Raw genomic sequence first — 57671 nt, forward strand, 5'->3', positions numbered from 1 at the left:
GACCGCCCTGCCGACGATCGTGGGGGAGTTCGGCGGAGTCGACCATCTCTCCTGGGTGGTGACCGCGTACCTGCTCACGGCGACCGTGTCGACGCCGCTGTGGGGCAAACTGGGCGACCAGTTCGGCCGCAAGGGCCTGTTCCAGAGTTCCGTGGTCGTCTTCCTGATCGGGTCGGCGCTCTGCGGTCTGTCCCAGGACATGGCCCAGCTGATCGGCTTCCGGGCGCTGCAGGGGCTGGGCGGGGGCGGGCTCATCGTGCTCACCCAGGCCATCGTCGGGGATGTGGTGCCGCCCCGGGACCGAGGGCGCTACCAAGGGGTCTTCGGCGCGGTGTTCGGGGTCTCCAGCGTGATCGGGCCACTCATCGGAGGTCTGCTCACCGACCAGCTCAGCTGGCGCTGGGTGTTCTACGTGAACCTCCCCATCGGGGTCGTCGCCCTGGCGGCCATCGGCTCGACCTTGCGCGCCCGGCCGGAGAAGACCCGGCACACGATCGACTACCTGGGCACGGCACTGCTCGCCGGTGCGGTCGTCTGCCTGATCCTCGTCACCTCCTGGGGCGGCACGGTCTTCGCCTGGAACTCACCGGAGATCATCGGGCTGGGCGCGGGGGCGATCGCCCTGCTGGCGCTCTGGTGGCGGGCCGAGCGGCGGGCGGCCGAACCGGTGATCCCGCTCAGGCTCTTCACGGTCCCGGCCTTCTCGGTCACCGCGGTGCTCGCCTTCATCACCGGCTTCGCGATGTTCGGCGCCCTCACCTACCTCCCGCTCTACCTGCAGGTCGTGCACGGGGTCTCGGCGACGGTCTCCGGGGTCTACCTGCTGCCGATGGTGGCGGGCATGCTGCTCACCTCGGTGGGGAGCGGGCAGGCGATCAGCCGTACCGGGCGGTACAAGGTCTTTCCGATGACGGGCATGGCGGTCGTCGCGTTCGCGGCGTACCTGCTCTCCCGGATGGACGAGCACAGCTCGACCCTGCAGATGAGCGTGAACCTGCTCGTGCTCGGAATCGGGCTCGGCCTCGTCGTCCAGGTTCTGATCATCATCGTGCAGAACGCGGTGGGGTACGAGGACCTCGGGGTCGCGACCTCGTCGGCGACCTTCTGCCGCTCCATCGGCGGGGCGTTCGGGGTGTCGGTGTTCGGCTCCCTCTTCGCCGCCCGCCTCGCCGAGAACACCCGGGCCGCGCTCGCCGGGGTGCCGCTGCCCCCCGGCTTCGACCCCGCCTCGGTCCAGGGGAGCCCCCAGCAGCTGAAGACGCTCCCGCCCGACGTGGCCGGGCCGGTGATCCACGCCTACTCGGAGTCCGTGCAGAGCGTCTTCGGCTATGTGGTCCCGGTGGCCCTGCTGGGTTTCGCCGCCGCCTGCTTCCTGACGGAGGTTCCGCTCCGGACCGCCTCCCGGGCGCAGGAACCCGGGGAGTCGCTGGTCGCCAACCCGGTCGAGCGATCCTCCCGGGAGGAGATGGAGAGCGCCCTCACCCGGCTCATCGCCAAGGACCCCCGGGCGTCGCGGCTCTACGCCGACCTGGCCGGGCAGGCCGGTTTCGACTTCCCCGCCGCGACGGCCTGGGTGCTGTGCCGGGTGGCCCGGCAGGGCCGCGCCGGCCGTGCCGAACTCGCGGCCAGGGCCGGAGTGGCCCTCGACCGATGCTCGCCCCACGCCGACACGCTGGTGAAACAGGGTCTGATCACCCGCGAGGGCGACGACCTGATCATCACCGAGGCCGGGCGACGGGCCGCCGCCCGGCTGGTGGACCTGCGGCGGCGGACCCTCACCCGCTACCTGGAGGGCTGGTCGCCCGAGGACCACCCCGAGCTGGCCGAGCTGGTGGGCCGGCTCGCCGCCGCCACCGTGGGGGACGACCACGACGCGCGGGTGCTCCGCGCCGGGGACGGGACGGTCACGGGAAGGGCCGCAGGTCCGGGCGCTTCGCCGTGATCTCGTCGCCGGAGGATCGTCCGGTGAGCCTGCGGCCGACCCACGGGACCAGGTGCTCCCGCGCCCACCGCAGATCACCGCCCCGGCCGGCGCCGCGTGTGGGCGGACGGCGCCAGTCGTCGTCGCAGGGGACGCCGAGGACCTCGCAGACCCGCGCCGCCACCAGCCGATGCCCTTCGGCCGACAGGTGCAGCCGGTCCCGGCTCCAGGCCCGCCAGTCCCGCAGGGACTGCATCGACCACTGGTCGACGAGGTGACAGCCGTGGATGTCGGCGATCGAGCGCAGGTGGAGGTAGAAGACCGCGGCTCTGCCCCTCATCTTGTTGATCAGAGGGGCGTCCCGCGGATCCACCCCGGTGAACAGCAGCACCTCGCTGCCCGCCGCGCGGAGCCGCCGTACCGCGCCGGCGAACGCCTTGGCCAGCGCGTCGGGGTCGGCCCTCGGGCGGAGCAGGTCGTTGCCCCCGCCGACCAAGCTCACCAGATCCGGCTTGAGCTCGATCGCCCGTGGCACCTGCTCCTCGATCACCTGGCCGAGGAGGCGTCCGCGCACCGCCAGGTTGGCGTACCGGAAGGAGGGGTTGTCCACCGCGAGCCGTTCGGCGACCCGATCGGCCCAGCCCCGCATCCCGCCGTCGGCGCGGGGGTCGTCCAAGCCTTCGGTGAAACTGTCACCGATCGCGATGAAAGACGTGATTCTCATGATGGGTCGAGCATATTGCGGCGCTCACTTGGCGTCCGCGTAGCACCCCACCTCGGCGGTGCCGAGCGGGAACCGCACCGGTGTGTCCCCGAACACCAGCCGCCGGGCCCGCTCCCCCGCCTCGGTGAGGGCGAGCCGCACCTGCGGCACCAGCTCCCGCGGCGCGTGCACGATCACCTCGTCGTGCTGGAAGAACACCAGACGCGCGGGCGCGGGCAGCAGCCGGCGAAGGGTGACCAGGAGGACCAGCGCCCATTCGGCCGCGCTCGCCTGGACCACGAAGTTCCGGGTGAACCGGCCGCGGTCCCGGGCCGCCCGGGCCCCCTCGGGCCGGGTGACCAGCTCCCGCCACCCCTCCTGCGGCGGCGGGCAGGCGCGGCCCAGGTGCGAGCGGACCACCCGGCCCTCCTCCCCCGCGCGGGCCGCGGACTCCACGTAGGCGTACGCCTGCGGGAAGCGGGTGCGCATGATCGCAAGCAGCCGGAGCGCCTCCCCCGCGGCCCCGCCGTACATGGCCGAGAGCAGTGCGATCTTGGCTTGATCCCGCCGCCCGCCGAACGCCCCCGCGAGCGCCTCGTACAGATCGGCCCGCTCCGCCGCCTCCCCCAGGCCCCGGTCCCCCGAGAGCGCCGCCAGGATCCTCGGCTCCAGCTGGGCCGCGTCGGCGACGACCAGCGTCCAGCCGGGGTCGGCGACGACCGCCCGCCGCACCACCTTGGGGATCTGCAGGGCGCCGCCGCCGTGGCTGGCCCACCGGCCGGAGACCACGCCGCCCACCACGTACTCCGGCCGGAACCGCCCCTCGCGGACCCACGTGTCGGCCCACGCCCAGCCGTGCGCGGCGTGCAGCCGGGCGAGCTCCTTGTACTTCAGCAGCGGCGGCACCGCCGGGTGGTCGACCGTGCCGAGCTCCGCCGACCGGGTCGAGCGGACCGCCACCCCGTCCGCGGTGAACGCCTTCATCAGCTGCGCGGGTGAGTCGGGGTTGACGGTACGGCCGAAGGCGGCGCCGACGGCGTCCGCCAGCTCCTGCAGCCGGGCCGGGCGGCGCCCGGGGGCGGGGCGGGGCCCGAGCAGTTCGGTGAGGAGCGCGTCGTGCGCGTCGAGCCGCCACGGCAGGCCTTCACGGGTCATCTCCGCCGCAGCGAGCGCCCCGGCCGACTCGGCGGCGGCGAGCAGGGTCAGCCCGCGCTCCGCCGTCCGGGATCGCTGGTCGGCGTAGACGGCCGCGACGGTCTCCAGGGTGGCGGGTCCGGGGCCGGAGTCGAAGAGGGCGGGCTGGGAGTCCGCCTTCGCCCGGTGTTCGGCCGGTACGGGCAGGCCGTTGGCCCGGGCGTAGGCCGCCTCCGCCGAGCGGGGTTCCCCGAACCGCCCGTCCCGGGCGAGCAGGAGGCCTTCGGTGAGGGCGACGTCGTGGCAGCGGGCGACGTCCGTCCCGGCGTGCAGGAGCGCGGGATAGATCTCCCGCGCGTCGGCCCACACCCATCGGGGCCCGTCCCGCCGTTCCCGGTCGCGCACCGCCCCGGCCAGGTCGGCGACGACCTCCGGTCCCCCCACGGGGACGCCGTCGGCGGAGAGCGGCTGCAGCGACCCGCCGCCCTCCCCGTCCGCCGTCACCGCGATCCGCATCAGGCCAGGGTAACCGCACCCACCGACAAGCGATCTTGTAGGCTGCCGGGTCGCGGGACCGGAAACCGCGCCCGGTGATCCCCTGACGGAACTCCGCCCGGCCGACGACCCTCCGCCCATGGCGCGCACCGCGGCGACCGTGCGCACCGGAGGCCGGGGATGCCGACCCGTCCGTGTGCCCGGATGCCGCGCCGACCGTACGCCGCCCTGCGGGCCGAGGCGCCGACGTGCCGCCTGGTTCCTGGTTCCCGGCTTCCGGCGAACACCACGCAGACCGTGCGCGACGCGGCCGTGCGACTCCTCCCCACGCCGTCGGCGCCGTCCCCGGATCGGTTCACGTCTCCCCCTGAGGGACACAACCTGCGGCGTATCCGACAGGGCCGCACATGCCGTACACATCCCGTCGGCGGCCCGACCCCGTGCACCCCCCATCAGGCCGGGCGCCGCCCGTACCTGCACGCCGCTCCCGCCCTCTCACCAAGCGCCGCGGACGCCGTACGGAACCGGGGGACTCGTGGTTTCCCGGCGGGTCAGTGGCGACGGAGGCCGGTCAGGGGGTGGTGACGGGCGGGCGGGTGAGCGGGATGAGGACCTCGTCCTCCAGGGGCGGGTCGGCCTCGTGCTCGCCGCAGCCGGTGGCGGCGAAACATCGGAGGGCGAGCGTGTCCGGCGTCACCTGGACGTGGAGAAAGCTCTTGAAGAACGGGGGTTCGTCCCAGTCGAAAAGCTCCGAGATCCAGCCGCCCACGAACCTCTCGACGGGCAGGCGGCCCGGGAAGGGGAGGCCGCCGAGGAGACGGGCCGCCCAGCGCTCCCGGCGGGTCACCCGCTCCTCGCCGGTGAGCGGCCGGACCGGGCGGTTCCCGATCCGGTCGGACATGATCTTCATGGCCTTCTCCGGGGCGATCTCCAGCCACGGTGCCCGGAAGAGCCGGCGGTAGAGACGGCTGTAGAAGGCCAGGGAGTCGCCCCGCAGCGGATAGCAGCGGAAGTCGTCCTCGTCGACCCCGCCCGCGGTCACCCGGGGGATCGTGTGGGTGGCGTGCATGAACGCCCCGCCGCCGCCCGCGACCAGATACTGGATCCGGCGGCCGCCGACGTCCACCGGGTAGCGCTGATAGTTGTGGATCTCGCCGCCGATCACCGCGACGTAGTTGTGCCCGGGCTCCCGGACGATCTCGTCGACCGTGCCGCCGCCCTCGATCGGGCACGGCTTGTAGTGGTTCCGCTCGTAAATCGGGCTTCCCGTGATCAGCATCTTGGGGCGGGGGTCACGGGAGACCGATCTGAGCCACTCGCCCTGGTCGGCGTCGAGAGATCCGCCGATACCGGTGTCGATCCCCACGATCAGCAGCGGACCGGTGTCCAGCACCCAGTACGACCCGGGCTGCCGGGCCTGCTGCGCCGGGGCCGCACGCCACCCGCGGGCCGCGGCGAGCGCCACCTCGTCCACCCGCTCGGGGCGGCGCCAGAGCAACCGGGCGAGCAGGCCCGCCGGGCGGGCCCGCTCCCGGGGCAGGGCCGGCGCGTCGCAGAAGACGCGCATGAAGCCGTGGAGGCCGTCGTACCAGTCGTGGTTCCCGGGGACCGCGTAGATCGGCCCGGGATAGTCCCGGTACGGCCGGAAGAACTTGTCCGGGTAGTCGTTCCCGCCGCCCGCGGGATAGATCACGTCGCTGGCGACGACCGCGAACGCCGTACCCTCGCCCATCCTGAGCAGTCCGGGCACGACCGCGTACTGCGAGGCGTCACCCTCACCGGGGTCGCCGATCACCAGGAACGAGAACGAGTCCCCCAGGTCGAGCGAGATCGGGGTACGGGGGTCACGGCCGCGCTCGCGCAGCGCCGCGACCCACGCCCGTCTGATCACCGGCGCCGGATCGCCGAACCACCCGGCGAGCACCTCGTTGCGCGAACGCCAGAGCGTGACCGGCCGAAGCCAGGAGAACCTTCGCCGATCCGGACGGAGCCCGGCGAAGGAGCCCGGAGTCTGACACGTGCCCCACCCGGCGCCGGACGCGGATCTCCGGGACGACCGCTGCACTCCGCGCTCGGCGGCCCGCGCCACATCGACCATGCGGCAATCCTGCGGTCACGGACCGGCCGTCGTGAGCGATTTCCCCAGACGACATGGAGTTGTGATCGATTGCGTCCCACCCCAGGGGGCGGTGTGGACGGACTACCGGATGACCTTGGTCTTGGCCGAACCGTAGTTGTTGCCGGTCTTGTGGTCGTAGGACTTGGAGGTCAGGTAGAACTCGCCCTTGAGGTTGCCGGACGCCTTGCGGTTGACCTTGGCGGTCAGAGTGACCGTGAGGGTGCGGTGGGCACGCAGGCTACCGACGGTGCACTTGGCGCCGCGGCTGACGTAGACGCACTTCATCCCACGGGGCAGACCTCGGTAGGTGTGCCCGTAGGTGTTCTTCGGGAAGAAGACGTTCAGCACCACCCCGCGGGCGGAGTACGGGCCTCGGTTGCTCACCTTGAGCTTGTAGGTGATCTTGCCGCCCCGGCGGACGTAGGTGTTGTAGCTCCCGGTGATGCGCAGGTCCGCGCCGGTGGCGACGACGGCCGGGGCGGTCGCCGGAACCGTCACGGTCTCGGCCGTGGCGTCGGCGGCGGCCGGGGCGGAGGCCAGCAAGGTCAGCCCGACGGCGGGCGCGGCGAGGGCGAGCGCGGTGAAGAGCGTGGCGGATTTCCGCATGGTTGTCCCCCCAGGACGATCTGGAAAAATCACAAAATTTCGTGACACGGGGAGAACCTACCGCGCGCTTATGCGCGTTTTATGGCGAAAAACTTACGGAACCAGAACGCCGCTTTTGGACGGCCGTAGACTCCGCATCCTGGCCCGGGAACCCCCGGCGCTCCCGCATATGACCTGAAACCAACCCGTGCGACCGGAGGGGGATCCTCGTCTCGCCTCGCAGGGGCGGAGAAGCAAGCCGCAGTGAATTAGGTTAGTCTTGCCTAAGTTACGTCGCGGCTCGGGGGACAGACGAGCCCGCTGAAGGACCACGGCCGATCTCAACCGCCCGGAAGGGAGTGAGGCGGAGCCGGTTTCAACGGACCAGGGGGACGTCTTGAGGTTTCCGCGCAGTTGCGAGCACGCGTGTGGCTCCCACACCGGGGAGGCCCCCGTGCTCGCCAGCGCGACGGTCGGCGCCCGGTCCTGGCTCCTCATCGAGCACCCGGGCCCGTGGGCGGCCTACCTCGACGAGTGCACCAGCCTCCCCCGGCACCTCCGCGACCTGATCGAGCACGCCAAGGACCTGGGCATCCGGCCCCAGCTCATCCGCAAGCCCGGACGCCGCCGCGGGGCCGGCGTCCCGCGACTGATCGGCGGCTGGTCCGCCGGGGACGATCCGTGGCTGGCAGAGGGTACGCTTGAGGCGCCAGACCTGGAGCCGTTGGCGCGAGGCGAGGTGCCGCCGCGGTGGAAGCGGATCTTCAGTCCGATCTTCCTCGTGTGCACGCACGCGAAGCGAAACGCCTGCTGCGCCCGTCTGGGACTGCCTTTGGCCCGATCGCTTCACGCGATCTGGCCGGACAACGTATGGGAAACGACACATGTTGGTGGCGATCGGTACGCCGCCAACCTGGTGTGCTTGCCTCACGGGCTTTACTACGGCAGCATGTCCCAAGCTGCCGCGGTCGCGGCAGCCGAAGCGTACCGGCGCGGCGAGGTTGTCCTTGACCGTTTCCGGGGACGCTCAGGCATCCCAGAACCACTGCAAGCCGCCGAGCACTTTGTGCGTGCCCATACGGGGGAACTCACGCTTGGCGGAGTGGTCGTGGAATCCACCGGAACAGACGGCGACGCCACCGTTGCACTCGTGCGGACAACCGCACGAAACGGAGGCGGCGCCCGGTACCAGGTTGTGATTGAGCGTGTGGCGTACGCGGCGCCGTGCGACACTGTCGGTGCTTGCGCCGACGCAATCACCACCTACCGGCTGGTCGAGCTGTCGCAGTTCGCCACGTCTGCTATGGCGTAAGTCTCGCCTCTGCGGGAACACCACGGCCTATTCACGCGTTGGACTCAGGGACGCACATGAGCGTCTTATGCGGCACAAAACGTGAAATAACTCCTACCTCACTTTCTAAGGTGGTTCACTCATGTCTCAGGTACGTCGGCAGCTCAACCGCCCTCGTCCCAGCTGGGGATGGCAGGATGATGCCGGGTGCCGGGGAGAAGACCTTGTGCTGTTCTTCGGCCCGGACGGCGAGCGTCAGCCAGAGCGCGAAATCCGTGAGCGCAAGGCGAAGGCGATCTGCGCCCAGTGCCCCGTCCGAGTCGAATGCCTCGATTACGCGCTGTCCCGGCCGGAGAAGTACGGCACTTGGGGCAGCCTGAACGAGGACGAGCGCGCCTCCGAGCGTCGCCGTCGTATGCGTCGCGCCGCGAGCGCCGGTGTCAGCGCCGCCTGACCCCGGCACCTCGGGCCGAAGTTCTTCACCGCCGGCATGTGACGAGACCCCGCATCCCACCGGATGCGGGGTCCTTCGGCGTTCGGATCACGCCGACCGTCCTCACCCGGGAATGTGCTGAACCCCGATCCGCCGCCGGAACACCCAGTACGTCCACGCCTGGTAGGCGAGGACGAGGGGAAGAAAGATCACGGCGACCCATGTCATGATCCCCAGTGTCTTCGGGGTGGCCGCCGCGTTCACCGTCGTCAGGCTGTGGGCGGGGTCCACCGTGGAGGGGAGCACGTCCGGATAGAGCGCGGTGAACAGCGCGACCACCGTCAGCCCGATCGTCACGGCCGAGAAGGTGAAGGCCCAGCCCTCGCGCCCCACCCGGTTGGCGGACAGCGCCGCGACCAGGGCGGCCACGGCGATCGCCGCGAGCACCCACGTCACCGCGTGGCCGTGCCGCACCTGCGTCCAGATGAGGAAGCCGGCCGTGACGACCAGCGCGGCCGTCCCGGCCCGCGCCGCGACCGTCCGGGCTCGTTCCCGGATCTCCCCGACCGTCTTGAGCGCGAGGAAGACCGCCCCGTGCGCGAGGAACAGGGTTAGGGTGACGGCCCCGCCGAGCAGGGCGTAGGGGTTGAGCAGGTCGAGCACCGTACCGGTGAAGTGGTGCCCGGGGCCGAGCGGGACCCCGCGGACGATGTTGGCCAAGGCGACCCCCCAGAGCACCGCCGGGATCAGCGAGCCGAAGAAGATCGCCGCGTCCCATCGGGCGCGCCAGGCCGCCGAGTCGCGGGTACCCCGGTACTCGAACGCCACCCCCCGGACGATCAACGCCACCAGGATCAGCAGCAACGGGAGGTAGAAGCCGCTGAACAGGGAGGCGTACCACTCGGGGAAGGCCGCGAACATGGCCCCACCCGCCGTGATCAGCCAGACCTCGTTGCCGTCCCAGACCGGGCCGATCGTGTTGATCATCACGCGCCGCTCGGCGTCGGAGCGGCCGAGCACCGGCAGCAGGATGCCGACCCCGAAGTCAAAGCCCTCAAGCACAAAGTAACCAAGAAACAGCACCGCGATGGCGACGAACCAGACGTCGGTGAGCTCCACCGGACTCCTCCCTCCGACTCAGCGGGACCACGCTCAGTAGGCGAAGGAGAGCGTGCCGCCCTCCTCGCCGGGTTCGGCCGGGACGACGTCGGCCTCGGCGGGCGGCCCGGCCTTGGCATACTTGATCATCAGCCCGGCCTCGACGACCGCGAGGACGCCGTACACCACGGTGAAGACGACCAGCGAGGTGATCACGGCCCCGATCCCCACCGCGGGCGAGACGCCGTCGGCGGTGCGCAGGAGCCCGAAGACCACCCAGGGCTGCCTCGCCATCTCTGTAAAAATCCAGCCAAAACTATTGGCGAGGAACGGGAGGACCACCGAGAGCACGGCGATCCGCCACAACCACGGGCGATCCGGCAGCCGCCCCTTGCGGGTCAGCCAGAGCAGCACCACGGCGACGATCATCGCGAGAAAGCCGAACCCCATCATCAGCCGGAATCCCCAGTAGGCGATGGGGATGTACGGACGGTAGTCGCCGGGACCGTACTTTTGCACGTACTCCCGCTGCAGGTCGTTGATGCCCTCCACCCTGCCGTCCAGGCTCCCCGTGGCCACGAACGAGAGCACGCGGGGAACGTCCAGGGTGATCACCGGCTCGGTCCCCGAGAGGGTCCCGATCGTGAAGAGGGAGAACGGCGCCGGCTGCGCGGACTCGTAGAGCGCCTCGGCCGCGGCCATCTTCATCGGCTGGGTCTCGGTCATCACCTTGCCCAGCAGGTCACCGGAGATCAGGATCCCGAAGGCGGCGATGAGCGTGGTCACGAGCCCCAGGCGGAGCGAGGGCAGCATGACGTCCAGATGGCTGCGGCGCGCGAGATGCCAGGCGGCGACCGCGAAGACCAGCACCCCCGCCGTCATCCAGCAGGCGAAGAGGGTGTGCGGCACCGTGGCGAGCAGGACCTTGTTCGTGAGGACCTCGGTGAAGCTGCTCAGCTCGGCGCGGTCGGCGGCCGGGTTGAACCGGAACCCCCGGGGATTCTGCATCCAGGCGTTGGCCGCCAGGATGAAGAAGGCCGAGACCGCCGAGCCGACCGCCACCGTCCAGATGCAGGCGAGGTGGACGGCCTTCGGGAGGCGATCCCAGCCGAAGATCCACAACCCGAGGAACGTCGACTCCAGGAAAAACGCGACGAGCGCCTCCATGGCGAGCGGCGCCCCGAAGATGTCACCGACATAGCGCGAGTAGGCACTCCAGTTCATCCCGAACTGGAACTCCTGCACGATCCCGGTGACCACTCCCATCGCGAAGTTGATCAGAAAGAGCTTGCCCCAGAACTTCGTCGCCCTCAGGTAGACGGTGTTACCGGTCCGCGCCCAGGCCGTCTGCAGGATCGCCACCAGGAGGGACAGGCCGATCGACAGCGGGACAAACAGGAAGTGGTAGACGGTGGTGATCCCGAACTGCCAGCGGGCGAGATCCAGCGCGTCCACAGGCGGTTCCCCCCAAGCACTCCCCGAAGAGGCGGTCGACCACATACCGCAATACAACGATCACCGTAAGTCGCCGGATGTCGATCGGAAGCGGAGACACGCCGATCAGGTGGGACGACTCCCCCGCAACAGGGCCAAGACCTCCGCGTCCTCGACCTGGTCGAACCGCTCGTACCACAGGGCGACCGCGTGGAAGTCCACCGGGGTGGCGAGGGCCACGATCTCGTCGGCCTCCCCGCCCAGCGCGCCGAGGCTGTCCGGCGCCGCGACCGGCACCGCGAGGATCAGCCGGCGCGGCCCCGGACGCATGTCCCGCAGCGCGCGGAGCGCGGCCCGCGCGGTGACCCCGGTCGCCAGCCCGTCGTCGACTAGGACGACGTCGTGGCCGGCCGGATCCGGTGACGGCCGCCCGTCCCGGTAGAGGTCCACCTGCCGGATGATCTCCCGCCGCTCCCTGGCCACCGTGTTCGCCAGGTCGTCCGGGTCGAGCCCGATCAGCCCCAGCAGATCGGGGTCGTAGACCGGCTCTCCCCCCTCCGCGACCGCGCCCACCCCCAGTTCGGGCCGGCCGGGACATCCGACCTTTCGGGTGGCCAGGATGTCCAGCGGGGCGTCAAGCGCACGCGCCACCTCGGCGGCCACGGCCACCCCGCCACGGGGAAGGGCCAGAACCAGCGGATTCTTCGGACGCATGGCGCGCACCCGCTCGGCCAGCAGCATGCCGGCCTCGGCACGATCACGGAACGGAAGACGGACCCCGATCCCCGCAGGACCCTGAAAACGGCGACCCATAGAGCATCACCCTCTCGACAAGCCCTACCCACCTCCCCGGGACTCACCCCCGCTCCCCCGCGTACACCGCTGAAGCGCGGCGCCCAAGGACCACCGTCAGACGCCGGTACGGGCTCAGCCGGACCACTCTCCACGGCGTACAACCGACCCGGGCGGCGCCGCCTGAGGCCGTACCCTTCGCCCCGGCCCAAGCGGCAGCAGCCCGTACATCGCCCAGACGATCGTTGCGACATGCGCACCCCACGAGGCGCACACAGCACAACGATCACCCGACACCGGGCGGGCCCGCGACGATCAGGGGCGGCTACGGCCGGGGCGACGCATCTCCTTGGAGATGATCTTCCACTGGCGTGCCCGCTCGACGGCGAGCCTGGCGTCGGCGCGGCTGGCCATCCAGGCGGCCTCCCTGAGGAGCTTGCGCCAGCTCTCCAGCCGCCGCGGAGGGATCTCGCCGGAGGCGACGGCGGCCAGGACCGCACAGCCGGGCTCGCTTTCGTGGCCGCAGTCGGCGAACCTGCATCCCTCGGCGAGCTCGTCGATGTCGGCGAAGACCCGGTCGACCCCGTCGTTGATCGCGTAGAGACCGACCCGTCTGATCCCGGGCGTGTCGATGATGAGTCCCCCGGAGGGGATCAGGATCATCTCACGCCGGGTCGTGGTGTGCCGTCCCCGCCCGTCACCCGCCCGGATCTGCTGGGTCTCCATCACCTCGGCTCCGGCGAGCGCGTTCACCAGCGTCGACTTGCCCGCCCCGGACGCGCCGAGCAGCACCGCGGTGGATCCCCGGGTGAGGTATCCGCGGACGAGCTCGACCCCGTCCCCGGTGAGCGAGCTGAGCCCGTGGACGTCGACCCCGGGCGCCACCGCGGCCACGTCGTCCAGGAGCGCCGGGAGCGCGTCCCCCAGCAGGTCGCCCTTGGAAATGAGGATCACCGGCCTCGCCCCGCTCTCCCAGGCCAGCGCGAGCAGCCGCTCGACCCGCCCGAGATCCGCGGTGTCCGTGGCGTGCATGGCGGGCTCGACCACGAACGCCAGGTCGACGTTCGCCGCGAGCACCTGGCCCTGGGAGTCGCCGGAGAGCCCGCCGCGGGAGTCCCGCCGGACCCCGCCGCGGACCAGCGTGGTACGCCGGGGCAGGATCTCGGCTATCTCCCGGCGTCCGCCGGGTGAGACGTGCAGGGCGACCCAGTCACCCACGCACACCAGCGAGACCGGGTCCTTGGCCGCGTCACGCCGTACCCGGGCGCCGAACTCCGCGCGCTGCGGCCCGTCGGCGGTGACGAGTTCGGCGGCGCCCCGATCGACCCGGGAGACCCGGGCCGGAACGCAGTCCGGAGGGATCGGGAGCGAATCGGTCCAGCCGTAGAAAGAAAGATCGAGCGACAAGGTGGAACACCCTTCGGGAAACCGGGTGTTCGCGATATGTCACGGTGAGGCGGACACCCGGGAGGACAAGGACGGCGAGCGCGCGAAAGAGACCCGCATAGTCCTCACCTCCTCAACTCCGGCGTCCCGCGTTCCGAGAACGTCTGGCGATCACGATAGTCGGCTCCCCACCGCCCGGCAAACGGGTTTTCCCGCGGACTCCCGTCCGCGATGCTCGGCGACCCGCACCCGGTTGGCGCAGCGCAGGGAGCAGAACCGCCGCCGCCCGTTGCGGGAGACGTCCACGTACACGATCCCGCAGCCGAGCCGGTCACAGCGGCCGAGCCGCGACCCGTCCTCGCAGACGGCGTGCGCCAGGCCGACGGCCGTGTACGCCTTGACCCGGTCGACGATCGGCTCCCGGGTCCCGGCGTAGTGCAGATGCGGCGGGCGGCCGTCGTGCCGGGAGATGAAGGGCCGGATCGCGAGGGCGTCGGCGAGCAGCTCGTTGACCAGGTCCACCTGGCGGTCCCGATCGGGCTCCCCGAAGACCGGGCGGAGCCGTCCGGCCCAGCGACCCAGTTCCACGGCCTCGGCGGCGCCGGCGGTGGCCCGAGGCCCGTAGTCGTGGGCGCGCAGCAGCTCGGTGATCGACGTGGCGGTGGCCGGCACGGTGTTCACGAGTCCGGCCGCGATCTCGGCGGCCAGTCCCCCGTAATGGTTGAAGTGCACTAGACCATGACAACATCCTTCAACCATGACGATCAACCGCTCCGCGCGGCGGACACCGCGCTGCCCCTCCTGCGGATGGCCGGCGACGTCGCCGGTCTCGACCCATCGAGGTACCGGAGAATGCGTCGCGTATCAGCGATGCGTCTGCGGTCAATGGCTCGTCATCCAAGCCGGTCGCGTAATCGGCACGGCCGGTGATTCCCAGCTCACCTGATGTCGGTCCCGCCGGCGGAGGCACCCGCCGGCGAGTCCGGAAACCTAGCTCAGGCCCGGTGCCGGGAACCTGGAGGTGAGCTCGGTCACCTCGGAACGGACCCGGTCGACCACGGTCTCCACCTCGTCTCCCTTGGCCAGGGCGGTGACGATCTCGTCCATCCAGGCGCCGATCTGCCGCATCTCCGCCTCGCCCATCCCCCGGGAGGTGACCGACGGCGTGCCGATCCGGATCCCGGACGGGTCGAACGGCTTGCGGGTGTCATAGGGCACGGAGTTGTAGTTCGTCTCCAGCCCTGCCCGGTCCAGCAGCTGCGCGGCCGGCTTGCCACCCACGCCCTTGGACGTCAGGTCGATGAGGAGCAGGTGGTTGTCCGTGCCGCCCGAGACGAGGTCGAACCCCCGTGCGAGCAGCTCCTCGGCGAGGGCCTTGGCGTTCGCCACCACCTGGTGGGCGTACGCCTTGAACTCCTCCGTCGAGGCCTCCTTCAACGCGACCGCGATCGCCGCCGTCGTGTGGTTGTGCGGGCCGCCCTGCAGGCCGGGGAAGACCGCCTTGTTGAGCGCGGTCGCGTGCTCGTCCGACGACGCCATCAGCATCGCCCCGCGTGGACCGCGGAGCGTCTTGTGCGTCGTGGTGGAGATCACGTCGGCGTGCCCCACGGGCGAGGGGTGCGCCCCACCCGCGATCAGGCCCGCGATGTGTGCGATGTCCGCGGCGAGCACCGCGTCCACCTCACGGGCGATGGCGGCGAAGCCCTCGAAGTCGATCGTGCGGGGGATCGCCGTCCCACCGCAGAAGATCAGCTTCGGCCGGTGCTCCAGCGCCAGCGCGCGAACCTCGTCCAGGTCGACGCGGCCGGTGTCCCTGCGGACGCCGTACCGGACCGGGGTGAACCACTTGCCGGTGGCCGAGACCGACCAGCCGTGGGTGAGGTGACCGCCGAACGGCAGGCCCATCCCCATGACCGTGTCCCCCGGCTGCAGGAACGCGAGATAGATCGCGAGGTTGGCGGGCGAGCCGGAGTACGGCTGCACGTTCGCGTGCGCCACGCCGAACAGCGCCTTGGCCCGCTCCACCGCCAGGGTCTCCACCTGGTCGATGACCTGCTGGCCCTCGTAGTAGCGCTTACCGGCGTAGCCTTCGGAGTACTTGTTGGTGAGCACCGTGCCGGTGGCCTCGAGAACCGCGCGGGATACGTAGTTCTCCGAGGCGATCAGCTTGACGGTGCCCGCCTGCCGGCGCTCCTCGGCCTCGACGAGCGCGGCGATCTCAGGGTCGACATTGGCGAGTGAACCCATACTGTGAGTCCTCTCCTCATCGATGAAGCGTGGACTCAGGCGCACGGCCCACGCGATCTTCGCTCCGATGGGTCACCCCACCTCGGTGACACGGCAGGTATGCCGCGCCAGCGCCAGCCATGACGTCTCAGACGATAGCGGAACCGCTGTCGGCGAGCGCGTGCAGGCGGCCCGCCCGGACCACTCCGACCTGGGCACGGCCGCGGATCCCGATCGGCCGGGGGACTTTTCGCTTGCGCGTTAAGTTTAGTCGGCCCGCCATCAGGGAGTAGCCGGGTGTTCTCCGGAATTGAGCGTGCCGGCGGCCGCCGTACCGGCCCGTGTCAACCGGCGTGTCCGTGCTGCTTCGCCAGGGCGCGTGCGCGAGCCGTCCCTTCCACCGGCCACAGCCGGTCGATCTCCGCGTTGAGCGTCGCGCCGATGAGCACCGCGAGCGCGGTGATGTAGAGCCAGAGCAGCACCGCGATGGGCGCCGCGAGCGAGCCGTAGATCGACAACGGGGTGAACCAGGCCGCCAGGACCAGGCGCAGCACCGCGGCGCAGGCGATCCAGATGAGGAGTGCGAGGACCGCGCCGGGCAGCTCCCGCCACCACCGCGTCCGCACCGGCACGCTGATGTGATAGAGCGAGGTCAGCATGAGAACCGAGCCGATCACGACAACCGGCCAGTAGAGCAGGTCGATGGTCCCCGCGTAGTCGGGGAACCATCCGGCCATGAGGGTGGGCCCGACCACCAGGACCGGGATGAGGACGATTCCCACCACCAGGGCGACGAGGTAGAGCCCGAACGACATGATCCGGGTGCGGATGATCCCCCGGGACTCCCCCAGGCCGTAGGAGACCGAGATCACGTCGATGTAGACGAACAGCGCCCGCGACCCCGACCACAGCGACAGCAGGAACCCCAGGGAGATCAACGGCACCTGTCCCCCGCGGAGCACGTCGTCCAGGAGCGGCTTCACCACCGAGTCGACGGTGCCTCCGGTGAACAGGGTCTGGGACTGCTCGATCACCCAGGCGCGGATGTCGGCGACGGTCGAAGCGCCGAGGATCGAGTTCAGATGGCCGATGGTGCCGATCACCCCCAGCACCAGCGGGGGCAGGGAGAGCAGCGCGAAGAAGGCGGCCTCGCCCGCCAGCCCGGTCACCCGGAGGTTGAAGGAGGTCACGGTGGTTCCCTTGACCACCCGCCATACGGCGTCCAGGCGCAGGAGCCTGCGCACGCGCTCCACAGAGCGGCCGGTCTCGCTCAGGGTGGTCACAACACTCCCGGGTACTCGCCGATCGCGTTCCGTCTACCCGCGAAACACGTGATCGGTCATGTGGTCACTGGCACGATTCTCGCGCCCAGCGGTAACAACGAGATGGGGATCAGCTTGAAGTTGGCGATGCCCAGCGGGATCCCGATGATCGTGACGCAGAGCGCCACACCAGTGACAACGTGCCCGGCGGCGAGCCAGATTCCCGCGACGATCACCCAGATGACATTGCCGATCACCGACGGTGCCCCCGCACGGGGGTCTCGCTCGACGGTGTAGCCGAACGGCCACAGGGCGTACCGGGCGATTCTAAACGAGGCGATGCCGAACGGGATCGTGATGATCAGAATGCAGCAGACCACCCCGGCGACCACGTAGCCGAGCGCCAGCCAGACACCCGCGAAGACCAACCAGATGATGTTGAGGAGTGTGCGCATATCAAGAACAATGCCCAACTTGCAGGTTTGACGTCCTTATCAATGCAGTGTACGGGCTCCGCCCGTCGGCCCAATGTGGGCTTGACCTGGGAATCGGCGCACAATGGACACTGTGATCTGCGATCGGTGCAAGGAAGACAGGCACGAGGAGTGCCCGGGGGGAAGCTGGTGCGACTGCCAGCACCGAAAGCTTGACGAGGAACCCCCGGAGCCACCGCTCGGCTGGGTCCGGCAGGGCTGAGCGCGGTCCAGCCCTGCTGCGACTCACTTGACCAGACTCGCCAGAATGACGTTGATCCGAGCCTGCCCCGCCAGCAATTCGTTGGTGTTCTCCTGGACCATCCGCAGAGTCTCCTTCATGCTGGAGGTCGTCTCTTCGAGAGCCCCGGTCCGTTCGGCCAGGTTGTCCACCTTTGACTCAAGCCGGTCGACCTTGACCTCAAGGTTGTCGACCTTGATCTCAAGGTGGTCCACCTTGGTCTCGACCCGGATGAGACGCTCATCCATCTCCTCCACCTTGGTCTCGACCCGGATGAGACGGTTGTCCATCTCCTCCACCTTGACCTCAAGGCGGTCGACCTTGGCCTCGACCCGGACGAGACGCTCATCCATCTCCTCCACCTTGGTCTCGACCCGGATGAGACGCTCATCCATCTCCTCCACCTTGGTCTCGACCCGGATGAGACGGTTGTCCATCTCCTCCACCTTGACCTCAAGGCGGTCGACCTTGGTCTCCACCCGGACGAGACGGTTGTCCATCTCACCGACCTTGGCGTCCAGCTCGCCGACCTTGACTTCGAGGCGAGCCTGGCCCTCTTCGAGCCTCCCGACCCGCTGATCGACCTCGTGGACTTGCTTGCTCAGCCCGTGAACCTGGTCGCTCAGGCCGTCCACCTGCTTGCCAAGCCCGTGGACCTGCTTTCCCAGGCCGACGACCTCGTGGCCGACTCCGTCGAACCGGCGCCCGAGCCCCTCGAAGTGGTGGCCGATCCCCCGTACCGTCTCCAGGATCTCCACGGACACGCGGGCGCCCTCCTCGGATTTCTCATGGAGGTAGGTGAATCCCACCTCCAGTAACTGGACCTTCTTGTGCATCTTCTCCACGTCCACGGTCACGATGTTCTCCTGTTGGATTTCGCCTCAGGCTCTCGGGCCGGGCCGGCCCATGGGGGGGGAGCGCTGAGCGCGTGACCGCACCACTATCCCACCACCCTCCGACACCTCCGGATTGCGGAGAGTTACAAAATCCCACATTTCGGGCGGACACCCCCCGGGGATTGGAGATTTTCCTACCCCAAGGTATGGTTTTCTGTATGCCAGCGGATCCGCTTCTCGTCGTGCGACGCCACGTCGACTTCCTCCGTGTCCGCAGCGCCATCTGTATGTGACGCCTTAGCCCTGCTTTTTTCTATGGGCGCGTGACCACGCCAGGCGTCACATTTCCTCATCCCCTTCCGCTCAACGGCGAGCCGACCCAGGGTGTGTCCTGCCTGCATCACGTGTCCCGAACCACCGGACCACCATCTTCCGCTTTCGGGAAGGACGCGCCATGACCACTCCGGCGAGGCCGGCGAGCCGCCACCACAAACGCCCGCGCGGCGAGGGCCAGTGGGCCCTCGGCTACCGCGAGCCGCTCAACAAGAACGAGGAACTCAAGAAGAACGACGACGGCCTCAACGTCCGGCAGCGGATCATCGACATCTACTCCAAGGCGGGCTTCGACTCGATCGACCCGGCCGACCTGCGCGGGCGGATGCGCTGGTACGGGCTGTACACCCAGCGCAAACCCGGGATCGACGGCGGCAAGACCGCGATCCTGGAGCCGGAGGAGCTGGACGACCGCTACTTCATGCTGCGGATCCGGATCGACGGCGGGCAGCTCGACCTGGAGCAGCTCCGGACGATCGCCGACATCTCCAACCGGTACGGCCGGGGCACCGCGGACGTCACCGACCGGCAGAACATCCAGCTCCACTGGATCGAGATCGAGAGCGTCCCGGCCATCTGGGAGGCCCTTGAGCGCGTCGGCCTGTCGACCACGGAGGCCTGCGGTGACACCCCGCGGGTCATTCTGGGGTGCCCGCTCGCCGGGATCGACGACGGGGAGCTGATCGACCCGACCCCGCAGATCATGCAGACCTACGACAAGTACGTCGGCAACCCCGAGTACTCCAACCTGCCCCGCAAGTTCAAGTCGGCCATGAGCGGCTGCCCGGCGCACTGCACCGTGCACGAGATCAACGACACGGCGTTCGTGGGGGTCGTCAACGAGCACGGCGAGACGGGCTTCGACCTCTGGGTCGGCGGCGGGCTCTCCACCAACCCCATGCTGGCCAAGCGGCTCGGCACCTTCGTCCGCCCGGAGCAGCTCCCCGAGGTGTGGGCCGGGGTCATCGGCATCTTCCGGGACTACGGGTACCGCCGGCTCCGCCACCGGGCCCGGATCAAGTTCCTCGTCAACGACTGGGGCGCGGAGAGGTTCCGGGAGATCCTGGAGACCGAGTACCTCGGCTACGCCCTGCCCGACGGCCCGGCCCCCGAGCTTCCGCGCGGCGGGCGCCGTGACCACGTGGGCGTGCACCGCCAGAAGGACGGGCTCTTCTACGTCGGTTTCGCCCCCAAGGTGGGCCGCCTGGACGGGGACCGGCTGCACCTCATCGCCGACATCGCCGAACGGCACGGCTCCGCCCGCATCCGCACCACCGTCGAGCAGAAGATGGTCATCCTGGACGTCGCCGAGGAGCAGGTGGAGAGCATCGTCCGGGAGCTGGAGGCCAACGACCTCCAGGTCTACCCCTCGACGTTCCGCCGGCAGACGATGGCGTGCACCGGCATCGAGTACTGCAAGCTCGCCATCGTGGAGACCAAGGGCCGGGCGGCCACGCTCATCGACGAGCTGGAGAAGCGCCTCCCCGACTTCAAGGACCCGCTGACGATCAACGTCAACGGCTGCCCCAACTCCTGCGCGCGGATCCAGGTGGCCGACATCGGGCTCAAGGGCCAGCTGGTCACCGACGCCCAGGGGAACCAGGTCGAGGGCTTCCAGATCCACCTGGGCGGTTCCCTCGGGGTGAACCCGGGCTTCGGGCGCAAGGTGCGCGGCCTGAAGGCGACCTCCGAGGAGTTGCCCGACTACGTGGAGCGGGTGCTGCGCAACTTCACCGCGCAGAAGAACGACGGGGAGACCTTCCACGAGTGGGTGCAGCGCGCCGCGGACGAGGACCTGAAGTGAACGCGTCGGAGAGCCCCGCGGGGAGGCGGTCATGAGTGAGCGCGCGGTTCCGTTCCACTGCCCTTACTGCGGTGAAGAGGACCTCGAACCCTATGAGAACACCCACGGCGGCTGGTACTGCCGCTCCTGCGCGCGTGCGTTCGTTGTGAAGTTCATCGGAGTGGGAGTGCGAATATGAGCATGCTTGCGGAGACCCGACCGACTCTCGACCTCCAGGACATCGTGGACTCCGCGGCGAAGGCGCTGGAGGACGCCACCGCGTTGGAGATCATCCGCTGGGCGACGGCCACGTTCGGCGACCGGATCTGCCTGACCTCGTCCATGACCGACGCCGCCCTCATCCATCTGGTCTCCCGGGTGAAGCCGGGGATCGACGTGCTCTTCGTCGACACCGGTTACCACTTCCCGGAGACGATCGGCACGCGTGACGCCGTACAGGCCGTCTACGACGTCAATGTGATCAACGTGACCCCGTCGCGGACGGTTGCGGAGCAGGAGCGTGATCTCGGACCACGCCTCTTCGGCCGCAATCCGGATCTGTGCTGCTTTCTCCGTAAGGTTGAGCCGCTCAATCAGGCGCTTGAGGGATACATGGCCTGGTTCAGCGGTATCCGCCGGGAGGAGACCGTCAACCGCAAGCACACCCGCGCGGTCGAATGGGACGCCAAACGCGGCATGGTCAAGGTGAACCCCATCGTGGCCTGGACGGCCGAGGACCTCGGCAACTACATCACCGACAACGGGATCATCGTCAACACCCTGCAGTACGACGGCTACCCCTCGATCGGATGCGCGCCGTGCACCCGCCGGGTCGCGCCGGGTGAGGACCCGCGGAGCGGCCGCTGGGTCGGCACCGGCAAGACCGAGTGCGGACTCCACCTGTGAGCACCCCGCTCAGCCCGCTGATCGCGGTCGCCCACGGCAGCCGCGATCCGCGGGCCGCCGCGACGGTCGAGGCGCTGATGGCCCGGGTACGGCTGGCGCGACCCGGTCTGACGGTCCGGGCCGCCTACCTCGACCACGCCTCACCCACCCTCGCCGAGGCCATGGCGTCGGTCCGGGCGCGGGAGGCCGTGGTCCTGCCCCTGCTGCTCACCGAGGCGTACCACAGCCGGATCGACCTGCCCGCCGCGCTCGAGGCGGCCCCGCCGCACCTGCGGATCCGGTACGGCGGCACGCTGGGCCCGCATCCGCTCCTGACCCACGTCATGGAGCGGCGGCTCGCCCGGGTGGGGGTGACCGCGGGCGACCCGTCCACGGCGGTGGTCCTCGCCGCCGCGGGTTCGAGCGACCCGGCGGCCAACGCGGTGATCGCCGCGATGGCGCAGGCCTGGCGGGCCCGCGGCTGGTGGTCGGTGACCGCCGCCTACGCCTCGGCCGCCTCCCCCACGCCTGAGGAGGCGGTGGCGGCCCTGCGCGCGGCCGGGGCGCCGCGGGTGGTCGTGGCGCCGTATCTGCTGGCCCCCGGATACTTCGCCGACAAGGTACGGCGTACCGCGGTCGCGGCGGGCGCCGCGGCGGTGGGCGAGGTGCTGGGCGCCGCACCCGAGATCGCACGCGTCGTGCTGGAGCGCTATCTGGCGGTTCGCGCCCCGGAGTCCGCGCTGGCGAGCTGATCCCGCCCGCCGGCCGGGGAAGGCGCTCCTTCAGTGGAAGACCGGTGACCTCGCGGTCACCGGTCACACCGGACTAGCTCCAGTGGACGGGTGGCGGCGGGGGAGGCTGGTGCCCGTGGGGCGGGTGATGCCCGTACGGCGGGTGAAGCGGCTCCTGCACGTGCGGCGGGGGAAGCGGCGGGGGGTATCCGTGCATGGACGCCTCGATCCGGGCCTTCCAGTGCTCCCGCCAGGCGCGGAACATCGTGCCGGACCGTTTCTCCGCGGCCTGTTCGCCGAGGACTTTGACGTCGCCCATGAGCACGAAGGCGTTGACCCGGACCCGCGGCACGGTCCTTCCGGGCGGCGCCTCGGCCACCTTGACGCGCTTGTCCCCCATGATGGAGATCCCGGAGACGTCGACGTCGACCCCGTCCGGCACGATGATCGTCACATCTCCCATGATCGCCGTGGCCGCGATGTCGACCTCGCCGGAGATCAACTCGGTCTCGCGCAGATCCAGCAGGACGTCGCCCATGACCGCCACGGCCCCGAGCTCCTGATCGACCTTCCAGCGGCCGCGCCGCTTGGTGTCCCCCATGACCGCCACGAACCAGCGCCGGCCGCGGCGCGGCGCCCCCTCGCGCGCCGGATACGCGGGAGCGTGCGGCGCGACCGAGGAGCCGGGGAGGTCGGCCGTGATCGCTCTGAGCTCGCCCAGCGTGACCGCCGTGTAGGCGGCCTCCGTCCGGTCGGTCAACTCTCCGAATGTGAGCCGTCCGTCCACCGAAGCCACGCGCAGCTGCTCGACGACGGCCTCACGTTCGGCGTCGGACGCGCGAATGTTCATGGGATCGTTCACAATACGAGGGTATATCGCGGTGTGCGCACACCCATCCTCCTCAAGGAGGAGGGATGGGGCAGGTCAGGGCCGCGAGAGGTCGTGGACGGCGAGGCCGCTGCGGCCGCTCACCAGGAAGCAGAACTCCCTGGCGTCGGTCATCGGCCGCAGGTGGACGTCGTCCGGCGAGGAGAGCGCCCGGCCGAGCACCGCCGCGATGTCCTCGGTGTGGATCCAGGTCTCCAGCGCCCGTGAGGCGAGGTGGTCCTGCACCGACAGCCGGAACCCGCCGACCCCGACGATCTGGTCGGCGAGCTGCGGACCGGACGCCCCGACGCGCTCGCACAGGCTGCCCGCCTGGCCCCACCAGTCGTCGCGCGTCCGCTCCGGCGGCCTGCCGTGCGAGTCAACGATCATGACGGCGGTCCTGGCGAGCCGGTCGTCCCCGGAGATCGGCGGCCCGACGACCCGCGCCCCGAGGGTCGCGGCGACCAGTCCGTCGACCGCGGTGAGGTGGGCGATCAGGTCCTGAACCGTCCATCCTTCGAGGATGACCCTGGCCCAGTCGTCCGTGGCGAGGGAGCCGAGCAGTGAGTCGAGTGCGGCGACGCGTGCGGCGTAAGGCTCCGCGTACGATGGAACGGTGGCCAGGCGATCTCGCACGTGGCACCACACTCCTGTCCCTGGCAAGGGGAGTCAAGTAATGACGGATCGATCATGACATCTTTTATCGGCGAAGTGACGAAAAACCCGTAAAGGCTCAGGGATTCACAGCGGACGTTCAGCTTCCCGGGAAGCCGCCGGTCAAACCCGTCCCGCTTGCGATCTTCCAGCCGCCGGGGCAGGGCCCGGCGATGTGCATGCCATATAAGCACGGAGTCCTCCCGGGCGCGAGACGACCGAGCGAAAGAACGGGATTCACAGCCGACGTTCAGGTTTCGGTCGGAAACCCCTCCACCGACCCTCGGCGCCGCAGACCTCCCGGACCGCCACAGGGTACGGGCGCAAGCAGGGCCGGGGAGCGGCCGCCTCAGGCCGTACCCTCCCGGACGGCTCCCGGTCGGCGGGGTCGCGCACGGCATGGGGTCGCCGGCGAGCGGCGCGCGGGACGGGGGCGCCCTCAAGACCGCCGGACCACGCCGACCCCTAGGCTAGGGCCCATGGCTACTACACGTACAGCGACGACCCAGTGGAAGGGCGCGCTCCTCGACGGTTCAGGCACGGTCTCGCTGGACTCCTCCGGGATCGGGACCTTTGAGGTGAGCTGGCCCTCCCGCGCCGAGCAGGCGAACGGGAAGACCAGCCCCGAAGAGCTGATCGCGGCGGCGCACTCCTCGTGCTACTCGATGGCGCTCTCCCACGGCCTGGCCGGGGCCGGGACCCCTCCGCAGTCGGTGCAGACCAAGGCCGACGTCACCTTCCAGCCGGGCGAGGGCATCACCGGCATCGTCATCTCGGTCCGCGCCGTGGTCCCCGGCATCTCCGAGGCGGACTTCCAGGCCGCGGCGGAGAACGCCAAGAAGAACTGCCCGGTGAGCAAGGCCCTGGCCGGCACGACGATCACGCTCAACGCCGAGCTCCTCGGTTCCTGACCCCGGCATCGGCGGTTCTGCGAGGACACGACACGGTGTTTTCGCAGGACCGCCCTGAACGAGAGCGGTCTGGGAGAATCAGGTCACATGCGTGATGTCTGGCCAGGCGAGCCCTACCCCCTCGGCGCGACGTGGGACGGCGAGGGGACGAACTTCTCGATCTTCTCCGAGTCCGCCGAGCGGGTCGAACTGTGCCTGTTCGACGACGACGGCGTCGAGACCCGGGTGGACCTGCCGGAGGTGGACGGCTTCGTCTGGCACGGCCGTCTCCCCGGCGTCGGACCGGGCCAACGGTACGGCTACCGCGTGCACGGGCCCTACGACCCGGCCCGGGGCCTGCGGGGCGACCCGTCCAAACTCCTCGTCGACCCGTACGGCAAGGCGATCGAGGGCCGGGTGACCTGGGGCCAGGACCTGTTCTCCTACCGCTTCGAAGACCCGCAGCGCGCCAATCCCGCCGACAGCGCCCCGCTCATGCCGCGCAACGTCGTGATCGACCCCTCCTTCGACTGGGGCGACGACCGGGCGCCGCGCACGCCGTACCACGAGACGGTCATCTACGAGGCCCACGTCCGCGGGCTCACCATCCGCCACCCCGAGGTGCCGGAGGAGCTGCGGGGGACCTACGCGGGGCTGGCCCATCCGGCGATCGTCGACCACCTGCGCGACCTCGGGGTGACCGCGATCGAGCTCATGCCGGTCCACCAGTTCGTCTCCGAGCACGAGCTGGTGACCCGCGGGCTCGTCAACTACTGGGGATACAACACGATCGCCTACCTGGCGCCGCACAACGCCTACTCCTCCTCCGGGCAGCGCGGCCAGCAGGTGCGCGAGTTCAAGTCGATGGTGAAGGCCCTGCACGCCGCGGGGATCGAGGTCATCCTGGACGTGGTCTACAACCACACCGCCGAGGGCGGCCACCTGGGCCCGACCCTGGCGTACCGGGGGATCGACAACGTCGCCTACTACCGGCTGCGCGAGTCCGATCCGCGGTACTACCTGGACTACACCGGCTGCGGGAACTCGCTCAACGTCCGTTCCCCGCACGCCCTGCAATTGATCATGGACTCGCTCCGCTACTGGGTCGTCGAGATGCACGTCGACGGCTTCCGCTTCGACCTGGCCGCGGCCCTCGCCCGCGAGCTCCACGACGTGGACCGGCTCTCGGCCTTCTTCGACCTGGTCCAGCAGGATCCGGTGGTCTCCCAGGTGAAGCTGATCGCCGAGCCGTGGGACGTCGGGGAGGGCGGCTACCAGGTCGGCAACTTCCCGCCGCTGTGGACCGAGTGGAACGGCAAGTACCGCGACGCCACCCGTGACTTCTGGCGCTCCGTCCCCGCGATGCTGCCCGAGTTCGCCTCCCGGCTGACCGGCTCCTCCGACCTCTACGCCACCTCCGGCCGCCGGCCGGTCGCCTCGATCAACTTCGTCACCTGCCACGACGGGTTCACCCTCACCGACCTGGTCTCCTACGACCGCAAGCACAACGAGGCCAACGGGGAGCACAACCGGGACGGCACCGACGACAACCGCTCCTGGAACTGCGGCGCCGAGGGCCCCGTCGAGGACCCGGGGATCCAGGCGCTCCGGCGCCGCCAGCGCCGCAACCTCCTGACGACGCTCTTCGTCTCCCAGGGCGTGCCGATGCTGCTGGCCGGGGACGAGATCGGGCGTACCCAAGGGGGCAACAACAACGGCTACTGCCAGGACAACGAGATCTCCTGGGTCGACTGGTCCCGCCTCGGCGAGGAAAAGGAGCTGCTTGAGTTCGTCCGGGAGCTGACCCGTCTCCGCCGCGCGCACCCGGTCTTCCGCAGGCGACGGTTCTTCCACGGACGCCGCGCCGGCGGCGGGATCCGCGACATCGTCTGGCTCACCCCGGCGGGTGTGGAGATGACCTCCCGGGACTGGCACAGCGGGTTCGGCAGGTCGCTGGGCGTGTTCGTCAACGGCGACGCCATCACCGAACCCGGCCCCCGGGGCGAGAAGATCACCGATGCGTCGTTCGTCCTCCTGATCAACGCGCACCACGAGGACCTGGCGTTCACCCTGCCCGGCCCGGAGTTCGGCCGGTCCTGGGAGACGGTCGTCGACACCGTGTGCGAGGGGACCGTGGACCGCCGCGAGCGCATCGGACCGCACGGCTCGGTGACGGTGGGGGCCCGCTCCATGCAGATCCTCCGACACGCCCCGGGCTGACCGCCCCCGCCGTCAGGCCCCGCCGGCCCCGGTCGCCGCGGTGAGCAGGACCAGGACGAACGTGGCGACGCCGACCAGCCCGTGCAGGAAGACCGCGAGCACCGGGAACCGCCGCCCGGCTCCCCTGGCGTGCCGGCCCCGGCCGAGCAGCCAGCGGGTGAGCATGGTGAAGCCGAGCAGCGCGGTGACGACCAGGATCGCCAGCGACGTCCAGACGTAGACCCGGCGGGAGGTCAGCAGGTAGGCCGTCCAGAACCCAAGGCCGCCGAGGGCGAGCAAGGGGTGGACGAGGGTCAGGAGCGCCGGGAACCGGGTGACCTTGGTCGCCTGCCGCCGCAGACCGCCGTCGGCCAGCCAGACGATCAGCAGATAGAACCCCATCCCGGTGGCGAGCAACCAGGTCACCGTGGTGGCCAGCTTCACGGCATCCCTCCCACACCCTTGTGTCGCGGCTCCGCGTGCGAACGGTACCCAGCCGACCCCCGCGCCACGGGCCGTTCGGGGAAGGTGTTACCCCGCGGTGACCTCCCGAACGAGCCGGTCGGAGCCGTATGTCAAGGTGGGAACGTGCGTCGTATCTTTCCTGAACCGGCCGTCGACATCGACCTCGCGCAGGCCTACGCCTACGCGGACGGACCCTGCGTGCGGGCGAACATGGTGGCGAGCGCCGACGGCGCCGCCTGGGTGAAGGGTCTCTCCGGCGGCCTGTCGGGCCGGGGTGACCGCCGCGCGTTCGCGGTCCTGCGCGGTCTCGCCGACGTGATCCTGGCGGGCGCGACGACCGTGCGGTCCGAGGGCTACGGGCCGGTCAGGCCGCGGGACTCCTGGGCGGGGCTCCGCGCGGGCCGGACGGCGGCGCCCCCGATCGCCGTGGTCACCCGCAAGCTCGACCTCGATCTGGACGGCCGTCTGTTCACCGAGGCGGAGCCGTACGCGCGGACCATCGTGATCACCACGGAGTCGGCTCCGGCCGATCGCCGGGCCCGGGCGGCCGAGCTGGCCGACGTGGTCGTGGCCGGCGACGACCGGGTCGAGCCCGCGGCCGCGGTACAGGCCCTGCGGGATCGGGGGCTGCCCCATGTGCTGTGTGAGGGGGGTCCCCGGCTCCTCGCCCAGTTCGGCGCCGCGGACCTGATCGACGAGCTCTGCCTGACGATCAGCCCGATGCTGGTGGGGGGTGAGGCGTCGCGCATCCTCAACGGTCCCGCCGCGCGCTCGCGGATGCGGCTCGTCCACGTCCTGGAGGAGGAGGGATTCCTGCTGTGCCGATATCGCCGATGAACCCGATGCGGCTGCCGGTGACCCCACCGGTGGCGCCCATGCTCGCCAAGGCGGTCAAGGTCTTGCCGGAGCAGAGCGGCGACCTCTGTTATGAGCCGAAATGGGATGGTTTCCGATGCATCGTCTTCCGGGACGGTGACGAGGTCTACCTGGGGAGCCGCAACGAGCGGCCCTTCACCCGATACTTCCCCGAGCTCGTCGAGGCGGTCCGGGCGGAGCTGCCGGAGCGCTGCGTCGTCGACGGCGAGATCGTGGTGCGCAACGGCCCGGTCCTGGACTTCGACGCCCTTCAGCAGCGGATCCACCCCGCCGCCTCCCGGGTGGCGATGCTGGCCGGGCACACCCCGGCGATGTTCGTCGCCTTCGACCTGCTCGCCGTCGGCCACGAGAACCTGATGGGCGCCCCGTTCGCCGAGCGGCGCCGCCGGCTCGTCGAGGCGCTGCGCGGCGCCGGGAGATCGGTGCACGCCACCCCGCTGACCCGCTCCTACGAGCAGGCCCGCGCCTGGTACGAGGACTTCGAGGGCGCCGGACTGGACGGGGTGGTCGTCAAGCCGGGTGACCTGCCGTACCTCCCGGACAAGCGGGCCATGGTCAAGGTGAAGCACGAGCGCACCGCGGACGTGGTGGTCGCCGGATACCGGGAGCACAAGTCCGGCCCGGTGGTGGGCTCGCTCCTGCTCGGCCTCTACGACGACGCGCACACGCTGCACCACGTCGGCGTGGCCGCGGCGTTCACCATGCGACGCCGGGCCGAGCTGGTGGACGAGCTCGCCCCGTACCGGGCCGGCGACCTCGCCGGGCACCCGTGGGGCTCCTGGGCCGGGGAGCGGACCGAGTCGAGCGGGCGGATGCCGGGGGCGGTCTCCCGGTGGAGCGCCGGCAAGGACCTCTCCTTCATCCCGCTCCGGCCCGAGCTCGTGGTCGAGGTGGCCTACGACCACATGGAGGGCACCCGGTTCCGGCACACCGCGCGCTTCCTGCGGTGGCGCCCGGACCGGAGCCCCGCCTCGTGCACCTACGAACAGCTGGAGACTCCGGCGGGGTACGACCTCGACGACATCCTTGGAACGATCCAAAAATAGTGCCCGGTACGGCTGCGCCGCGCGCGGTACCGTGTGCTCATGGACAAGGTTGTGAAGAGCGAGGCGCAGTGGCGGGAGCAGCTCACTCCCGAGGAGTATCACGTGCTGCGCGAGGCGGGCACCGAGCGCGCGTGGACCGGGGAGTACGTCCAGACCAAGACGGCCGGGGTGTACTCCTGCCGGGCGTGCGGGGCCGAGCTCTTCCGCTCGGCGACCAAGTTCGACTCCCACTGCGGCTGGCCCTCGTTCTACCAGCCGTCCGAATCCGACGCCGTCGTCCTGCTGGAGGACCGTTCGCTCGGGACGATCAGGACCGAGGTCCGCTGCGCCCGGTGCGACTCCCATCTCGGCCACGTGTTCCACGGGGAGGGCTACCCGACCCCGACCGACGACCGCTACTGCATCAACTCGGTCTGCCTGACCCTCCTGCCCGAGTGAGACCCCTCAGGCGCGGGGAGCGGGGTGGGTGACCCGGCAACTCCGATCGCTCCCCCCGATGAGGTTGGCGACCACGGGGTTGCCGTTCTCCCCGGATCGCGCCTGGACGAACAGGACCGGCCGGTCGACGCCGACCTCCTCGACGAGGTACCGCCGACCCCGCTCGCAGAGCGTGATCGCATCCGAGGAGTTGCCCGCCGACTCCGGCAGATCCGTGTAAATCCGTAAATATCCGCCGACAGAACGGATGTCCTTGATGCGGTTGGCGGGCCGATCAGCCCACCGGGCCCGGAAGTAGGCGATGGCGGCGACGTCGGAGTCCACTCCCCGGACGACCTCGGAGCCGACCCGCTTCCCGCCCTGCCCCGACGAGGAGACCCGCCGCTTCGCCGGCGGGCCGGACGGGGAGCCGGCCGACGGCTCCGCCGGTTCCGGTGCGGGGCTTGTGGCCACCCCGCCCGTAGGCTTGACGCCGCCCTGCAGACCGGTCGTGAGCTCGTTCTCGGGCACCGGGCCGGGCTCCGGTCCGCCGAGGCCGACCAGGACCAGCCCGGCGATCACGACCGCGGCGACGCCCCAGCCGACGGCCCCGCGCAGGCTCGGGCACCGGAGCGCACGTTGCGGAGCCCGGCGAGAACCCTGTCTTCCCCGTCCATGACGTCCAAGCCCTCGCACCTCGCGCGCCACCTCTCCCACTCCGGCATCTCTCGGACGGAGTATGCCAAAGGTAACGGGACGGCAACGGCGATATCAAAAATCGCCTACGTCACGGAAGCGCGGCCACCAGCTCCGCCACCGGCTTGCGCGTCCCGGTGAAGAACGGGATCTCGATCCGGGTGTGCTCCCTGGCCTTGGCCCCCCGCAGGTGCCGCATGAGGTCGACGATCCGGTACAGCTCGTCGGCCTCGAAGGCGAGCATCCACTCGAAGTCGTTGAGCGCGAAGCAGGCGACCGTGTTGGCCCGGACGTCGGGATAGTCCCGCGCCATCAGCCCGTGCTCGGCGAGCATCGCCCGGCGCTCGGCGTCCTCCAGGAGATACCACTCGTAGGACCGGACGAAGGGATAGACGCAGACGAACGGACGAGCCTCCTCCCCGGCCAGGAACGCGGGGATGTGGCTCTTGTTGAACTCCGCCGGGCGGTGCAGGGCCATCGCCGACCACACCGGCTCGCAGGCGCGCCCCAGCCCGGTCCGCCGGAATCGGCCGTACACCTCCTGGAGGTCCTCGGCCGCGGGCGCGTGCCACCAGAACATCAGGTCCGCGTCGGCGCGGAAACCCGAGACGTCGTAGCAGCCGCGGGTCACGACGTCCTTGGCCCCGGCCTGCTCCAGCAGGTCCGCCACCTCGCGGGCCACCCGCTCGCGATCCTCGGGGATCCGGTCCCGGACCCGGAAGACCGACCACATCGTGTAGCGGATCACCTGGTTGAGGTCGCGGGCCTTCGGCTTCCGGCCGCCCTCCGTCTGACTCACCGTCGTACTCTCCTTAATCCGCCGAAACCGACTCGTCCGCCCGGTGTGGTCACCCGGCGACCCGCAGCACCCGCTCGGTACGCCATTCTCGCCTGGGGTCCAGATGGTCGAGCACCCGGGCGGCCGCCGCCCGCGCCGTGGCCGTGATCGCCGGGATCCCGATGCCGTCGTAGGCCGCGCCGCAGAGCGCCAGCCCCGGCTGCGTCGCCTCCGCGGCGCGAATCCTGGCGATCCGCTCCAGATGCCCCACCTCGTATTGGGGAAGCCCCCCGCCCCATCGGGTCACCCGGGTGTCGCGGGGCAGCCCCCGCGCCCCCGACGTCTCCGCCAGCTCGGCCACGGCCAGGGCGACCAGCTCGGCGTCGTCGCGGTGCAGGAGCCGCTCGTCGCCGAACCTGCCGAGCGAGCAGCGGACCACGACCGGCGCCGTGGCGGACCGGGCCAGATGCGGCCACTTCACGCTGCTGAAGGACACGCCTTTGACCGCGCGGTCCTCGACGGCGGGGACCAGGTAGCCGCTGCCCAGCAGCGGCTCGGGGAACGCCTCGCGAGGGTAGGCGAGCGTGACGACCGCCATGCTCGCGTACTCGATCCCGGCCAGCTCGGCCGCCGCGGCCGGGACCTCGGCGGCGAGCAGCCGGCCCGCGGGGGCGGCGGGCACCGCGACGATCACCGCGTCCGCCTCCACCGTCTCCGGCGCCCGCGCCGGTCCGACGGTCAGCCGCCACCCCGACGGCGTGCGGCGCAGCTCCCGGACCACGGCCCCCGTCCGTACCGTCGCCCCCGAGGCCGCGGCCACCGCCCCGGGCAGGGTGCCGAGGCCGCCGACGACCGTGGTGAACACCGGCCCCGGGTCGCGGGGCGCGCCGTCCCGGATCTCCCGGACGGCGGCGAGCACGGACCGCCGGTCCCGCGCCGCCGCGGCGATCTGCGGCAGCGTCGCCGCCAGGGACAGCCGCTCGGTCCGCCCGGCGTAGACCCCGCCGAGCATCGGCTCGACCAGACGGTCCACGACTTCGCGACCGAGCCTGGCCCCGAGGTAGCCGGCCACGGAGACGTCCCCGGTGAACAGGGTGGGGGCGAGCACCTGGTCCATGGAGGCGCGGATCAGCCCGGTCGGGGAGAGCACACCGGACGCGGCCAGCGTCGCCAGATCCCCCGGAACCCCCAGGACGTGCCCGTGCGGAAACTCCCGGAGCGCCCCTCTGCTCCACACCCGGGCGAGGAGGGTCGCGGGGTACACCAGCTCCGGCCCGAGGCCGGCCTCCCGCGCCAGGGCCTCGCCCTCGGGGCGCCGTACCAGCATCGCCTCGGCCCCCTCGTCGACGGCGATCCCGGCGACCTCGGAGACCGAGAGCTTGCCGCCGATCCGGGGCGCCCCCTCCAGAACCGTGACCCGCACCCGGTCGCCGCCGTCGCGGCGCAGGAACCAGGCCGCGGCGAGCCCGGCGATCCCGCCGCCGACCACGACGACGTGCCGCCTGCTCCCCCCGATGTCTTCCATGACACCGACGGTACCCGCCGGGGTTCCCGGTCCGCGATTCACGGTCGCGGTACCGCCCTTTCCGCCGTGACGCCTTTGAGACCAGGGCGAACGCAACCCCGGTGTGCCCGGTGCCGTCTCCTTCATATGAAACGCATTCGCATGTCGGCCCTCGCCGCCCTGGGCCTTGTCATGCTGCTGTCCGGCTGCGGGGGCGGATCGCCGGATAACACCTTGTCGAGTGGAAACTACGCGGAGCCCCAGGCCCCCGCCAAGGCGGCCCCCGAGGCGGAGGGCGCAGGCGCCGCCGATCGGGCGGACGCAGGCGCCCGGAATCCGGCGCTCCAGTCCAAGCCCGAGGCCGACGGGGGCCAGGAGATCAAGCTCGCCAAGAGCGCACAGTCCGTCATCTACACCGCCGAGATGACCGTGCGCGTCGCCGAGGTCTCCGGCGCGGCGGAGAAGGCCAAGACGATCGTGAAGGCGGCGGGGGGACACGTCTTCGGGGAACGCAGCTCCGCCCACCAGGAGAGCGAGGCCACCTCGACGATCATCTTCAAGGTCCCCCCGCCCAAATACGAGGAGGTGCTCGCCGCACTCAGCAAGGACCTCGGCAAGCTGGAGGCCCGGCAGCAGGACGCGGAGGACGTGACCGTGCAGGTCGCCGACGTCGAGAGCCGGATCAAGTCGACCACCGCCGCCATCGACCGGTTCAAACTCCTGCTCGGCAAGGCCGAGAAGATCGGTGACCTGCTCAACATCCAGCAGAACATCGACGCGCAGCAGATCGAGCTGGAGTCGCTGCAAGCCCGGCAGAAGGCGCTCAGCGCGCAGGTCAGCCTGACGACCATCACGGTGAACATCGTCGGCCCGACCGCCCGCGCGCCGGTCGTGGAGGACGAGCCGGACGGCTTCCTGGCGGGTCTGGGCGACGGCTGGAACGCCCTGGTGACCACGGGGAAGGTGCTGTTCACCGTCCTCGGCGTGCTGCTCCCCTGGCTCGCGCTGATCATCGTGCCCTGGGTGGTGATCCGCCTGGCGATGCGCCGCCCGATCATCCCCCGGCGCAGGCGGCCGCGGCCGGGCGGCGGACTGGAGGCCACCCAGGCGGGATGACCCGGGGTCAGCGGGCCGAGTAGGCGTGCACGAACTCGGTGAGCCGCAGGAGCTGGTCGGGGTCCGTGGCGGGGAGAACGCCGTGACCGAGGTTGAAGACGTGGCCGTGGGCCGCGCGACCCCGGTCCAGCACGCCCCGGGCCCGCCGCTCCACGACCTCCCAGGGGGCCAGCAGGATCGCCGGGTCCAGGTTGCCCTGGAGCGCCTTGTCCGGTGCGACGCGGCGCGCGGCCTCGTCGAGGGGGACCCGCCAGTCCACTCCGACGACGTCCGCGCCCGCCTCCCCCATCAGCCCGAGCAGCTCTCCCGTGCCCACGCCGAAGTGGATGCGCGGCACCGCGAGGCCGGCGAGGGAGGAGAAGACCCGCGAGGTGTACGGCAGCACGTGGGTGCGGTAGTCCTCGGGTGCGACCGCGCCGACCCAGGAGTCGAAGAGCTGGATCGCCGAGGCGCCCGCGGCCACCTGGATGCGCAGCCACTCGACGGTGAGGTCGGTGAGGCGCTCCATGAGCGCGCCCCACAGCGCGGGCTCGCCGTACATCATCGCCTTGGTGTGGTCGTGTGACTTGGACGGCCCGCCCTCGATGAGGTAGGAGGCGAGGGTGAACGGCGCGCCCGCGAACCCGATCAGGGGTGTGGGGCCGAGCTCCTTCACCAGGGTGGAGATCGCCTCGACGATGTACGGGACGTCGGCCGCCTCCACCGGGCGGATCGTGCGCACCGCCTTCTCGTCCCTGATCGGCGAGTCCACCACCGGCCCGACGCCGGGACGGATGTCGAGGTCGATCCCGATCGCGGTGAGCGGCACCACGATGTCGCTGAAGAAGATCGCGGCGTCGACCCCGTAGCGCCGGACGGGCTGGAGCGTGATCTCCGTGATCAGCTCGGGGTCGGCGCAGGCCTTGAGCATGGGGACCCCGGCGCGCACCGCGCGGTACTCGGGCAGCGATCGCCCGGCCTGCCTCATGTACCAGACGGGCGTATGAGGCACGCTCTGCCCTCGGCAGGCGCGCAGGAACGGCGAATCGGCGAGCTCAACGGTCACCCTCCGATCGTGCCACACCCGCGTACCGCTTCCGCCGGGAAAGAGGTGCGACTCAATTGAGACCTACGCTTTTGGGACACGCCGAGCGTGTTCCACAGAATTGCCGGTCCGGCGTGCCACCGTCGGGGGCGATGCGCACATCCCTCTGCCAGAAAAAGATCCATCCGATGAAAGGGCACGTCGATGTCGGTGTCTCCCCCCTGTCTCAACCGCGGGCCCACGCGGCCCGCGCCGGCGGCCCCGGGCGCCGGGAAAGCACCGGCCCAACCCTGCGGCGCGGACGCCCCGCGCCCTGCCCCGGCGGTCCGCTGAGTGGCTCAGATGACGATTTCCGACGCGCCCGTGGCGACGCACGGGATATATTCCGGTACCGCTTCAATCTACGCTTCGGTCATGACGCATCTCGGTGACGACGCGCACGGTCCGGCGCCCTTCCAGCGTGCCGTCTCCAGCCTGCGTACGGCCGAGATCCGGCCCGAGGTGGAGCTGGAGGACATCCCCGCCCCGCAGCGGCTCGCCCCGTACTCCGCGGCGCTCGGCGCGTCGGTCTACCGCGGCGACGAGGAGCTGGCCATGGGCCGGCTCATCGTCCTCTACGACCCCGAGGGCCAGCGCGGCTGGGAGGGACCGTTCCGTCTCGTGGCCTACCTGCGCGCCGACATGGAACCGGAGATCACCTCAGACCCGCTGCTCGGGCCGGTGGTCTGGAGCTGGCTCACCGAGGCCCTGGAGTCCCACAACGCGCGTTTCGCCGCCGCTAGCGGCACCGTGACCAGGGCCGTCTCCGAGGGCTTCGGCGGCAAGCGCGACGAGCCCGTCTCGACCGAACTGGAACTCCGCGCCTCGTGGTCACCGCTGGAGGAGGACCTCTCCGGCCATGTTTCGGCGTGGAGTGATCTCATGTGCCTCGCCGCGGGTATGCCTCCCGTACAACCCGGAGTGGCGACCCTGCCACCCCGGTCCGACGACGGAGGCCATGACGGACGGTAGCAACGACACCGTGGTTCCCCTGCTCGAACCACGGGAGGGCATCCCTTCGGTCATCGAGCACGAGGCGGACCTGACGGTAACCGTGGAAGCCTTCGCGAAAGGCTCCGGGCCGGTCGCGGTGGACGCCGAGCGTGCCTCGGGATACCGCTACAGCGGCCGCGCCTACCTGGTGCAGCTGCGGCGGGCGGGCGCCGGGACCGCGCTGATCGATCCGATCACCTGCCCCGATCTGCGCGCACTCGACGGGGCGCTCGCGGGGGTGGAGGTCATCCTGCACGCGGCCTCCCAGGACTTGGCCTGCCTGGCCGAGGTGGGGTTCAGGCCGCACATCCTGTTCGACACCGAGCTGGCCGGGCGGCTGCTCGGCTACGAGCGGGTGGGCCTCGGGACGATGGTGGAGAACATCCTGGGGTTCCGGCTGGAGAAGGGGCACTCCGCCGCGGACTGGTCCACCCGCCCGCTCCCGGAGGACTGGCTGCGCTACGCGGTGCTCGACGTGGAGATGCTGATAGAGCTGCGGAACGCCCTCCACGACCAGCTGGTCGAGCAGGGGAAGCTGGAGTGGGCGCACGAGGAGTTCGCGGCGGTGCTGTCGACCCCGGCGCCGGGTCCGCGCACCGACCCGTGGCGGCGCACGTCCGGCATTCACCGGGTGCGGAGCCAGCGCGGCCTCGCGGCGGTCCGGGAGATCTGGACCATCCGCGACGAGGTCGCCCAGGCGATAGACCTGGCCCCCGGCCGGGTCCTGCCCGACTCGGCGATCGTCGCGGCCGCGCTGGAGATGCCGCGGACCCCCAAGGCCCTCACCGCGATCGCCCCGTTCACCGGGCGGGTGGCCCGGCGGCACCTGCAGACCTGGCTCGCCGCGGTGAACCTCGCCAGGAGCATGGACGAGTCGCTGCTTCCGCAGCCGGGTGGGCCGGGTGACGGACCTCCGCCGACGAACCGCTGGGCGGACCGGGATCCGGCGGCGGCCAAGCGGCTGGCGGCGGCGCGGGCGGTCGTGGCGGCCCTCGCCGACGAGCACCACATGCCGACGGAGAACCTGCTGCAACCCGACGCGGTGCGGCGCCTCACCTGGGAACCCCCGGAGGAGGTGGCCGACGACTCGGTCGCGGAGCGGCTGCGCGAACTGGGCGCCCGGGAGTGGCAGATCAAGCTGACCTCCCATCCTCTGGCGAAGGCGCTACAGCGCCTGGAGATCAAGGGCGAGCTCTAGTCCCCGACGCGGAAGCGGGGCGGCGCGCCTGCCCGGCGCGCGGCTCCGCCGCAGGGAACACTCGGTTCGTTCCGGGCGGACCTCCTCGTTACATCGCTAGTTACCGGCGAGTAGCATAAGGGGCGGAAGCCATCCCTACCCAAGGAGCGGGCCGTGCCTTCACGTGAGGTGGTATTCGTCGACGGCGTGCGAACGCCGTTCGGCAGGTCGGGGCCGAAGGGAGTCTACGCGGAGACCCGCGCCGACGATCTGATCGTCCGGGTCGTGCGGGAGCTTCTCCGGCGCAACCCCGCGCTGCCCCCCGAACGGGTCGACGAGGTGGCGATCGCCGCCACCACCCAGATCGGGGACCAGGGGCTGACCATAGGCCGGTCCGTCGCGGTCCTGGCGGGCCTGCCCAAGTCGGTCCCCGGCTACGCGATCGACCGGATGTGCGCGGGCGCCATGACCGCCGTGACCACCGTGGCGGGCGGCATCGCGTTCGGCGCCTACGACGTGGCGATCGCCGGCGGCGTCGAGCACATGGGCCGACACCCGATGGGCGAAGGCGTCGACCCCAACCCCCGGTTCCTGGCCGAGAAACTGGTCGACCCCTCCGCGCTGGTCATGGGGATGACCGCGGAGAACCTGCACGACCGGTACCCCTCGATCACCAAGGAGCGCGCCGACGCCTACGCGGTCGCCTCCCAGGAGAAGTTCGCCAAGGCCTGCGCCGACGGCCGGATCCAGCCCGACCTGGTCCCGACGGCCGTCCGGGGGGCCGAGCGCGGCTGGGGGCTGGCCACCGCCGACGAACCCCCTCGGCCGGGGACCACCCTGGAGGCCCTCGCCGGGCTGAAGACCCCGTTCCGGCCGCACGGGCGGGTCACCGCCGGCAACTCGGCCGGGATCAACGACGGGGCCACCGGCTGCGTCGTCGCCGCCCGCGAGACCGCCGAGGAGCTGGGGCTGACCGCGCGGATGCGGCTCGTCTCCTACGCCTACGCCGGGGTGGACCCCGAGGTCATGGGGGCCGGGCCGATCCCCGCCACCGAGCGGGCCCTGCGGCTGGCCGGCCTCTCCATCGGCGACATCGGGCTCTTTGAGGTCAACGAGGCCTTCGCGGTCCAGGTCCTGGCGTTCCTGGAGCACTTCGGCATCGCCGACGACGACCCCCGGGTCAACCGGTACGGCGGCGCGATCGCCGTCGGGCATCCGCTGGCCTCCTCCGGGGTACGGCTGATGACGCAGCTCTCCCGGCAGTTCGCCGAGGAACCCCGCATCCGCTACGGGATGACGACGATGTGCGTGGGCATGGGCATGGGCGCAACTGTGATCTGGGAGAACCTGGCATGAAGAACACCGAGGAGATCGTCACCCGCGCGCTCGCCCGGGACGTCGACCTGCCCGGCGGCGCCGGGACGATGGTCCTGATCACCCTGGACAACGGCCACGACCACACCAAGCCCTCGACGTTCGGCGCCGGGGGCCTGGCCTCCCTGGACGAGGCGCTCACCGCCGTCGAGGGGCGGACCGACGTCGTCGCGGTCGGGCTGACCGGCAAGCCGTTCATCTTCGCGGTCGGGGCGGACCTGAAGGGCGCGGCCGCCATCACCACGCGCGAGCAGGCGCTGGAGGTGGGCCGGCTGGGCCACGCGGTGTTCCGCCGGCTCGGCGAGCTCGGGATCCCCTCCTTCGCGTTCGTCAACGGCGCGGCGATGGGCGGCGGCCTGGAGGTCGCGTTGCACTGCACCTACCGCACGATCTCCTCCGGGGTGCCGGCGGTGGCCCTGCCGGAGTGCTTTCTCGGGCTGATCCCGGGGTGGGGCGGCACGCGGCTCCTCCCCCACCTGATCGGTCCCGAACGCGCGCTCAAGCTGATCATCGAGAACCCGCTCTCCCAGAACCGGATGATCAAGGGGCCGGAGGCGTTCGCCCTGGGGGTCGCCGACGCGATCTTCGATCCCGCCGACTTCCTGGAGGAGTCGCTGCGGTGGGCCTCGGCCGTACTCCGCGGCGAGATCACCGTGGATCGCCCGGCCTACGCCGACCAGGACTGGAGTGGGCCGATCACCCAGGCCCGCGGGCTCGTCGACCTCAAGCTGCGCGGAGCCAGCCCGGCGCCCTACCGTGCCCTGGACCTGCTGGCCGCGGCGCGGACCGCGACCCGGGACGAGGGGTTCGCCCTGGAGGACGAGGCCCTCGCCGACCTGATCGTCGGGGACGAGCTCAAGGCCGGCCTCTACTCCTTCGACCTGGTCCAGCGCCGGGCCAAGCGACCGGCCGGAGCCCCGGACTCGGCGCTCGCCCGGCCCGTCACCAAGGTCGGGCTGGTCGGCGCGGGGTTGATGGCCTCCCAGCTCGCCCTGCTGTTCGTCCGCCGGCTCCGCGTTCCCGTCGTGCTCACCGACCTCGACCAGGCCAGGGTCGACAAGGGCGTGGACTATGTACGGACGGAGGTCGACAAACTCCTCGCCAAACGGCGGATCACCTCCGACGAGGCGAATCGCCTGAAGTCCCTCGTCTCGGGCTCCCTCACCAAGGACGCGTTCGCCGACGCCGACTTCGTCATCGAGGCCGTGTTCGAAGACCTCGCCGTCAAACGGAAGGTCTTCGCCGAGGTCGAGGAGGTCGTCTCCGACACCTGCGTCCTGGCCACCAACACCTCCTCGCTGTCGATCACCGCGATGGCCGAGGGCCTCCGGCGTCCCGAGCGGGTGGTCGGCTTCCACTTCTTCAACCCGGTCGCGATCCTGCCCCTGCTGGAGATCATCCGGGGGGACGAGACCGACGACGCGACACTGGCCACCGCCCTGGCCACCGGGAAGGCGCTGAGGAAGTCCTGCGTCCTGGTGAAGGACGCGCCCGGCTTCGTGGTCAACCGCCTCCTCACCCGGTTCATGGGCGAGGTGACGGCGGCGGTCGACGAGGGCACCCCGCTGGAGACGGCCGACCACGCGGTCGACCCGCTGGGCCTGCCCATGTCGCCGTTCGCGCTGCTCCAGCTGGTCGGCCCCGCCGTCGCCCTGCACGTGAGCGAGACGATGCACGCCGCCTATCCGGCGCGCTTCCCGGTCTCGGAGAACCTGCGCAAGCTGGTCTCGGCCGGGAAACCGGGTGTCTTCCACCCGGACTTCACGCCCGACCCCGAAGCCGCCGCGCTGTTCACCGGCGGCGACTCCCCGTCGGACGCCGAGGCCGTACGGCGGCGGGCGCTGGCCGCCCTCGCCGAAGAGGTCCAGATCATGCTGGAGGAGGGGGTCGTGGCCGCACGCGAGGACATCGACCTGTGCATGCTCCTCGGCGCCGGGTGGCCCTTCCACCTGGGCGGCATCACGCCGTACCTCACCCGGGTGGGCCTGCTGCCCTGACCGAGCCCGCGTGATCGTCGTGGCGTGTGCCCCCTTTCGGGGTGCGCACGCCACAACGATCACACGAGCCAGGGGGTACGGGCCACATCGCACCCCGACCCACCTTCAGCCGTACCGAACGCGACACCCGTGATCGTTGTGTTGTGCGTTCCTCGCGGGGTGCGTACAGCACAACGATCACCAGAAAGCCCCGAGCAAGCCCACCATGCGCCACCCACGGCCGCACCAAGTTCAACACCCCGTGATCATTGTGGTGTGCGCACCCCGCAGGGGACGCACAACACAACGATCACGCGAGCCGACACGGTACGGGCCACCGCCACACCCCGCCCCACCCACAGCCGCACCGAACACCGCGCCGTGATCGTTGTGCTGTGCGCACCGCGAGAGGAACACACACCACAACGATCACCAGAAAGCCCCGAGCCGCCCACAGCCGAACCCCGTGATCATTGCGGAATGCGCACCCCGCAGGAGACACACAACACAACGATCACCAGAAAGCCGTGAGCGAGTACCACAACCCGAGCCGCCCACAGCCGCACCCTGTGATCGTTGGAGAGTGCGCACCCCGCGGGGGACGCACAACACAACGATCACGCGAGCCGACACGGTACGGACCACCGCCACACCCCGCCCCACCTTCAGCCGTACCGAACACACACCCCGTGATCATTGCGGAATGCGCACCCCGCAGGAGACACACAACACAACGATCACCAGAAAGCCGTGAGCGAGTACCACAACCCGAGCCGCCCACAGCCGCACCCTGTGATCGTTGGAGAGTGCGCACCCCGCAGGGGACGCACAGGACAACGATCACCGGAAACCCCGAGCCGGGGTACGGCCGACGGACGGCCCGCCGCGCCGAACCGGGTGTGCCAGGCGCGCCGGCGCAGCCCGTACCGGGATCAGGTCAGGAGTTTGTCGAGGCGGATCGGGAGGTCGCGGACGCGGATCCCGGTGGCGTGGTGGACCGCGTTGGCGACCGCGGCGGCGGTGCCGACGATGCCGATCTCCCCGATGCCCTTGGATCCCATCGGGTTGAGGTGCGGATCGGACTCCTCGACCCAGTACGCCTCCACCGCGGGGACGTCCGCGCAGGCCGCGACGTGGTACTGGGCGAGGTCGTGGTTGAGGTAGTCGCCGAACTCCCGATCCAGCACGCTCTCCTCCAGCAGCGCCATGGACAGGCCCATGGTCATCCCCCCGATGAACTGGGAGCGAGCCGTCTTGGGGTTGAGGACCCGGCCCACGGCGAAGACGCCGAGCAGGCGGCGCACCCGGGCCTCCCCGGTGTCGCGGTCCACCCCCACCTCGGCGAACTGGGCGCCGAAGGCGTGCCGGGCGAACCGCGACGGCTCCCCGTTCTCCTCGGTGGTGTCGACGCTCACCGTCACGCCGGTCGAGGGGGTGCCGCCGCGCCGGTCGAGTTCGTCCCGGAGCGCCTCGCAGGCCCGGGTCACGGCCGTCCCCCAGGAGGCGGTGCCCGACGACCCGCCCGCCAGCGAGGCCCGGGGCAGCGCGCTGTCCCCGATCGCCACCCGGACCCGGCCGAGCGGGACGCGCAGCACGTCGGCGGCGATCTGGGTCAGGACGGTACGGGCGCCGGTGCCGATGTCGGCGGCGGCGATCCGCACGGTGAAAATGCCCCCTGGCTCGGCCCGGGCCGTGGCCTGGCAGGCGCTGCGGTACACGGGGTAGGTGGACGCCGCGACCCCGGTCCCGATCAGAAGCCGCCCCCGCCGCCGGACCCCCGGGGCGGGGTCCCGGTCCGCCCAGCCGAAGCGCCGCGCGCCGTCGCGCAGGCAGGCCACGAGGTTGCGTGAGCTGAACGGGAGCCCCGTCTCGGGATCGACCTCCGGCTCGTTGCGGATCCGCAGCTCGATCGGGTCCAGACCGCAGGCGGCGGCGAGTTCGTCCATCGCGGACTCCAGGGCGAACATGCCCGGGGCCTCGCCGGGGGCGCGCATCCAGGACGGCGTCGGCACGTCCAGCCGGACCAGCCGGTGGGTGGTCCGCCGGTTCGGCGCGGCGTACATGATCCGGGTGGGGGTCGTGGTCTGCTCGGCGAACTCGTGGATCGTCGAACTCTGTTCGACCGCGTCGTGCACGATCGCCGTCAGATGCCCGTCGGGGTGGGCGCCGAGCCGTACCCGCTGGATGGTCGGGGTCCGGTAGCCGGTGACCGAGAACATCTGCTGCCGGGTCACCGCGAGCTTCACCGGGCGGCCGGTCCGCCGGGCGGCGAGGGCGGCGAGCACCACCGGCGGGTGAGGCTCGCCTTTGGCCCCGAAGCCGCCGCCCACGTGCGGGGCGATCACCCGTACGCTCGACGGCTCGATCCCGAACAGCGGGGCGACGGCGTCCCGGAGGCTGGTCGCCCCTTGGGTGGAGTCGTACAGGGTGAGGCCTTCGGCGTCCCATCGGGCGACCGTGGCGTGCGGCTCCATCGGGTTGTTGTGCTCGGCGGGCGTCCGGTAGACGGCGTCCACCGTGACCGGGGCCGCCGCCAGCGCCGTGTCCGGATCCCCCTGCTGGACGTCGGCGGGAAGGTCGGGGTTGACCCTTTCCGGACGGTACAGCCGGGGGTGGTCGGCCCGCAGCCCCACGTCGTGGCGTTCCACGGCGTACTCCACCCCGACCCGCAGCGCCGCCTCCCGCGCCTCCTCCAGCGTCTTCGCGATCACCACGGCGATGTACTGCCCCCGGTAGGCGACCCGTGGCGACTGGAGCACGTGGAGTTCGGCGTTGCCGACGCGCTCGAGTTTCGGCGCGTTGCCGTGCCACAGGACGTCGATCACCCCGGGGAACGTGAGCGCCTCCGCCACGTCGACCGCGATCACCTCGCCCCGGGCCACGACCGACGGAACGGGCGCCGCGTAGACCATGTCCTCGATGGGGTGCTCGAAGGCGTACCTGGCCCGGCCGGTGACCTTCTCCAGCCCCTCGACCCGATCCGCCTCCGTGCCGACCGCGCGGGCGGCGACGGTGGTCACGAGACCCCCACGAGGTCGAGCAGGGCACGGACCACGACGTTGCGGACGAGTGCCACCTTGAACCCGTTCTCGGTCAGCGGCCGGGCCGCGGTCAGTTCGGCGTCGGCGGCCCGGCGGAACGACGCCTCGGCGATCGGGGCGCCGCGCAGCTCCGCCTCGGCCCGTTCGGCCCGCCACGGGACGGGCGCGACCCCGCCGAGCGCGATCCGGCAGTCGCGGATCGTCCCGCCGGACTTGTCCACCGCGGCGGCCACCGAGACCACGGTGAAGGCGAACGACGCCCGGTCGCGGACCTTGCGGTAGCGGGAGCAGGCGGCGTACGGCAGGGCGGGGATCTCGACCGCGATGATCAGGTCGCCGGGCTCCAGAACGGTGTCGCGCTCGGGTTCGTCCCCGGGCAGCCGGTGCAGCCCGGGCATCCGCACGGTGTACGGCCCCGCGGCGCCCTCGACGTGGACGACCGCGCCGAGGGCGGTGAGCGCGACCGCCATGTCGGAGGGGTGGGTGGCGACGCAGAAGTCGGAGTAGCCGAGGATCGCCAGATTCCGGTGGTCCCCCGCGCGGGCCGGGCAGCCGGTGCCGGGCCTGGCCTTGTTGCACGGCTTGGAGGGGTCCTGGAAGTAGGCGCAGCGGGTGCGCTGGAGCAGGTTGCCGGCGACCGTGGCCATGTTGCGGATCTGGCCGGAGGCCCCGGACAGCAGTGCCTGGGCGAGCATCGGGTAGCGGCGCCGGACCGCCGGGTGGGCGGCGAGGTCGGCGTTGCGGACACCCGCGCCGATCCACAGCCCGCCGTCCGGGCGTACCTCGATCGCGTCCGAGCAGGCCCGGGTGACGTCGACCAGCGTCCGGGGTGCCAGGACGCCCAGCCGCATCAGGTCCACCAGGTTGGTGCCGCCGCCCAGGTACATCGCGCCGGGCTCGGCGGCGAGCTCGGCCAGGGCCGTGCGCGCGTCGCCGGGGCGCCGATAGACGAAGGGTCTCATCGGGCCACCTCGGCGATGGCGGCGACGATGTTGACGTAGGCGCCGCAGCGGCACAGGTTGCCGCTCATCCGTTCGCGGATCTCCGCCTCGTCGAGCCGGGCGTCCACGGACCCGCCGTCGGCGGTGACGATGCTCGGCCAGCCCGCCCGCGCCTCGGCGAGCATGCCGACGGCCGAGCAGAGCTGCCCCGGGGTGCAGTAGCCGCACTGCAGGGCGTCGTGGCGGACGAACGCCGTCTGGAGCGGATGCGGGACGCTCCCGTCGGCGAGTCCTTCGACCGTGGTGATCTCCCGGTCGTCGAGGGCGACCGTAAGGGTCAGGCAGGAGGTCACCCGGCGCCCGTCCACCAGGACGGTGCACGCGCCGCACTGCCCGTGGTCGCACCCCTTCTTGGCCCCGGTCAGATCGAGCCGTTCGCGCAGCGTGTCCAGGAGCGTCTCCCGGGTGTCCACGGTGATCGGGTACCCGATGCCGTTGACCGAGAGCCGCATCTCCATCGTCACCGGTGCCGAGAGGTCCTCGTCGTCGTTCACGGGCGAGGTCTACCCATCCGGCGCCGGACCCATCGCCCACCTGCGAGTATTTGACCATTCCCGGATATGTCCCAGAAAGACGACCCGATCCTCCGGTCCGACGCCGATCCCGTACGGCGCGCACGGCCCCGGCCGGACGCCGCCCGCAGGCCGTACCGCCCGCCCTCGCCGCCCCGTCCCGGAACCGGCGAAACATCGTGGATCCGGTACGGCGACCGCGGCCCGGGCCCTCCGTCCCCCGCCTGGCCGAGCGCCGCCCGCAGGCCGTACCCCTCCGGACTCTCGCGGGAACGCGCCTCAGCCGCGGGCCTCGTCGGCGGCGAGGCGGCTGTGGCGGTAGCCGTACCAGCGGTAGACGAACAGGCCGATCACCATCCACACCGAGAACCGGATCCAGGTCTCGACCGGCAGGTTGAGCATCAGGTAGAGGCTGGCCAGGCAGGACAGGATCGGCAGCAGGGGGACGTACGGCGTGCGGAACGCCCGATGCAGGTCGGGGCGGGTCCGGCGCAGGACGATCACCCCGGCGGCGACCCCCATGAAGGCGAACAGCGTGCCGATGTTCACCAGCTCGGCCAGCTCCGACAGCGGGATCAGGCCCGCCAGCACCGCGGTCACCGTGCCGATCAGGAGGGTCGTCCGGTACGGCGTGCGGTACTCCGGGTGCACCCGGGCGAGCCGCTCGGGGAGCAGCCCGTCCCGGCTCATCGCGAAGAGCACCCGGCTCTGCCCCATCATCAGGATCATGACCACGGTGGTGAGCCCGGCGAGCGCGCCGATGCTGATCACCGTGGCGAAGACGGGCTGCCCGACCGCGCGGAACGCGTCCGCCAGGGGGGCGTCGGGGTTCAGCTCCCGGTACGGCCGCATGCCCACGACCACGAGGGAGACCGCGACGTACAGGGCGGTGCAGGCGGCGAGGGAGACGATGATGCCGATCGGGAGGTCCCGCTGCGGATTCCTGGTCTCCTCCGCCGCCGTGGCCACCACGTCGAACCCGATGTAGGCGAAGAAGACGATCGCCGCGGCGGAGACCACGCCCAGCCAGCCGAAGGCGACCGGCGTGATCCCGAAGAGCACCTGGATGAGCGGCGCCGCGAGCCCGGAGACCGCCGGGGTGGGCTGCGCGGGCGGGACGAACGGCGTGTAGTTGGCCGTGTCCACGAAGAAGAGCCCGGCGACGATCACCAGGAGGATGACCGAGAGCTTGACGAGCACGATGACCAGGTTGATCCGCGCCGACAGCTTCACCCCGACGGTGAGCACCGCCGTGAGCACCGCCACGATCACCATCGCGGGGATGTTGAGGATCGCCTTCTCCCCGACCATCGACGCCGGCAGCTCCACCCCGAGGGTGGCCAGCAGGCTGGCGAAGTACCCCGACCAGCCCACCGCGACCACCGCCGCGCCGAGCGCGAGCTCCAGCATGAGGTCCCAGCCGATGATCCAGGCCGGGAACTCCCCCGCGGTGGCGTAGCTGAAGGTGTAGGCGGAGCCGGCGACCGGAACGGTCGAGGCGAGTTCCGCGTAGCAGATCGCGGCCAGCCCGCAGACGACCGCGGCGATCACGAACGAGATCGCGACCGCCGGTCCGGCGTTCTCCCTGGCGACCCGGCCGGTGAGCACGAAGATGCCGGTGCCGACGATGACGCCGATCCCGAAGACCGCCAGGTCGAGCGCGGACAGGCTGCGGTGAAGCCGGTGCTCGGACTTCTGGGCGTCCAGGAGCGAGCGCTCCACCGCCTTGGTGCGCCAGATCCCCACAGCCGCCCCCGATCCGCTTGTCGACCTGCGACGTTCCCGGAGAGCAGCCGTTCGTAACGGTCAGGAGCGGGGCGAGTAGTCCTCGTCCTGGAGTTCCTGGGAGCGCTTGGCCACCGCCTCGGTGATGCTCCGGGCCAGATCCTGGCCGGTGAGCCCGGCGTCCGCGAGGATTTTGGGCCGCTTGGCGTGGTCGAGGAACCGCTGCGGCAGGCCGAAGGTGCGGACGGGCACGTCGACGTCGGCGTCGCGCAGCAGCCGGGCCACCGCGTCCCCCACGGCGCCCACCCGGCCGTTGTCCTCCACCACGGCCACCAGTTTGTGCGTCCCGGCCAGGTCCGTGAGCGCCTCGTCCAGCGGCTGCACCCAGCGCGGGTCGACGACGGTCGTGCCGATGCCCTGGGCCTCCAGCAGCGCCGCCGCCTCCATCGCCGCCTGGGCCATCGGCCCCACCGCGACGAGCAGCACGTCCGGCTCGCTCTCGCGCAGCACGTCCATGGAGCCGAGCCGCCGGACCGCCTCCGCCTCCGGGGGTGTCGCGCCCTTGGCGAAACGCACCACCGTGGGGCCGTCGGTCACCTCGACCGCCTCCCGCAGCAGCGCCCGCAGCCGTACGGCGTCCCGCGGCGCGGCCACCCGCAGCCCGGGGATCACCTGGAGGATCGACAGGTCCCACATCCCGTTGTGGCTCGCCCCGTCGTCGCCGGTGGCCCCGGCCCGGTCCAGGACGACCGTGACGGGAAGCCGGTGCAGGGCGACGTCCATGAGCAGCTGGTCGAAGGCCCGGTTGAGGAAGGTCGCGTAGACGGCGACGACCGGGTGGAGCCCGCCGAGCGCCAGGCCCGCCGCGGAGGTGAGCGCGTGCTGCTCGGCGATCCCGACGTCGTAGCAGCGCTCGGGGAACGCCTCGGCGAAGGGGGCCAGCCCCACCGGGTGGAGCATCGCCGCGGTGATCGTCACGATGTCGGGCCGGACGGCGCCCAGCCGGACGATCTCCTCGCTGAACACGTTGGTCCAGCCGTGCGGCTTGGGCACCTCCTCCCCGGTGATCGGGTCGAAGGGCTGCGGGCTGTGGAAGCAGTCCTCCTCGTGGTTTTCGGCGGCGGCGTAGCCGAAGCCCTTACGGGTGAGGACGTGCACGATGACCGGCCCGCGGAAGTTGCGGGCCTTGCGCAGCGCCGACTCCACCGCCTGCTCGTCGTGGCCGTCGATCGGGCCGACGTACTTCAGGCCGAGGTCCTCGAACATGGCCTGGGGGGCGAGGATGTCCTTCAGCCCCTTCTTCATGCCGTGCAGCGTGCCGTAGAGCGGCTGGCCGACCATGGGCGTCCGGGTCACGTTCTTCTTGAGGAAGTCCAGGACCTGCTCGTAGTTCTGGGTGACCCGCAGCGAGGCGAGGTGGCTGGCGAGGCCGCCGATCGTCGGCGAGTAGGACCGGCCGTTGTCGTTCACCACGATGACCAGGGGAAGGTCCTTCACCCCGGCGATGTTGTTGAGCGCCTCCCAGGCCATCCCGCCGGTCAGCGCCCCGTCGCCGATGACCGCTACCACGCTGCGGTCCCGCTCGCCGCGCAGTTTGAACGCCTTGGCCATGCCGTCGGCGTAGGAGAGCGCGGTGGAGGCGTGCGAGTTCTCTATGACGTCGTGCTCGGACTCGGCCTGGCTCGGATACCCGGACAGGCCGCCCTCCAGGCGGAGGGTGTCGAAGCGGTCGGCGCGGCCGGTGAGCATCTTGTGCACGTACGCCTGGTGGCCGGTGTCCCACAGGATCGGGTCGCGCGGGGAGTGGAACACCCGGTGCAACGCGATGGACAGTTCGACGACCCCCAGGCTCGGCCCGAGGTGCCCGCCGCGGCGGGAGACCGAACGGACCAGCAGGTCGCGGATCTCGACGGCCAACCGGGGTAGCTGCTCGACGCGCAGGCGCCTGAGGTCTTCCGGTCCCTTCACCGACGCCAGCAGGTCGCCGGGTTCACCCGTCCGCTCGCTCACACCGATCCCCTCTGTTCCACCTCGGCTTCAGGGTGAGTCTAGTTCGAGGTATGCGCGAAACCTCCGGCTAACGCTGCTGAATCTGTATTGAACCCACCTTTACGTGTTGTTTGTCACACCCATAATCTGAGCCGCATTATGCGCGCATTTCACCATTTTCGCCGGTCTGTACCGGTGGTCGCGACCCTCGCCCTCGTCCTCACGGCGGGACCCGTCGCGAACGCGGAGGCGTCCGGCCGGACCCGTGAGGAGACGAAGAACACCGCCACCGCGGCCCCGCCGCCGACGGGCCGGGCCGCCGCCGTCGCCAGCCCGCTGTACCGGACCGGCCGCCTCGCCGTCACCGCCTGCGCGCCAGGGAAGATCAAATCAGGGAGCGCGGCCTCGTACCGGCGGTTCATGACCTCGCTCACCCGCTGCCTGGACCGCGCCTGGGCCCGGCAGTTCAAGTCCGCCGGCCTCCCCTTCGCCAAACCCGGGCTGCGCTTCCTCACCCGCCCCGCCGCCACCCCGTGCGGGAAGTGGCCGAAAGGCGCGACCGGGATCTACTGCTCCGCGGGCCGCACCATCTACATCTGGGTCGACGCCCGCTCCGTGCGTGAGGCCTTCGAGCTCGGCCAGGCCCAGTTCATGGCGCACGAGTACGCCCACCACGTCCAGGAGCTCGGCGGGATCCTGGGCTACTACTGGAGCCGCCAGAACGGCGTGGGCAAGTCCGCCAAGCTCGCCCTGTCCCGCCGGTTCGAACTCCAGGCCGACTGCCTCGCGGGCGCCTTCCTCGGCGCGGCCGAGGCCGCCCTCCCCGTCAACCGGCTGGAGTGGGAGAGCACCGTCGACTGGACCCGGCAGAACGGCCACAAGGGCTGGCCGGTCAACGACCACGGCAAGGGCGCCACCCAGGCGTACTGGCTCACCCATGGCTTCGGCGCGGCCTCCCCCACGGCCTGCAACACCTGGACCGTCGCCGCGTCCAAGGTCGCCTGACTCCTGCGACCGCGAGGTCCGCCCCGAACCGCCGTACGTGCCGCAACCCCGAAATCCGGGCGTCGAGCACGGTCGGACAAACACCCTCGACCCGGCCTCACCCACCACCCCTGGCACCACCGAGAAACAACCGCCCCGAGAACCTGCGGTGTTCCCCACAGAACGCGCCTGGGCCGGCCACTCCCGTCAGGCCCGGCGCTCAAGCCGCCCAAGGCCGTACCCACCGGTCGACCCCTGCTGATCATTGCGCTCTGCGCACCCCGGGAGGAACACACACCACAACGATCACGTAACCGGAACGGGCACAGCCCACCCCGCCCCAACCCATCACCCACGCCAAGGCCGTACCCCCTGTCGGCCCCTGATGATCGTTGCACTCTACGCATCCCGGAAGGAACACACACCACAACGATCACTGACCAGACACGGCCCGCCCCATCACCACGCCAAGCTCCGCGCCCAAGGCCGTACCCACCAGTGATCCTTGCCCTCTGCGCACCCCGGAAGGAACGCACACCGCAACGATCACGTAACGGGGACGACATGGCCGTCCGGCCACAACGAAATCCGCGGCGTCGGCGACTCAACCTCTTGAAGGACTTCATGGGTTGTAGGGGTGACGACGTCGAAGGAGCGGCCGGTGGCGGACCACGAAGGGTTCCGGGAGTTCGTGCTCGCGCGGGGGCCCGCGCTGTCACGGACGGCGTTCCTGCTCACCGGGGACCACGCCCTCGCCGAGGACCTGCTGCAGGAGACGCTGGTCAAGACGGCCGCGCGGTGGCGACGGGCGATGAGGGACGGCAACCCCGAGGGGTACGTCCGCAAGATCATGCTCAACCAGATGCGCACCTGGCGACGGCCGAGACGGTTGACGTTCCTCACCGTCGGCGAGGTCCCCGAGACCGCCGCCGGAGCGGACGAAGCCTCCCAGGCCGAGCGGAAGGTGCTGCTGAAGCGGGCGTTGGCGGTCCTGGCGCCCAGGCAGCGGGTCGTGCTCTACCTGCGCTTCTACGAGGACCTGACCGAAGCCGAGACCGCCGCACAACTGGACTGCTCGATCGGCACCGTCAAACGGCACGCCCACGACGCCCTGAAACGACTGCGAAAGGTCGCGCCGCGGCTACTCGCGGAATCCGACATCTCGGAGGTGCGCTCATGACCACACCACTGAACCGGGTCTATCGGGAGCTGGAGCAAGACGCCCGCGACTACGCCGACCCCGACCGGGCTCTCGCCGCGCTCCGCCGCCGCCGGACCCGGCGCGGGCTCACGGCCGCCTCTCTGGCGATCGTGATCGGGGTGGGTGGCGTCGTCCTCCACGAACGGGCCCCCACGCCGGCGAACCTCGCCGTACCGGCCCTGCAACCCCCAGGGGTGATCGAGCCGCCGGGTAACGCGGTGGCCCTGCCGGCCGGAACCGCCGTGGGAAGAGGCGTCCTGATCTACAGTCCGTGCCGGAACTGCGCCAACTTCCTGGTCACCGCCGACGGAAGGCAGTACCGGCTGGACTCGACTCCCGCCTCCGGCAACTTCACGCTCTCTCCGGACGGGCGCTACCTCGGGATGCCGGTGGGCGAGAACTACCGGTCGTTCGACCTGATCGGCGGAGGGACGGCCGATATCAGGAGGGATGCCGTGACCGAGCGACCAGGCTACGTCCTCAGGCCGTGGGTGTGGACCGCCGACCCGAATTTTCTGGTCCTGGCGGCCCACAGGGACGGAGACGTCGACTCCTACGTCATGATCGACATGTCGGTCCCCGGCGCGAACATTCATCGGTTGCCCCCGCCGGCAGGCCGTAAGATCACCATCGGCTACATGGCGTACGGGTACTTGAGCACCGGAACACCCCTCGAGCTGGACGAGAGGATCCACGAGCAGACACCGTTCTCCCGCCAAACCGAGGGCGTCGCGTTCAAGGAGGTACCGCTCAGCAACGGGAGCACGCTCAAGGCGGAGCACTCCCCGTCGGAGACCTTCTCCGACAAGGACCACGGGCTCCAAATCCAGGTCCGCGGTGAGCGGATCTACGCCGTCACCTACTCCGCCGAGGGCACCGCCGTGGTCCAGTACGACCTCCGCGGCCGGCGGCTCGCGCGGATGCCGCTGATGGCCGACGAGACCCCGCTCGGACCGTCGGAGTACGGGTACACGGTCATCCGCGGCCAATACGGCTCCGAGGGGTCCCAGACGTTGGTCTCCCTTTCCCCCACCGCGGTCTCCCTCTCCTCCACCGGGGTCTCCCTCTCCTCCACCGGGCGGCGAGAGCTGCTCACCCTGCCCGGCACCGCGACGGTCGTGCTGCCGGGTATGGCCCGGTACTGACCCCTTTACAAAGTAGATCTCCTGCGGGATCCGGCCGGGTCTCACCCGGGGATCGGGATGCGCAGGGACTCCCGCGCCGGGGGCGGCGGGGCGGTGACGTCGGCCGTGAGCATCGTGGCCACCGTGTACAGATGCCAGGCGAGCGCCGGCCTGCGAACCGGGCCGTCGGCGAAGAGCGCCTTCACCCGCTCCGGCCGGACGATCCTCTCCAACGCGGCGCAGCCGACCACCCCGTCGCGGAGTATCCCGCTCAGCTCCGCATTCGGATGCGTCCGCCAGCTCCACGCCTTGCCCGCGGGCGCGGGCGGCGGCTTCGGGGCGGCCGGCTCGGGTGCCCGCAGGATCCGCTGGAGCAACCCCGGCCTGCTGCGCCTGGCGGCGTCGGCCTCGAAGCGCCACGGCCCGCCCTGCAGCGGGATCCCGATGAGCCCCGGGCAGAACTCCGCGATCAACGCGTGCACGACGGCCTCGGATCGGCGCCAGAGCGGATCGAGCACGAGCGCGGAGCCCACCACCCGGTTGTCCAGGAACGGGGTGATCGACGTGCCGCGCCGCAGCGCCCCGGCCCGGGCCGCGGCGTGCCATCGGCCCACTCGGTGGATCACGTACATGTGGTCCATGGTCTCCGGCCCCCGGGTCGCGGCCCGCTCCCGCCAGAAAGCCGCGAGGCCGGCCGCGTGCGCGTTCGCCTCCTCGGTGAAGAGCCGGTCGTCGCCGAGGAAGAGGCCGGAGACCTTCCGCTCGATGCCGCTCTGGACCACCGACGCCATCCCGCTGAGGTAGCCGCCGCGCAGGATCTCCCCGCTCTGCCCCGACATCGTGGGCTTGGCGGAGTACGGACCGTAGTCCACGATGCTCTCGTAGGCCGAGGTCATCCCCTCGCAGACCCGGATCACGTCCAAAGCCCGGTCCAGCGGGTGCGGCGCGACCACCTCCGTGCGGGCCGCGGAGCGCGCCGGGGGGATGACGCGGTGCTCGACGCCGAGGGCGCCGGCCACCCGGCGGGCGAGGACCACGTCGGGGTTGTCCTCCAGCCCGTAGGTGGTCGCGGTGAAGGGCACCCCGGCCGCGTGCAGCGTCGCGGCGATCAACCGGCTGTCCCGGCCCCCGGTGAGCGCGAGCGCCACCGGCTCCGTCGCCGCCCGCAGCGGCCGTACCGCGGTGATCAGCGCCTCGGCGAGCTCGGCGACCTGCTCCCCCCTCCGCCGCTGCCCGCCCGGGACCGCGCTCGGCAGCGTGGCCGAGGTGAGGGTCCGCCGGCCGTCCTCGACGGAGATCTCCGTGGCCGCGGGGAGCGTGGACACCCCGGCGAACGGGGTCTCGTCGGAGAGGAGATAGCCCTGGCGGACCATGGACTGCAGGGCGAGCTCGTCCCACTCGACTCCGCGGTGCCCGTCCGCCGACCGCGCCACCAGGTGGACCAGGAGCGCCCGGGATCCGACCAGGTGCAGTTCGGGGGTCTCGGCGTAGTAGACGGGGTGGGCCCTGGTCATCCCGGTCACGGCGGTCACCCGGGTCCGGTCGGCGCGGAAGGCCGCGAAGCATCCGCCGGTACGGCCGGCGTCGGCGAACAGCCCGCTCAGCTCGCCTGGGTCGACGAGGTATCCGTTCAGGCCGACGGCGGCGTCGTGGGTCCGGGTGAGGATGTCCGGCGAGGTCCGCTCGTTGGACCAGGCGAGCAACGCGAGGTCCCCGGCCGGGGAGTGCCATTCGTCGGCGGCGACGGTGTCTGCCGGGACGGGAAACGCGGTGACGACGGCCTGCCTGGCCGCGGCCGCCGCTCGGCCCACCGCGGCGCCGTTCCGCTGTTTGGCGGCCACCGCCAGGAACACCCGCATCCCTGCCCCCTCCGATTCGCGGCGCGACGACCGGGTTCCGTGATCTTCAATGCGTGACCGTATCGCAGAAGAAAGCGCCAAATAGTGGGAAATGAGCACCAGGCCGGGTCCCCACCCCCGCGATCATTCGCCCGGCCTTAATCTTTGTTTACTCATTCCATGACATTTCATAGCCTTAGGCCTCTATGTCCTCCACTCCCCCGCCGAAGCCGAACCGGCCGCTCGCCGCGGTGATCATCGCCGTGCTGGCCTGCGCCGTCGTGGCCGTCACCGTCTACCGGTACACGGCGGAGAACGTGGTCGGGCGGTCCGCGACCGTCGAGTCCGGCGACCGGACCCCCGGTCCCGTCGACGAGGCGACGCCGTCGCCCTCGCCGTCGCCGGCCGCGCCGAAACGACCGAAGGCCCGGCCGCTGACGGGCCGGGCCCTGGCGACGTCCAGCCCGCTCTACCGGACCAACGGGATGTCCGCCGGAAACTGCCGGGTGAAGCCCTTCCAGGCGGGCGTCCTCGCGTCGGCCCGACGCTACGCGCAAGGGCTCGCCGTGTGCCTGGAGCGCGCGTGGGCCAAGCAGTTCGAGGGGGCCGGACTGGACTTCTGGGCCCCCAGCTTCAAGATCATCGCCAAGCCCGCCCGCACCTCCTGCGGCCCGTGGTCGAAAGACGCCCAGGGGATCTACTGCGACGAGTCACAGACGATCTACATCCTGCTCGACCGGGACATCCTCGACGACCCGGGCGACCTCTTCCTGGCCAGCCTGGTCGCCCATGAGTACGGCCACCACGTCCAGCTTCTCACCGGGATCCTGTCCTACTACGATGTGACCTTCCCGCCGACCAAGGCCGGTGAGCTCACCCTCTCCCGGCGGCTGGAACTCCAGGCGGAGTGCCTGGGCGGGGTCTTCCTCGGCAGCGCCCGCGACTCCCTGGCCATCGGGGACGCGACGTGGCAGGAGCTCCTGGAGACGATGCGGGCGAGCGGCGACGAGGCGTTCAAGGAACGCGACCACGGCAAGGGCGCCAACATCGCCCACTGGCTGGACCGCGGTTACCGCTCGGCGAACCCCTCCGCCTGCAACACCTGGACCGCCGCCAGGCGCAACGTGAGCTGACCGCCGGTCGCGATTCCGGTACGGCGCCGCGGCCCGCTCCGGCCGGGCCTCCTTCGGCGGACCGTCCGCGCCCACCCTGATCGGGTACGGGCTCCGCCGGGCCGATCCGCACGGCGCGAGCCCACAGCCCGAGCCGCCATGCGGCCGTACCCCACAGGGTCGATCACCCCGCGGATGACGGTCCGAGGCGCCGTCCGACGACGCCCTCACCGGGGCGCCGCGTCACTGTGATCATTAATTTGTTTCCATATTTCATGACATTTCATAGCCTTGGGCCTCTATGTCCTCCACTCCCCCGCCGAAGCCGGGCCGGTCCCGCGCCTCGGTGATCATCGCTGTTCTGACCTGCGCCATCGTGGCCGTCTCCGTCTTCCGGTACCTGGCGGGGAACACGACGGGGCGGCCCGCTCCCACCGAGACCGGCAACCCCACCCCCACCTCCACCCTCCCCCGTGCCCGGCCCGCCGCCGAGCCGGCACCGTCACCGATCGCGGCCAGACGGGCCAAGCCCGGCAAGCCGCCGACCGGCCGGGCCGCGGCGGTGTCCGGCCCGCTCTACCGGTTGGGCAGGCTACCTGCGGTGGAATGCCGGGTGGAGCCCTTCCGCGCGGGTGACCTCGCCTCGGCCAAGCGCCACCTGCACGGGCTCAACGGCTGCCTGGACCGGGCGTGGGCCCGGCAGTTCCGCGAGGCGGGGCAGAGATTCCGGGCCCCCAGCCTGAAGATCGTGACCAAGCCCGTCCGCAGTTCCTGCGGGTGGTGGGTGAAAGACGTCGCAGGGACCTACTGCGGTTCCTCGCGGACGATGTACATCCTGATCGACAAGGATTGGCTGACGGACCCCGGTTACCTGTTCCCGGCAAGCGTGGTCGCCCACGAATACGGCCACCACATTCAGCTTCTCACCGGAATCTCGGCCTACTACGACGCGACCTTCCCGCCGACCAAGGCAGGTGAACTCGCCCTTTCCCGCCGGTTCGAACTCCAGGCCGAGTGCCTGGCCGGGGTCGCCCTCAGCACCGTCCGCGCCGGCCTGCCCATCGAGGACCGGAGGTGGCAGGAGCTCCTGGAGACGACGCGGGAGAGCGGCGACGAGGCGTACAAGGACAACGACCACGGCAAGGGCGCCAACATCGCCCGCTGGCTGGACCGCGGCTACCGCTCGGGTGCCCCGTCCGCCTGCAACACCTGGACGGCGTCCAAGCGCAGCGTCGGCTGACCCGCCCCGGGACGTTCCGGTACGGCCCTACGGCGATCACCCCACCGCGACGGCGAAAGCGAAGTCATGCGGAATCATCGAGCGGGACCACGGGAGGGCGGCCGAAAGCCGTACCGCGTCAGCGGGCACATCCGCCGACGGGCCCGGGAAACGACCGACGGGGTGGCGCCCTGCGATTGGGCCGCCGGAGAGCTGTACCCGCGAGGACGCCGCCGCGATTCCGGTACGGCCCGCGCGGCCCGATCCGGCACCGCCGCCCGGGACACGGCGCACGTGCTCAGGCGGGCGTCGAACCCCGGGCGACCCGATCGGGGTACGGGCTGTCGCCGGGCCGACGGCGCGGTATCGCGCGAAACCCGAGCCGCCGGGCGGCCGTACCACATCGGGCCGGCCGCGCCGGGGACGGTCCGACCGCACCGGCGTGGAGGGAGCGGCTCCTACCCGTAGTAGGAGGAGGTGGAGGCGCCGAACAACGCGAAGCCGAACACCCCGAAGAAGAAGATCGCGAAGAGGAGCCAACCCGCGAGCACGATGTAGGACGTGACGAGTCCGGCGACGGCCATCCCGCGCCCCTCCTCACCGGATCGCTTGAGCTGGTTGAGGGAGACGTGGCCGAGGATGACGCCGACCACGCTGGTGACGCCGCAGGCGAGCAGCCCGACCAGGCCGCAGATGAGCGAGGCCACGGCCATGCCGTTGGTCGCCCGCGGCTGGTGGCCGTACTGCGGCCCGTACCCGGGCTGCGCGTACGCCTGCCGGCCGTAGGGATCGGCCGGTGGGGGCTGGCCCTGGTACCCGGGCTGGGCGTAGCCGCCCGAAGGGTAGCCTTGCTGGCCGTACTGATCGGTCTGCGGAGGCTGGCCTTGATACCCGGGCTGGGAATAGCCGCCCGAAGGATAGCCCTGCTGGCCGTACGGGTCTCCGGCGGGACCTTGCCCGGGGTGCCCGCCGGGCTGCTGCCACTGGCCCCCCTGCTGCTCGCCGTAGGTCATGTCGGCGCCCCCTGTTCAGATCGGAATCAGCGCAGCGTAACGACCTTCGGTAGTGATGACAACCGAAACGCCCGACCTGTCCTCATGCTGTAAGCAACGGACACGGCACCGCCGCCGGAGGTCGGCCCCCGGCGGCGGTGTACGGCCCGATCGGGCTCGGTCTTTGGCGAGCGGTGAGCGCGGGATGTCCGATTCCACGCCGCCCGCGATCACGCGTGCCCCCGCGGACGCGTCCCCGGACGGGTGAGGCCGAACTCTCCCCGAGGACCCGGCTTGGTGCCGTCGGGGACACCAAGCCAGGTCACGCGTCATCGGACTGTCAGCCCACCGGACCGTTGACCACGATGTTGTCCACCGCTATGGCGCCGCCGTTGTGGAGACCCCAGATCAGGTAGTAGTCGTCGAACGCGCCCGTGGTGAACGTCACCGACCTCATCTTCACCCCGGACCCGGCCTTCTCCGTCTCCATCTTCCATCCCACGTCCTTGGCGAGTCCCCCGGTGTCGGTACGGGCCAGGAAGTAGTTCTCCACCGAGGTGTTCTCCGAGCCGAGGATCCGGTACCGGTAGGTCACCGTGTAGGTCGTCGAACGCTTCAGCTTCAGCTTGTTCTTGTCGGTGTAGAGGAACTGCGTCCATTCGTGCTGGGGATGCCACTGG

Annotated in this window: 49 protein-coding genes (2 of these 49 cut by a window edge); 21 read left to right on the top strand and 28 right to left on the bottom strand. The window is 70.9% G+C overall.

Annotated features, from left to right (window positions below; genetic code table 11):
- Window positions 1-1942, top strand: partial view of an MFS transporter gene (locus RUR_RS00240; protein WP_283132808.1) — the 3' portion only. It extends 101 nt beyond the left edge of the window; only the last 1942 of its 2043 coding nucleotides appear in the window; the start codon falls outside the window, past its left edge; the stop codon is at window positions 1940-1942.
- Here the strand turns inward: RUR_RS00240 and RUR_RS00245 are convergent.
- The 4 genes from RUR_RS00245 to RUR_RS00260 all read right to left on the bottom strand — a co-directional run bounded on the left by RUR_RS00245 (window position 1905) and on the right by RUR_RS00260 (window position 6978).
- Window positions 1905-2645, bottom strand: coding sequence for an SGNH/GDSL hydrolase family protein (locus RUR_RS00245; protein WP_283132759.1), 741 nt, complete (start codon window positions 2643-2645; stop codon window positions 1905-1907). The two genes, RUR_RS00240 and RUR_RS00245, sit on opposite strands and share 38 nt — an antisense overlap.
- A gap of 24 nt (window positions 2646-2669) precedes the next feature.
- Window positions 2670-4274 (bottom strand): bifunctional 3'-5' exonuclease/DNA polymerase, encoded by a 1605-nt coding sequence (locus RUR_RS00250; RefSeq protein WP_283132760.1) that lies wholly within the window; start codon window positions 4272-4274, stop codon window positions 2670-2672.
- Window positions 4275-4824: 550 nt separating this feature from the next.
- Window positions 4825-6351 (bottom strand): metallophosphoesterase family protein, encoded by a 1527-nt coding sequence (locus RUR_RS00255; protein WP_283132761.1) that lies wholly within the window; start codon window positions 6349-6351, stop codon window positions 4825-4827.
- Between the two features lie 102 nt (window positions 6352-6453).
- Window positions 6454-6978, bottom strand: a complete 525-nt coding sequence (locus RUR_RS00260) for a hypothetical protein (RefSeq protein ID WP_283132762.1) — start codon at window positions 6976-6978, stop codon at window positions 6454-6456.
- A 433-nt stretch (window positions 6979-7411) separates the two neighbouring features.
- Here RUR_RS00260 and RUR_RS00265 point away from each other — a divergent pair, with 433 nt between their 5' ends.
- Window positions 7412-8269: a sucrase ferredoxin gene (locus RUR_RS00265; RefSeq protein WP_283132763.1), complete on the top strand. Its 858-nt coding sequence runs from the start codon at window positions 7412-7414 to the stop codon at window positions 8267-8269.
- Window positions 8270-8390: 121 nt separating this feature from the next.
- Window positions 8391-8702: a WhiB family transcriptional regulator gene (locus RUR_RS00270; RefSeq protein ID WP_283132764.1), complete on the top strand. Its 312-nt coding sequence runs from the start codon at window positions 8391-8393 to the stop codon at window positions 8700-8702.
- Between the two features lie 102 nt (window positions 8703-8804).
- On the opposite strand, the gene cydB is transcribed toward RUR_RS00270, so the two are convergent.
- The 9 genes from cydB to RUR_RS00315 form a co-directional block, all read right to left on the bottom strand.
- A complete protein-coding gene (cydB, locus tag RUR_RS00275; RefSeq protein ID WP_283132765.1) occupies window positions 8805-9800 on the bottom strand; it encodes a cytochrome d ubiquinol oxidase subunit II in 996 nt (331 codons plus the stop codon).
- 33 nt (window positions 9801-9833) lie between these two features.
- Complete coding sequence (locus tag RUR_RS00280) at window positions 9834-11234, bottom strand: cytochrome ubiquinol oxidase subunit I (RefSeq protein WP_283132766.1); 1401 nt, start codon at window positions 11232-11234, stop codon at window positions 9834-9836.
- A gap of 105 nt (window positions 11235-11339) precedes the next feature.
- Complete coding sequence (locus RUR_RS00285) at window positions 11340-12026, bottom strand: phosphoribosyltransferase (protein WP_283132767.1); 687 nt, start codon at window positions 12024-12026, stop codon at window positions 11340-11342.
- A 294-nt stretch (window positions 12027-12320) separates the two neighbouring features.
- The gene (gene rsgA, locus RUR_RS00290) at window positions 12321-13412 is read right to left on the bottom strand and encodes a ribosome small subunit-dependent GTPase A (RefSeq protein ID WP_283132768.1); all 1092 of its coding nucleotides are present in this window, start codon (window positions 13410-13412) and stop codon (window positions 12321-12323) included.
- A 150-nt stretch (window positions 13413-13562) separates the two neighbouring features.
- Window positions 13563-14123 (bottom strand): CGNR zinc finger domain-containing protein, encoded by a 561-nt coding sequence (locus RUR_RS00295; protein ID WP_283132769.1) that lies wholly within the window; start codon window positions 14121-14123, stop codon window positions 13563-13565.
- 258 nt (window positions 14124-14381) lie between these two features.
- Complete coding sequence (glyA, locus tag RUR_RS00300; RefSeq protein WP_428846883.1) at window positions 14382-15662, bottom strand: serine hydroxymethyltransferase; 1281 nt, start codon at window positions 15660-15662, stop codon at window positions 14382-14384.
- A 299-nt stretch (window positions 15663-15961) separates the two neighbouring features.
- A complete protein-coding gene (locus RUR_RS00305) occupies window positions 15962-16900 on the bottom strand; it encodes a YihY/virulence factor BrkB family protein (RefSeq protein ID WP_283132771.1) in 939 nt (312 codons plus the stop codon).
- 56 nt (window positions 16901-16956) lie between these two features.
- The gene (locus tag RUR_RS00310; RefSeq protein WP_283132772.1) at window positions 16957-17334 is read right to left on the bottom strand and encodes a YccF domain-containing protein; all 378 of its coding nucleotides are present in this window, start codon (window positions 17332-17334) and stop codon (window positions 16957-16959) included.
- 264 nt (window positions 17335-17598) lie between these two features.
- The gene (locus RUR_RS00315; protein WP_283132773.1) at window positions 17599-18450 is read right to left on the bottom strand and encodes a tropomyosin; all 852 of its coding nucleotides are present in this window, start codon (window positions 18448-18450) and stop codon (window positions 17599-17601) included.
- A 433-nt stretch (window positions 18451-18883) separates the two neighbouring features.
- Here RUR_RS00315 and RUR_RS00320 point away from each other — a divergent pair, with 433 nt between their 5' ends.
- The 3 genes from RUR_RS00320 (at window position 18884) to RUR_RS00335 (ending at window position 22182) form a co-directional block, all read left to right on the top strand.
- Window positions 18884-20566 (top strand): nitrite/sulfite reductase, encoded by a 1683-nt coding sequence (locus RUR_RS00320; protein WP_283132774.1) that lies wholly within the window; start codon window positions 18884-18886, stop codon window positions 20564-20566.
- Between the two features lie 180 nt (window positions 20567-20746).
- Window positions 20747-21451, top strand: a complete 705-nt coding sequence (locus RUR_RS00330; RefSeq protein WP_428846884.1) for a phosphoadenylyl-sulfate reductase — start codon at window positions 20747-20749, stop codon at window positions 21449-21451.
- Complete coding sequence (locus RUR_RS00335) at window positions 21448-22182, top strand: sirohydrochlorin chelatase (RefSeq protein WP_283132777.1); 735 nt, start codon at window positions 21448-21450, stop codon at window positions 22180-22182. The genes RUR_RS00330 and RUR_RS00335 overlap by 4 nt, the downstream gene beginning before the upstream one ends.
- Window positions 22183-22255: 73 nt before the next feature.
- Here RUR_RS00335 and RUR_RS00340 read toward each other — a convergent pair whose 3' ends face one another.
- Both RUR_RS00340 and RUR_RS00345 read right to left on the bottom strand, forming a co-directional pair.
- Window positions 22256-23023, bottom strand: a complete 768-nt coding sequence (locus RUR_RS00340) for a DUF1707 SHOCT-like domain-containing protein (protein ID WP_283132778.1) — start codon at window positions 23021-23023, stop codon at window positions 22256-22258.
- Between the two features lie 63 nt (window positions 23024-23086).
- Window positions 23087-23665, bottom strand: coding sequence for a maleylpyruvate isomerase N-terminal domain-containing protein (locus RUR_RS00345; protein WP_283132779.1), 579 nt, complete (start codon window positions 23663-23665; stop codon window positions 23087-23089).
- A 497-nt stretch (window positions 23666-24162) separates the two neighbouring features.
- On the opposite strand from RUR_RS00345, the gene RUR_RS00350 reads away from it, so the two are divergent.
- Both RUR_RS00350 and glgX read left to right on the top strand, forming a co-directional pair.
- Window positions 24163-24594 (top strand): OsmC family protein, encoded by a 432-nt coding sequence (locus RUR_RS00350; RefSeq protein ID WP_283132780.1) that lies wholly within the window; start codon window positions 24163-24165, stop codon window positions 24592-24594.
- 87 nt (window positions 24595-24681) lie between these two features.
- Window positions 24682-26793, top strand: a complete 2112-nt coding sequence (gene glgX / locus RUR_RS00355) for a glycogen debranching protein GlgX (protein ID WP_283132781.1) — start codon at window positions 24682-24684, stop codon at window positions 26791-26793.
- A gap of 12 nt (window positions 26794-26805) precedes the next feature.
- Here glgX and RUR_RS00360 read toward each other — a convergent pair whose 3' ends face one another.
- Window positions 26806-27216 (bottom strand): hypothetical protein, encoded by a 411-nt coding sequence (locus tag RUR_RS00360; protein WP_283132782.1) that lies wholly within the window; start codon window positions 27214-27216, stop codon window positions 26806-26808.
- 144 nt (window positions 27217-27360) lie between these two features.
- Here RUR_RS00360 and RUR_RS00365 point away from each other — a divergent pair, with 144 nt between their 5' ends.
- The 3 genes from RUR_RS00365 to msrB are packed head-to-tail and all read left to right on the top strand — an operon-like array spanning window position 27361 to window position 29597.
- Window positions 27361-28074, top strand: coding sequence for a pyrimidine reductase family protein (locus RUR_RS00365; RefSeq protein ID WP_283132783.1), 714 nt, complete (start codon window positions 27361-27363; stop codon window positions 28072-28074).
- Entirely contained in the window at window positions 28056-29159 is a 1104-nt protein-coding gene (locus tag RUR_RS00370; protein WP_283132784.1) for an ATP-dependent DNA ligase, read from the top strand. The genes RUR_RS00365 and RUR_RS00370 overlap by 19 nt, the downstream gene beginning before the upstream one ends.
- A gap of 39 nt (window positions 29160-29198) precedes the next feature.
- Window positions 29199-29597: a peptide-methionine (R)-S-oxide reductase MsrB gene (msrB, locus tag RUR_RS00375; protein ID WP_283132785.1), complete on the top strand. Its 399-nt coding sequence runs from the start codon at window positions 29199-29201 to the stop codon at window positions 29595-29597.
- Between the two features lie 6 nt (window positions 29598-29603).
- Here the strand turns inward: msrB and RUR_RS00380 are convergent, their stop codons facing one another.
- The 3 genes from RUR_RS00380 to hemG all read right to left on the bottom strand — a co-directional run bounded on the left by RUR_RS00380 (window position 29604) and on the right by hemG (window position 32575).
- Complete coding sequence (locus RUR_RS00380; RefSeq protein WP_283132786.1) at window positions 29604-30272, bottom strand: hypothetical protein; 669 nt, start codon at window positions 30270-30272, stop codon at window positions 29604-29606.
- A 91-nt stretch (window positions 30273-30363) separates the two neighbouring features.
- On the bottom strand, window positions 30364-31071 hold the full coding sequence (gene hemQ, locus RUR_RS00385) for a hydrogen peroxide-dependent heme synthase (protein ID WP_428846882.1): 708 nt from the start codon (window positions 31069-31071) through the stop codon (window positions 30364-30366).
- 49 nt (window positions 31072-31120) lie between these two features.
- Window positions 31121-32575 carry a protoporphyrinogen oxidase gene (hemG, locus tag RUR_RS00390; RefSeq protein WP_283132787.1) on the bottom strand — a complete coding sequence of 485 codons (1455 nt, stop codon included), beginning with the start codon at window positions 32573-32575 and terminating at the stop codon, window positions 31121-31123.
- Between the two features lie 126 nt (window positions 32576-32701).
- Between hemG and RUR_RS00395 the strand changes: the two genes are divergently transcribed.
- A complete protein-coding gene (locus RUR_RS00395; protein WP_283132788.1) occupies window positions 32702-33670 on the top strand; it encodes a DUF4349 domain-containing protein in 969 nt (322 codons plus the stop codon).
- Between the two features lie 7 nt (window positions 33671-33677).
- On the opposite strand, the gene hemE is transcribed toward RUR_RS00395, so the two are convergent.
- Window positions 33678-34715: a uroporphyrinogen decarboxylase gene (gene hemE / locus RUR_RS00400; protein ID WP_283132789.1), complete on the bottom strand. Its 1038-nt coding sequence runs from the start codon at window positions 34713-34715 to the stop codon at window positions 33678-33680.
- Between the two features lie 393 nt (window positions 34716-35108).
- Here hemE and RUR_RS00405 point away from each other — a divergent pair, with 393 nt between their 5' ends.
- From RUR_RS00405 to RUR_RS00420, 4 genes are all read left to right on the top strand, one after another.
- On the top strand, window positions 35109-35705 hold the full coding sequence (locus RUR_RS00405) for a DUF3000 domain-containing protein (RefSeq protein WP_283132790.1): 597 nt from the start codon (window positions 35109-35111) through the stop codon (window positions 35703-35705).
- Window positions 35692-36924 (top strand): HRDC domain-containing protein, encoded by a 1233-nt coding sequence (locus RUR_RS00410; protein WP_283132791.1) that lies wholly within the window; start codon window positions 35692-35694, stop codon window positions 36922-36924. The genes RUR_RS00405 and RUR_RS00410 overlap by 14 nt, the downstream gene beginning before the upstream one ends.
- Window positions 36925-37077: 153 nt before the next feature.
- A complete protein-coding gene (locus RUR_RS00415; RefSeq protein ID WP_283132792.1) occupies window positions 37078-38259 on the top strand; it encodes a thiolase family protein in 1182 nt (393 codons plus the stop codon).
- Window positions 38256-40274: a 3-hydroxyacyl-CoA dehydrogenase NAD-binding domain-containing protein gene (locus tag RUR_RS00420; RefSeq protein ID WP_283132793.1), complete on the top strand. Its 2019-nt coding sequence runs from the start codon at window positions 38256-38258 to the stop codon at window positions 40272-40274. Before RUR_RS00415 ends, RUR_RS00420 begins: the two co-directional genes overlap by 4 nt.
- 911 nt (window positions 40275-41185) lie before the next feature.
- Here the strand turns inward: RUR_RS00420 and RUR_RS00425 are convergent.
- The 5 genes from RUR_RS00425 to dxs all read right to left on the bottom strand — a co-directional run bounded on the left by RUR_RS00425 (window position 41186) and on the right by dxs (window position 48512).
- Window positions 41186-43273, bottom strand: a complete 2088-nt coding sequence (locus RUR_RS00425) for a xanthine dehydrogenase family protein molybdopterin-binding subunit (RefSeq protein WP_283132794.1) — start codon at window positions 43271-43273, stop codon at window positions 41186-41188.
- Window positions 43270-44256, bottom strand: coding sequence for an FAD binding domain-containing protein (locus RUR_RS00430; RefSeq protein WP_283132795.1), 987 nt, complete (start codon window positions 44254-44256; stop codon window positions 43270-43272). The genes RUR_RS00425 and RUR_RS00430 overlap by 4 nt, the downstream gene beginning before the upstream one ends.
- Window positions 44253-44759 carry a (2Fe-2S)-binding protein gene (locus RUR_RS00435; protein WP_428846885.1) on the bottom strand — a complete coding sequence of 169 codons (507 nt, stop codon included), beginning with the start codon at window positions 44757-44759 and terminating at the stop codon, window positions 44253-44255. The genes RUR_RS00430 and RUR_RS00435 overlap by 4 nt, the downstream gene beginning before the upstream one ends.
- A gap of 327 nt (window positions 44760-45086) precedes the next feature.
- Window positions 45087-46553, bottom strand: coding sequence for an amino acid permease (locus RUR_RS00440; RefSeq protein ID WP_283132796.1), 1467 nt, complete (start codon window positions 46551-46553; stop codon window positions 45087-45089).
- Between the two features lie 60 nt (window positions 46554-46613).
- Window positions 46614-48512, bottom strand: a complete 1899-nt coding sequence (gene dxs, locus RUR_RS00445) for a 1-deoxy-D-xylulose-5-phosphate synthase (protein ID WP_283132811.1) — start codon at window positions 48510-48512, stop codon at window positions 46614-46616.
- Between the two features lie 204 nt (window positions 48513-48716).
- Here dxs and RUR_RS00450 point away from each other — a divergent pair, with 204 nt between their 5' ends.
- The 3 genes from RUR_RS00450 (at window position 48717) to RUR_RS00460 (ending at window position 51851) form a co-directional block, all read left to right on the top strand.
- Window positions 48717-49526 carry a neutral zinc metallopeptidase gene (locus tag RUR_RS00450; protein WP_283132797.1) on the top strand — a complete coding sequence of 270 codons (810 nt, stop codon included), beginning with the start codon at window positions 48717-48719 and terminating at the stop codon, window positions 49524-49526.
- Between the two features lie 640 nt (window positions 49527-50166).
- The gene (locus tag RUR_RS00455; RefSeq protein ID WP_283132798.1) at window positions 50167-50685 is read left to right on the top strand and encodes a SigE family RNA polymerase sigma factor; all 519 of its coding nucleotides are present in this window, start codon (window positions 50167-50169) and stop codon (window positions 50683-50685) included.
- Window positions 50682-51851, top strand: coding sequence for a hypothetical protein (locus tag RUR_RS00460; protein WP_283132799.1), 1170 nt, complete (start codon window positions 50682-50684; stop codon window positions 51849-51851). The genes RUR_RS00455 and RUR_RS00460 overlap by 4 nt, the downstream gene beginning before the upstream one ends.
- A 41-nt stretch (window positions 51852-51892) precedes the next feature.
- Here RUR_RS00460 and RUR_RS00465 read toward each other — a convergent pair whose 3' ends face one another.
- Complete coding sequence (locus RUR_RS00465) at window positions 51893-53689, bottom strand: asparagine synthase-related protein (RefSeq protein WP_283132800.1); 1797 nt, start codon at window positions 53687-53689, stop codon at window positions 51893-51895.
- 185 nt (window positions 53690-53874) lie between these two features.
- On the opposite strand from RUR_RS00465, the gene RUR_RS00470 reads away from it, so the two are divergent.
- Together RUR_RS00470 and RUR_RS00475 are read left to right on the top strand one after the other, a co-directional pair.
- Window positions 53875-54801: a neutral zinc metallopeptidase gene (locus RUR_RS00470; protein ID WP_283132801.1), complete on the top strand. Its 927-nt coding sequence runs from the start codon at window positions 53875-53877 to the stop codon at window positions 54799-54801.
- A gap of 280 nt (window positions 54802-55081) precedes the next feature.
- Window positions 55082-56020 (top strand): neutral zinc metallopeptidase, encoded by a 939-nt coding sequence (locus tag RUR_RS00475; RefSeq protein ID WP_283132802.1) that lies wholly within the window; start codon window positions 55082-55084, stop codon window positions 56018-56020.
- A 437-nt stretch (window positions 56021-56457) separates the two neighbouring features.
- On the opposite strand, the gene RUR_RS00480 is transcribed toward RUR_RS00475, so the two are convergent.
- Both RUR_RS00480 and RUR_RS00485 read right to left on the bottom strand, forming a co-directional pair.
- A complete protein-coding gene (locus RUR_RS00480; RefSeq protein WP_283132803.1) occupies window positions 56458-57012 on the bottom strand; it encodes a DUF4190 domain-containing protein in 555 nt (184 codons plus the stop codon).
- A 319-nt stretch (window positions 57013-57331) separates the two neighbouring features.
- Window positions 57332-57671 carry the 3' portion of a hypothetical protein gene (locus tag RUR_RS00485; RefSeq protein ID WP_283132804.1) on the bottom strand. 1466 nt of this gene lie beyond the right edge of the window, so the window shows 340 of its 1806 coding nt (coding positions 1467-1806); its start codon lies beyond the right edge, outside the window; it ends in the stop codon at window positions 57332-57334.

Origin of the sequence: Rhizohabitans arisaemae (genome assembly GCF_025996515.1) — a bacterium.
Classification (GTDB): Bacteria; Actinomycetota; Actinomycetes; order Streptosporangiales; family Streptosporangiaceae; genus Rhizohabitans; species Rhizohabitans arisaemae.

What these genes read in the sequence shown, in the direction of transcription:
- RUR_RS00245 (WP_283132759.1), bottom strand. Translation starts at nt 2,645, where the DNA reads ATGAGAATCACGTCTTTCATCGCGATCGGTGACAGTTTCACCGAAGGC.
- RUR_RS00250 (WP_283132760.1), bottom strand. Translation starts at nt 4,274, where the DNA reads ATGCGGATCGCGGTGACGGCGGACGGGGAGGGCGGCGGGTCGCTGCAG.
- RUR_RS00255 (WP_283132761.1), bottom strand. Translation starts at nt 6,351, where the DNA reads ATGGTCGATGTGGCGCGGGCCGCCGAGCGCGGAGTGCAGCGGTCGTCC.
- RUR_RS00260 (WP_283132762.1), bottom strand. Translation starts at nt 6,978, where the DNA reads ATGCGGAAATCCGCCACGCTCTTCACCGCGCTCGCCCTCGCCGCGCCC.
- RUR_RS00270 (WP_283132764.1), top strand. Translation starts at nt 8,391, where the DNA reads ATGTCTCAGGTACGTCGGCAGCTCAACCGCCCTCGTCCCAGCTGGGGA.
- RUR_RS00285 (WP_283132767.1), bottom strand. Translation starts at nt 12,026, where the DNA reads ATGGGTCGCCGTTTTCAGGGTCCTGCGGGGATCGGGGTCCGTCTTCCG.
- RUR_RS00310 (WP_283132772.1), bottom strand. Translation starts at nt 17,334, where the DNA reads ATGCGCACACTCCTCAACATCATCTGGTTGGTCTTCGCGGGTGTCTGG.
- RUR_RS00320 (WP_283132774.1), top strand. Translation starts at nt 18,884, where the DNA reads ATGACCACTCCGGCGAGGCCGGCGAGCCGCCACCACAAACGCCCGCGC.
- RUR_RS00330 (WP_428846884.1), top strand. Translation starts at nt 20,747, where the DNA reads ATGCTTGCGGAGACCCGACCGACTCTCGACCTCCAGGACATCGTGGAC.
- RUR_RS00350 (WP_283132780.1), top strand. Translation starts at nt 24,163, where the DNA reads ATGGCTACTACACGTACAGCGACGACCCAGTGGAAGGGCGCGCTCCTC.
- glgX (WP_283132781.1), top strand. Translation starts at nt 24,682, where the DNA reads ATGCGTGATGTCTGGCCAGGCGAGCCCTACCCCCTCGGCGCGACGTGG.
- msrB (WP_283132785.1), top strand. Translation starts at nt 29,199, where the DNA reads ATGGACAAGGTTGTGAAGAGCGAGGCGCAGTGGCGGGAGCAGCTCACT.
- hemG (WP_283132787.1), bottom strand. Translation starts at nt 32,575, where the DNA reads ATGGAAGACATCGGGGGGAGCAGGCGGCACGTCGTCGTGGTCGGCGGC.
- RUR_RS00395 (WP_283132788.1), top strand. Translation starts at nt 32,702, where the DNA reads ATGAAACGCATTCGCATGTCGGCCCTCGCCGCCCTGGGCCTTGTCATG.
- RUR_RS00405 (WP_283132790.1), top strand. Translation starts at nt 35,109, where the DNA reads ATGACGCATCTCGGTGACGACGCGCACGGTCCGGCGCCCTTCCAGCGT.
- RUR_RS00410 (WP_283132791.1), top strand. Translation starts at nt 35,692, where the DNA reads ATGACGGACGGTAGCAACGACACCGTGGTTCCCCTGCTCGAACCACGG.
- RUR_RS00420 (WP_283132793.1), top strand. Translation starts at nt 38,256, where the DNA reads ATGAAGAACACCGAGGAGATCGTCACCCGCGCGCTCGCCCGGGACGTC.
- RUR_RS00430 (WP_283132795.1), bottom strand. Translation starts at nt 44,256, where the DNA reads ATGAGACCCTTCGTCTATCGGCGCCCCGGCGACGCGCGCACGGCCCTG.
- RUR_RS00460 (WP_283132799.1), top strand. Translation starts at nt 50,682, where the DNA reads ATGACCACACCACTGAACCGGGTCTATCGGGAGCTGGAGCAAGACGCC.
- RUR_RS00465 (WP_283132800.1), bottom strand. Translation starts at nt 53,689, where the DNA reads ATGCGGGTGTTCCTGGCGGTGGCCGCCAAACAGCGGAACGGCGCCGCG.
- RUR_RS00470 (WP_283132801.1), top strand. Translation starts at nt 53,875, where the DNA reads ATGTCCTCCACTCCCCCGCCGAAGCCGAACCGGCCGCTCGCCGCGGTG.
- RUR_RS00475 (WP_283132802.1), top strand. Translation starts at nt 55,082, where the DNA reads ATGTCCTCCACTCCCCCGCCGAAGCCGGGCCGGTCCCGCGCCTCGGTG.
- RUR_RS00480 (WP_283132803.1), bottom strand. Translation starts at nt 57,012, where the DNA reads ATGACCTACGGCGAGCAGCAGGGGGGCCAGTGGCAGCAGCCCGGCGGG.